Below are 57,671 nucleotides of genomic sequence, written 5' to 3' on the forward strand. Positions count from 1 at the left end.
TATTCCACTCCGGCGGAGTCGTTGACAGATCGCTTCAATAGCATGGACCGCAAGAAGTTCGGGCGTGTGGAGGGTGTCACGGACCATGACTTCTATACCAATTCGTTCCATTACCCGGTCTGGCTGTCGCCCACGCCGATGGAGAAGCTCGATTACGAGAAGGACTTCCCCTACTATGCGGCCGGCGGTTTTATCCACTACTGCGAGTTCCCCTGCCTGCAATCCAATCCCAAGGCTTTGGAAGCCGTATGGGATTATGCTTACAACATCGGCATAGGCTACCTCGGTACGAACACTCCGATCGACCACTGTTTCGTCTGTGGTTTCGAGGGGGACTTCGAACCCACTGAGGAGGGGTACAAGTGCCCGGAGTGCGGCAACAGCGATCCGGATAAGTGCAACGTCACCAAGCGTACGTGCGGTTATTTGGGTAACCCCGTGCAACGTCCGATGGTGCACGGTCGCCATGAGGAGCTGGCCCACCGAGTCAAGCACATGAGTGGCGAGACCGGACACGTCATGCTTTCGGATGGTTCCGACCGCGAATGGTATGCCGAAACCAAGTGATTTTAGGGGTGACCGACACAACGTATTGTATGCTTCCGGGCGTCGCTGCCTGTTACGCCGGCGACGTCGTCGGATGGCTTGTCCGTCCGGATCTCCGAATCTGGCCTTAGACGTATCTTTTTGCAGGTCTGGGCTTCGGTGGCCGCGGTGTGGCGCTCGTTTGTCTTCACCGTTTGTCTTTGGTAACGGCGTTCACAGACCATTGGTCCGGATCAGTGCTCTGAGGGTTGCATACCCGCTGTGCAGTGTAGGTTTTCGACGCCCGATGGTTCTGGATTGGCGCAGAGGCGGCCGCCCGCGTGTGGACGCCTGCTTCCGAGCGTCCAGAAGCCGATGTTCGATAAAGTCTTAAGGAAGATGTTCATGACACGTGTACATGATTTTGCCAAAACGGAGTCCGGACGTGGGCCGTTCATTCCTACGGCTTTGGCAAACAACCCAAGGGCCGGTCAGTGGACCAGCAAGGCGATGAGCCATGACATGGTTGCGGATTACAAGCGCTTTCTGATGACCGACGGCGAGGGGATTCGCTGTTCGGTGTACGTTTCGGGTTGCCCTTTCCATTGTGAGGAGTGCTTCAACAGTTCGATTTGGGATTTTCAGGCGGGCCATCCGTATACACAGGATTTCGAGGATGCCGTTATTGCGGATCTGTCGAACGGTTTCGTACAGGGTATAACCTTCCTTGGCGGCGAGCCGTTGTTGAATACAGGTGTGCTCTTGAGGCTTTCACGGCGCATCCGTTCTGAGTTCGGCCATTCCAAGGATATCTGGTGCTGGACGGGGTACACTTGGGAGGAACTCATGCGTCAGGGTGAGAGTCCTGACAAGATTGAGTTGCTCCATGAGGTGGACGTGCTCGTCGATGGCCGATATCTGAAGGACCAGCATGACGCTCTCCTGCAATTCCGGGGCTCCCGGAACCAGAGGATAATCGACGTTCCAGCCTCCTTTGTTGCAGGCAAGCCGGTGATCTGGGGCGGTTTGCATGATCAAAAGCGTTTCATTCCGGAGATGTACGGCAAAGATCGCTCGGCGGGTGAGGGAGCCGCAAGCTAAATTCCAAGGGTTTCCACAATGGTCCAGTTCGTGCCCCTCCCACAGGCGCGGCAGGTGCCATTAAGTTTTCAGGCGTATTCGAACTGGAATGCAAGTCGCCTATTCCATCGTCACGAAAATGTCAAGGGGTGTTTGGATTCCGCCGTGAGTCTGTGAGCTGAATCACGTCACTATCGGCTATATAAGACGTGGCTAGGGACTAATGTTGACATATGAGTTTTGGCACATCTGCTATGCGTAAATCCGCTGGACATATGCGCCGGGCATGTGGCAAAGGGGTGGATACATGGCGCAATCGCTGAACGGGAATCCGGATGATGTGTGGAAGTCGCACGATATGTCGAAGGATCCTTTGAGAATCGGTCTCGACATCGGTTCCACGACGGTCAAGGCGGTGGTGCTGGACGAAGATGACGACTTGGATGATGCGCTGTTCTGCGATTACCGGCGTCACAATGCGAATGTGCGTGCGACCGTTGCGGGGCTGCTGCAGGACATTTCGGGACTGTTGCAGTCCCACGGCGAAGGCGGGCGTCCCGTGCGGCTGGCAATCACCGGATCGGGCGGTTTGGGCCTTGCCGATGACCTCGACGTCCCCTTTATTCAGGAGGTCATCGCCGAGACGAAAGCCATTGACCAGGTATACCCCGAAGCTGATGTCATCATCGAGCTGGGTGGGGAAGACGCGAAGATCACATATCTCAAACCGACCCCCGAACAGCGTATGAACGGTTCCTGCGCCGGTGGGACCGGTGCGTTCATCGACCAGATGGCTACGTTGCTTGACACCGACGCAGCAGGTCTCAACGAGATGAGCAAGGATTATCGGATGCTGTATCCGATTGCATCCAGGTGCGGGGTCTTCGCCAAGTCGGATCTGCAGCCGCTGATCAATGACGGTGCCGAAAAGCCGGATCTGGCTGCTTCCATATTCACCGCCGTGGCCACGCAGACAATCGGCGGATTGGCTTCCGGACGGCCGATACATGGCAACGTCATCTTCCTTGGCGGGCCTTTGTTCTTCCTTTCAGGTTTGAGGGATGCCTTCGCCCGTGCACTGGAAGGCAGGGTCGACAGGTTCATCCTTCCCAAGGATGCCCATTTGTATGTGGCCTACGGTTCAGCACTGATAGCAGGCGACGGCAGCGATCCCGAGCAGGAAAAGGCCTTTGCGGCACGTACCTGTGCCGACATACTCGACGACCTTGAATCGCTGAAAAACCGCAAAGTCAATACATCCACCATGCCGCCTCTGTTCAAGGACGACGAGGAGCGCCGGGCTTTCGAGGAGCGCCACCACAGGGAGCGCATCAAAATCAGCACGCTTGAAGGTGCCAAAGGGCCGCATTTTCTGGGCATCGATGCCGGGAGCACGACCATCAAAGCCACGTTGATCAATGATGACCATGATATCGTATGGTCGTCATATGCCACGAACGACGGCAGCCCCTTGGAGGCCGCCGTGCAGATCGTGCATCGGATCGAACAGGAGCTTCCCGACGAGGCTTATATTGCTCGCAGTTGTTCGACCGGTTATGGCGAAGGATTGATCTCCACCGGACTTCATCTCGACGAAGGCGTCGTGGAGACGATGGCGCATTATCGTGGTGCCGAACTGGTCAGTCCCGGTGTCACCTCGGTCATCGACATCGGAGGGCAGGATATGAAATACCTCGCCATAGCCGATGGCGTCATCGACTCCATCAGTGTGAACGAGGCCTGTTCCTCGGGTTGTGGCTCCTTCCTCCAGACTTTCGCGCAATCCATGGGCCTGACGATTGAAGAATTCACCCAGGCTGCCCTCCGTTCGGATCATCCAGTGGATCTTGGTTCACGCTGCACGGTGTTCATGAACTCTTCCGTGAAGCAGGCGCAGAAGGAGGGTGCCAGCATAGAGAACATCGCAGCCGGCCTATGCTATTCGGTAGTTCGCAATGCACTCTATAAGGTCATCAAACTGCGCGATGCCGGGCAGCTTGGCGACACCATCGAGGTACAGGGCGGGACATTCCTCAACGATGCCGTGCTGCGCGCTTTTGAACTGCTTACAGGCAGAGAGGTAACACGTCCGAACATCGCGGGGCTGATGGGCGCATACGGAGCCGCGTTGACTGCGCGCATGCATTACGAGGACGCCAACGAGCTTGACCCGAATGAGCCTCATACGCGTTCAAACATCATCATGGGTCAGGCCTTGGACGGCTTGTCCATGACGAGTTCGCATGATGTATGCAAACGATGCCAGAACAAGTGCAAGCTCACCATCACCACATTCCAGGATGGTTCCCGATACGTCACCGGAAACCGATGCGAACGCGGCGCCGATGCCAAGGCGGAGCGCAGCGACAGGCCGAACCTTTACGACTACAAGTACAAACGTGCCTTCGCATACCGAAGGCTGACGGACAAAAAGGCGACTCGCGGTGAAATAGGTGTTCCTCGCGTGCTCAACATGTACGAGAACTATCCGTTCTGGTTCACGTTGCTTACGTCATTAGGCTTCAAGGTGAGGATTTCCGGGCGCAGCAGCCATGATTTGTTCCAAAGCGGCATCGAATCCATAGCATCGGAAAACATATGTTACCCGGCGAAGTTGGTGCATGGGCACATCAAATGGCTGCTCGACCGTGGCGTGAAGACCATTTTCTACCCTTGCGTGTCCTATGAGGAGAATCTCGTGGAGGGCGGCACCGACAATCATTACAACTGTCCGGTCGTGGCCAACTATCCTGTAGTCATTGAGGCGAACATGCCTGAGCTCCGGCAGGAAGGCGTACGTTACATGCGCCCTTATTTCAACCTGGCCGACCATGACCTCATGGTCGATCGCATCGTTGAGGTGTTCGATTGGGCTGGAGTGACGCGCGAAGAGGCCAGGACGGCGGTGAAAGAGGCCTACGCCGAAGACAAGATCTTCAAGAACGACGTTCAGCAGGAAGGACTGCGCGCGTTGGCCTACATGAAGGAACATGATTGCCGCGGCATTGTGTTGGCTGGCAGACCCTACCATGTCGATCCTGAGATCAATCACGGGATTCCTGAGACGATTTGTTCGCTCGGAATGGTGGTGTTGTCCGAGGATTCCATCTGTGAACTGCAGCCTGGCCAAGAGTTGCATCTCAGCGAATTTCTGTCGCAAGATGAAAGGGATTCGCGCGCCAAGGATCGGGCGGGGTTCCGCAAGGTCGTCGATCGGCCGGTCAAGGCGATGCCTCTGAGGGTCACCAATCAGTGGGCCTATCATTCCAGGTTGTACGCGGCGGCGAATTTCGTGGCCTCGTATCCGGGTCTTGAACTCGTGCAACTCAACTCATTCGGGTGCGGTATCGATGCCATTACCACCGATCAGGTCAGTGAGATTCTCGCGGACAAATCGGACGTGTACACCTTGCTTAAGATCGATGAAGTGAGCAACCTCGGCGCCGCAAAGATTCGCCTGCGCTCCCTTAAGGCGGCCGTCGAAGAGCGGGAGGCGGGCAGTACCAAAGCTGAAATCGCACGAACGACGCGCACCCCGCGGACGACAGGGAGCGAGACGCAGGACGGTACCTTGCACAAGAACGATGCGGAACGCAAGGGCGCACGGTCCGATCTTGAAACGGCTCGCGCCGAACTAGCACATGCACAGGCGGCTTTGGAAGAGGCCCGGAGGAAAGTCGATGCGGCGGAGGGCAACGTGGCAAGCGCATGGCCACCGGTTGCAGGTGAAGTGCTTGACCAAGGTGGCAACTCGAAGGATTCACCAAACGATGTTCATGGTCGATTCCGCAGAACGGGGTCAAAGGCGCCCACACCAGGACGTCAAGTGATGCTGGACAGCGTCATGAACGCCGGACGCGGACTTGCCAAGTCATCGTATGGGGCGGCTTCATCGCAGACAGGCCATGATCGTTCTCCGGCGGAGGCTCCGCGAAAAGGTGCCCTGTCGTCTACGTCGACTGACGGGTCAAGGTCTCCAAGGGCGAAAGGCACATTGAGCGCCTATGCTCATAAGATCAAATTCCAAAAGTCGATGCGAGGCTACACCATAGTCGCTCCGCAGATGAGTCCCGTGCACATGAGCCTTGTCGAGGCTGTCATTCGTTCAGGCGGCTATAAATTCGACGTGCTCAAGACCGCCGATCGCGATGATGTGGAGCTCGGTCTCAAATATGTGAACAACGACGCCTGTTATCCAGCGATCATGGTGGTGGGGCAGCTGGTGGATTCCATCGTCAAGGGAAAGTATGATCCGGACAAGGTATGTCTCGCCATCACGCAGACCGGTGGCATGTGTCGCGCCACTAATTATTTTGCGCTCATCCGCAAAGCACTGGTGGATGCTGGTTATCCTCAGGTTCCCGTAATCGCCATCTCGACGCAGGGTATCGAGGACAATCCGGGTTTCACAGCCACGCCCCAGCTGCTTTGGAGGGCTCTCAAGGCGCTCGTCATCGGTGACCTGCTGATGAAGTGCCTGTACCGTGTACGTCCGTACGAAGAGGAACCCGGCAGCGCCGACAAGCTGTACCGTCTGTGGGATGTCATCGTCAGAGAGACCATCGAACACCACGGTTATTCGAAGACCGCCGCGAGGCGGTTCGGTAAGGGCTATCTTCCTTATCAGAAGCTGCTCAAGCAGATCGTGAAGAGCTTCGACTCTCTGCCTTTGAGAAACATCCAACGCAAGCCAAGAGTCGGCGTGGTCGGAGAGATTCTGGTGAAATACCATCCCGATGCCAACAATCATCTGGTCGATGTTCTTGAGGCACAGGGGTGTGAAGCGGTGGTGCCCGGAATCATGGAATTCATGACGACAGGCCCCTACATCAGTGATTGGCGCGAAAAGCACCTGGGCACGGGTGGGAATAAGGCGGTCTATGCGGCGATGCGTTGGGGACTCGACCGAATCCTCAACCCGGTTCGGCGCGCCATCAACTTGTCGCGCGGCAAGTTCGGCCAGGACACCCCTATGCCCGAGTTGGTGGATATGGCTTCCGAAGTGACATCGATTGGCGTGCAGGCAGGTGAGGGGTGGCTGCTTACCGCCGAGATTTTGGAGCTGATTGGTTCCGGATGCCCCAACGTGGTGTGTGCGCAGCCCTTCGCATGCCTGCCGAACCACGTGACTGGGCGTGGTATGTTCGGCAAGATTCGCAGGCTCCATCCGGAAGCGAACATCGTCTCCATAGATTACGACCCAGGTGCTTCGCAGGCCAATCAGCTCAACCGGATCAAGCTTATGGTCGCGACGGCGAAGAAGAACCACCAGAAGATCACTTCCGCCGATTGAGCACGTGTTTTCGGGTTGGCTGGTTACAATGGCCTTTGCCGGTGGTATCGGACGAATCGTGGTTTTGGTGCACGGGAAGGAACATGATGGCTTTGACTGCCGATATGGTTGTGCGGACTGAAGGATCCGCTGACGATCCGGAGCACGGGTCTGAGGCTTCGGGCCGGTCGGATGCCGTCAGGGGTGTCCGTAACTACGGCAGGCGGCGCCCCGCTCACGCTTCGTCGTCGAACCGGCGTTCTGACAACGGCAGTGGCTGGCTTTTCCTCAGGGATTTGATTATCTACTGCGTGATACCTTTGTTGGTGGTGTTCACGTTGTTTGCCAGCTATAGGATTCCATCGGGGTCCATGATGGACACCATAGAGGTCGGTGACAGAGTCCTGGTCACCCGGCTCGAGCCTCGTCTGATGAAACCCAGACGCGGCGATGTGGTGGTGTTCAAAGATCCGGCGCATTGGCTTGATGACAAGAACGAAAACATGTTCACCGACACCCTGATCAAGAGGCTTATCGGTTTGCCCGGCGATACTGTGGAGTGCAGCGGCAAGGGGGCTCCCGTCAAGGTCAACGGTGTGCCCATCAACGAGACCTCCTACCTTAAGCCAGGCGTCAATCCGAGCGATTTCGCCTTCAAGGTCAAGGTCAGTGCGGGCAATGTTTTCGTGATGGGTGACAATCGTGCGAATTCGGCCGATTCTAGGTGGCACGCCGATGATGGAAACGACGGTTTGGTTCCCGTACACGATATCAAGGGCAAGGGGTTGCTGACGTTCTGGCCGTTGGGTCGTTTCGGTGCGTTGCAGTCGCACCACGAAGTGTTTGACGCCGTTCCCGCGCAGGCGGTGTCGTGAGTTCCGGCGATTCGACAAGATACGGAAGTCGGCGTGGAGGCGAACCCGTGCAGACCAGACCCGATATGCTCACCGAATTGTGTCTGGCACAGCGCGGTTTTGATTTCATCGCCGGTTTCGATGAGGTTGGGCGCGGTGCTCTCGCTGGACCCGTGATGGTGGGTGTTGCAGTGATGAAGGCGGACGACATTGCACATGCAAAGGTGCCGTCTGGCCTGACGGATTCAAAATTGCTCAGCGAACGCAGGCGTGAGGGATTGTATGACGAGCTCCTTGGCTGGTGCGCAGCCAGCGCCGTGGGGCAGGCCTCCAACGTCGAAATCGACCAGTGGGGCATCTCGCATGCTTTGGGTATCGCCGCTCTGCGTGCTCTTGCTCAGGTCGAGCGCCGCATAGGTATGGATCTGGTCGGTGCACGCGTGGGCGCGATACTCGACGGTCCCAACGATTACATCACCAAGGCCTTGGACAGTTTCGATGCCCCTGAGGTTCCCGTGTTAGCGCAGATCATGACGCGGATCAAGGCGGACCAGTGTTGTGCACTCGTTTCGGCGGCCTCCGTCATCGCCAAGGTGACCCGTGACCGTCTGATGGTCTCTCTGGCCAGTGGCAATGTGGAATACGCGCCATATCATTGGGAGCGAAACAAGGGATACGGTTCTCTGGAGCATCGTGAGGCCATTCGTCGGCTGGGACCGTGCGAACTGCATCGCGTCAGCTGGCATCTGATATGAACTCGCCGGATCCTGGTCGCCGTATCCGTGGCGTTTCATGTTATCCGGCATGAGGTTTCAATGTTGATTCGGCCTGTCAATGAACATAGGGGGCCATATGATTGAAGCCTGTATACATATCATTCGCGAGTGTGCAAAAGGTATTGAAATGTCTGGCAAGCAGTTGTTTTCTTTGGTTCCCCGCACTGGTCTGCTGATAGCGGCAAAGGTGGCCTCGTTATGGGTGACGCTGCTTGCCGGTGTATCATTCGTGTTCACTTTGATTTCTTATCTTGCCATCCCCATTTCAGCAATTACTGAAGGTGGCAGACCGCGAATCGGAGTCTCCGCCAGTATCGCCAAAGGCGGCGCACAGCCGCACATCCGTAATTTCCCGTATGTGCCGGGAGGTATCTCCGTCTTCATTGAGTTGTTCGTCCTGATCGTGATCGTAGGTTACCTCGCTTACCGATTGTCCTGCTATTTCGCCGGTAAGATTGATGAGCGCGTCCATCTTCATCTGTATGAAGGCCTGTATGCCCATATGCTGGATTTGGGGAAGTGCCGTGGCGTGGGTGAATATGAGGATGAATTTTCGTTCGCTATGGATGAGGGGATTCGCGACGTCCGTTGCCTTTACTCGGTGGTTGTGCCAGAGGTGGTGTTTTCGTACGTCGCCTTGCTGACGTTGTTCGTGGTCGTGCTTTGCATCGATGCACCCACGGCTCTGCCTTTGCTGGTCTGTCTTGTTTTGCTTGCAGGTTTGGGCTTGCTCTCGTTGAAGTCGCCTAAGTTGCAGCGCCGCAAGGGTCTGACGATGGTCCTGACCGTCCTGTGCCTGTGCTGTGCCTTCGTCGCTGTCGCGTTGATACTTATCCGCCGCTATATCGATGGGCATGTGGGATTGTCCGATGCCTTGACGGTGCAGCTGTTGTGCGCTGGTCTGCTGATGCCGGTGCGGCGGCTGGGAACTGTTTCATCGATGCTGCAGGAAGGTCTGCGTTGCCTCAGGAAGATCACGAATCTACTAGACGTGAACGTCTCGTCCATTGGAGTGGCCGATCGACGTTTGGGATTCGGATCATGCTCGGTCATCTTCGATGATGTGAGCCGCAGGCGGACTGATTCGGTTGAGGTAACAGGGCTGAGTTTCAAAGCCGAGCCAGGGAGATTGACTGTTCTTCTGGGGGATCGGGCTTCAGGTGCGGGAATCGTTCCGCAGTTGCTGGCCGGAACCTTGGAGGATTATCAGGGTTCTATACTGCTACGCACCGGAATAGCCTCTTCTGCGGATTTGGAACTTCGCTCGCTTACGCTGCCTTCCCTGGCTTCGGCAGTGACCGTCGTCGGTGAAGGCAGCAGGTTCTTTGCTGGGACACTGCGCGACAATCTCGCCGTTGCCGATCCCAACGCCAGTGCGAATGACATGTGGCTTGCGCTCAACCGTGCCCATATCGACGGTTTCGTCTACACGCAGACCAAGGGGCTTGACATGCCCATCGAATCAAATGCCGACAACATTACTGCGGGTCAGCGGCTCAGACTTTTCCTGGCAAGGGCGTTGTTGTGCGACACCCCTGTGTATGTATTCGACGATGTCATGGCTGGCGTGGACTCTCAAAGTGCAAAGGTCATGGACAGGGCCATCCACGAACTCGCCAGGACGAAGACTGTCATTGTATTCACGAAGGACGCCGATGACGCTTGGGAGGGCGATCAGGTCCTGACCTTGTCTGAAAACGGAGTCCAGACGGGTGACGAATCTCAGGACATCACCCGAAACACCGAGGATGTATCCCAGGCCGACCTCAAAGAGCGTCGCTCCGTGTCCCATGACCATACCGGCATCACGGCGGTGGGAGACGCTGGTGTCCCGGTTCAGGCAGGTGCGGATCGGGCGAGACATATGAAGTCTCTGCATCTGGTGAATTGTGTCTGTGAGGTTTTGGAGCGTTTGGCGGGTGTGTTCGCGCCGTTCTTCGCTGTGGCGACCTTCATTGTCCGGAACGGTCAATCGGTTTGTGGATTGGACGTCGCTGCGTCGTCTTGGGCGCTGTCGGCCTGCTCGTTGTTGTGGTGCGTTTGTGGGTGGTTCGAACTTTGGTCCGGTTCACGCATCCGCGACGGTTATGTTACGGATGTGTATGGGCGGCGAAACCCCTCACTGACGAAGGGCATCGGTGTGCGTAACATAGCGATATCAGTGTTCGCGTGTGCCATCTGTGCCTTGGCACTGGCCTTCCTGAACGTCTGGTTCGCCGCGATCTTCTGTGCCTTGCTGCTGCTGATCGGGGCGGTGTTCCCGCTGCTCTTCCTGCGGGACATCCGTCCGTTGATCCATCTCGTTGCCTTTGATGAACATAAGATCAAGGCGAGGATTAGCGAGGATGTGCACGGTATCAATGAGATGATACGTTTTTCCCAGGGTGAGGGTCGTATGCACAGCAGTATCTCGAGGGTCAGGAAGTTGTTCGTGGAACGGCAAAGGTTGTACCGCAAGCGTAGCGTCTATGTCGGCTTGAGCATGGTGATGGCGGTTTGTGCCGTATTGCTTGCTACGACGTTGTTCCTGAGTGAGGGCATGGCTCCCTCGTCCGGTGTAGCGGCCGCCGCCTTGTTTTTCCTCGCATTGACGACTGCATTGTATATGGCGCAGCTCACGGCTTTCGTCGCCTTCGCCAAGGCAAAGCTCTCCTATAATGAAAAGAAATTCTGACTGATGATGGGAGAGAAGCATGTATGTAGGCGACGGAGGTGGCAACAGATCTCCTAGGGGAGGTCGACGTTTCGATCGTTCGCGTTTTCCCATGGATGCGTACGGAGACAGTCAAGTACGTTACCGGATGTATGTCTTGGTTGCCGCCGCAATCGTCATAGGCATCGTCATCGGTCTGCTTTTGCCAAGGCTCGACACTCCGCTGGCCCGCATGACGGGACGTTACGTGGCTTCAGGGCCTGCGGCCGAGGCGCTCAATACCCTTGCAATCGACGATCACCCCAGGTCCTCCTCATATAGGCGCGACGCTTTTTCGTACAACAAGGTCGATTTCGACGGTGACGGGTGCACCGTGCGTGACGATGTGCTGCGTCGTGATATGAACGACGTCACTTACACAGGCGGGTCGTCATGTCATGTGGATTCAGGTGTGCTCCACGATCCTTACACTGGTAAGGAGATTGACTTCGTGCGAGGCAAACAGACTAGTGCACAAGTGCAGATAGACCATGTCGTCGCTTTGGAGAACGCCTGGCAGTCAGGTGCCAGTAAGTGGGGATTGGCCGAGCGTGAAGAATACGGCAACGACATGTACAATCTGCTTGCGGTGGACGGACCTGCCAATCAGGAGAAGGGTTCGGCGTCGGCGGCATACTGGTTGCCGGAGAATCGCGGTTACCGTTGCTCATACGTGGCGCGTCAGATAGGAGTCAAGACGAAATACCGATTGAGCGTGACCACCAAGGAGAGGGATGCCATCATTGAGGTCCTACGGTCATGCCCCTCCCAAAGCATACCGAAACATTAAGGAAGTTCCGGAAAGCCTGAGCTTATGGAATCGGCGCCTACAGTGTTATATTTGCGTGCCTGGCGAGGTTGTTCCTTGTGTGTGGTGCCGTGCTGCTGGTTGCACATACCCGGCACGCTGTCGCCCGCTTTCAGTGCGACGCGCTGAACAGACGACGGTGCATGGCGTTGATTGCCTTCTGCGTCATGTCTTTGGTCGATCCCGCGCCTTTTCCGCGCACGCCGAGGAAGACGGTGGCCACCATCATGAACGCGATGACCGAGCTGACGTACAATGATATCCGAACGCCGAAGATGCTTGAGGTGATGGCAGCGGCATGACTTGTGCCGAGCGTACGTTCCTTAAGCGTGGTGAACTGTTCCATCAGAATGACCAGGACAGGTGAGCCTATGGCCCCGGATACCTGTCGAATGGTGTTTGTGACGGCAGATCCCGCTGACACATCCTTCGGTTCAAGGCAGTTGAGTGACCATGTCGTGCAAGGCATCAGCACAAAGCCCATGCCTACCTGCCGAATGAATTGGCAGATGGAAACCCACCAAATCACGGTCCCACTGCCGATGAAGCTCATCATCACAGTTCCAATGAACAGAATAATGGAGCCGAACAAAGCGGTCGGACGGGCTCCGAATTTGTCCAGCAGACGTCCGCCGCCAAACTGGGAGATGCACTGTCCCAGTGCTCCGGGCAGCATCACCAGTCCTGAGATCGTAGCGGCGTAGCCACGATCGCTTTGGATATACAACGGCAGGATGACATTGATGGAGCTGAAAGCGAAGAAGCTTAGTGCCGCCACAAGCGTGCCGATCATGAAGTTGCGGTTGCGTAGCACGGTGAGATCGAGCAGAGGTGGCTGGACTTCCTTGAGTTCTTCGGCATAGGTGCCTTCGTGCATCTTGCGACGACCAAAATGACGATTGACTACGGGCTGGTCATCCCAGTCTTCTATCGGTCTGATACGTGCGTTGCCGGCTGCGTTGTGCCTTCGCAGTTCCAAGAGCTCGGAGCGGGCTGCATTGAATCGTCTGGCACCCTTCATCTGACGGACGATGAACCAGACAATGCCCCCGAGTCCGACGAGCATCATCAGCCATACCATCGGGTTGGTGAAAGGGTAGGACTCGATGTTCGTGAAGCCGTAGAGAAGTCCTCCAAAGCCGATGACGGAAAGGCATACTGAGAAGAAATCGGCCTTGGCCATTTTGTCTTTTTCATTGAAATTATGCAGACCGAAGATGGCCAGCAGCAGTGCGATTACACCTGAAATGCTCAGAGTCAGGAATATCGAGCGCCAGCCGGTGGCATCCGTCTGCCAGCCGCCGAACGTAGGTCCGATAGCCGGGGCCACGCTCATCGCCATACCCACGGTCCCCATGGCCAAACCTCGCTTGGCAAGTGGATAGATGGAGAAAACGGTGATTTGCAGAACAGGCCACATCACCCCGGACCCCACGGCCTCCAAGGTCCGTCCGAGCAGGACGAAAGCGAAGACATGGCTTTGCCAAGCCAGCAACGAGCCGATGGTGAAGATGCTCATGGAGGTAATGACGATCTGACGGGTAGAGAACCTTCGGGTAAGGTATGCGGTGAGTGGCACCATCACACCCTGCACCAGCTGGATGACCGAGGTAAGCCATTGACCTGTCGTCACGCTGATATGGAATTCATCCACGATGGTCGGGAGAGCGGCGCTTAGTTGCAGCTGCGTGAAGTTGCCGAGAAAGGTGATGAAAGTGAGTATGGCGATAGATACGAACGCGGCGTGGGTCAGATGACCGTCGGCATAGGTCTCGCCTTGTTGCAGAGGAACTGACAGATTGTGCTTCGTGTTTTTCAGGAGTCGCCTTTGCAAGACTTAATCACTTCTTTTCTGTTTTTATTCGGATGTGCCCTTGTTTTAGAACTCAGTAGTTGCCGTTTGCGAGCCAATGACGATATGCGCCTTGGATGCCGCCATACCGCTGGCAGTAGCTCCAGAACCACCTCAGCTGTGTCTGATAGTTGTCGTGCCAATCCGCTCCTGCACTCGCCATTTTGCTTCCTGGCAACGCTTGGGGCAGTCCGTAGGCGCCTGAAGGGTTCTGGGCGTGCACGTTCCAGCCTGATTCATGGGAGATGATGAATACGGTCGCAGTGAAGTCCTCTTCGCTGTAGCCGTTCGAAAGCAGGTAGTCATGTGCCCACTGCTGCATCTCCCCGACGGGGACCGTCGTGCCTATGGTATTGTCGCTGCCCTTAGAACCGGCGCTCGAACCTGATCCGGAACCGGTGCCTACCAAAATGACCTTGTCAACCGGCGCGGTCTTGACGTATGAGGTGAACACATTGCTGGAAATGACCTTGCCCCCGGCCTTGGTAACGAGACTTGTGGTCTCCATAACTCCATTGCTGCCTTCAGTCTGTACCTTTTCCTGGCCTTTAGGCAATGCCGCGGTTTCCTTGCGGACGGTATTGAACGCAATTGGTTCTTCCGAGGTCTTCAGCGCGGAACCCGCACGGGAAATCGTCACCACAGTGGATTCCTTCACCTTGGAATTCAACGCCGGCGTGATGACATCACCCGGCTCGAGCGTAATGTCGCCTTGCTCGAGGACCGATTTCACGGTGGTGAAATCTCTGCCTACTACAGCACGTGACGTGCCGTCAACTTTGACGGTCACATACGTGGCGTTGGGGTCCGCCCTGCGCAGACCGTCTCGTGCACTACTACGAGATACGCTCAAAGCGTTCCGGTCGGTTACGGAATATGCTGTCTGCGTCATCTGCGTTGCCATGCGGTGCCGATATGCATTGAGTTCCAGCAAGCCGCCGATCAACAAGGCGATTGCGGTGAAGAAACAGAGTATCTTAAGCCACTGGCGTTTGCTCAGTGAGCTGAGGGTTTTTACTTCCTTACGGTGGTTTGCCATCATGCTCCTTGAATTCGCCTGTCTGGGCGACAGACATATCTCAATTGTCATAAGTATAAGCCGCGGCATAGAGAACAGGTGCCTGAATGTAAAGAAAACGACCGTCCCCGGTCGCAAGCCTTATGACTTGCTTCAAGCGGCGGTCGCATGAAATCAATGGGAAATTATGAAATCAACGGGATATTGGACGGGGCATACGAAAAATGGGTTACCTTGCCCGCGTATGACCTGAAACGAAGCCGTTATGCTTGCGGCTGAGTTTCGTCTTTGCTCATGTCCAGATCGCGAGCCTGTTTGATTAGCTCATTGAGGTCCGAAGCCCGCAAGGCCCCGGCTTGCTTGAAGATGACTTGGCCATTCTTGGCGATCAGCAGGGTGGGTACCGCCTGGATGTCCGCTGCGCTGGCCAGATCCTGGTTCTGGTCGATGTCGACCTTTCCGAAGACTATGTCTGTGTTGTCCTCGCTCGCTTTTTCATATACCGGTCCGAAGGCCTTGCAGGGCCCGCACCATGTGGCCCAGAAGTCCACGAAGACCAGTTCGTTGTCTTTGATGGTATGTTCGAAGTTCGTTGAAGTAAGTGTCTGTGTTGCCATTACGGCTCCTTTCGAGAGTCCTTTCATGATAACGCGTGGGACGGTCTTCGTGCTAACATTTCGTTACCAGCTTCGCTTGCCGTCGAAACGTATCAGCAATGCGGTCCACTGGTGCGCTCGAACATCTTCGTTTTTCCCTTTAATAAGCCGTTAATGAGCCTCACCCGTATGGTGGTTGTTTGAGAAGCTCGGCCATGGGTGCGATAGGTGCGTCGCAGCGATGGGGATATTGGATTTTTGGTTCTTTTGGTGGATAATGGAGTCATGCCGGTTTTAAATGATGAGGTTCCAGATGATGACGATTTCGATGCGGCGCGTGTCAGAGGTGAGTTCGATGGGATTACTCCCGAGGATTTCGTGCGTGGCTCTGACAATGGCAATCCTCCGGGCTGGCTTCCGGCGGTGCGTATAGACCGGTTGCGGCGCGAGGTACCGCTCGTCTACGTAGAGGTGGTCCCTGTGCGTTGTGACGATCTTGGGCGTATCAGCGAAGTCGGCTCGCTGGTGCGCGTGCGTGACAACGGTTCCGTGGAACGCACGTTGGTCAAGGGCCGTCTGCTGTTCCATGAAACCATACGTGAGGCGTTGGCACGCAATATCGGCAAGGATCTCGGTGAAATAGCGCTGCCGGTCATACCTCCTAGCCTTCAGCCTTTTACGGTTGCAGAATTCTTTCCGACACCAGGCATATCAAGATTCTACGACCCCAGGCAGCATGCTGTCGCATTATGCTACGTAGTTGTGATTTCAGGGGATTGCAAACCCCAGGATTCCTCCCTCGATGTGCAATGGTGTGCTATAGCAAGTCCTGAATTCCGAACTTTCCTCAATCAGATGGACGACGGGCAGGATGAGATAGTGCGTCGGGCTCTGAGCTGGACGGGTGCCGGAGAATGACATCCGTGTCCGTGGAACTGTGCGTGGGGACTGGGATGCACCTAGGCATACGTGACATGCGTTTTCGAGCCGGTCGGAGGACCGATGCAGATTCAGACGGATGCGTTCCGCGCTGTGTGTAGCCGTGCGTCCTATCGTTGTCAGTGGAAAGGATAATAAGTGGTGATGGAGTCGAACGTAGGTCACGAACAGGTGGGACGGGTTTCCCGTGCCTATGCATTCGATGGGGAAATGCTTGCCGAGCAAGAGGAATGGTCCCGTAGACCGTTATGTGTGGTCAATCATGAGTACCGCGCGGGGTCAGGTACGCCGCTAGTACTTGTCCACGCCTTTCCTATCGATCACCGTATGTGGGATGAATGTGCCGCACTGATCATCTCGCGGTCGGCGCGAGCCGGAGTCGTTCCCTTTGCCGTCTGGGCGCCTGATATGCCCGGTGCCGGTATGAGCCCCGTCCCTGTTGTGGGGAGCTATGGTGAGCCACGTGAGGACGGGGCATATCCCCGGGCTCTGGACGCCATCGTCGAAACGTACGTGGACATGCTCCATGACGCAGGCTACGACAAAGCTGTTTGGGCTGGGATATCCATGGGTGGGTATGTGGCGTTGGACGTGCAAAGACTGCATCCTGAATGTGTTGCAGGCTTGGCACTGTGCGACACGACTGCCGACGCCGATGTCGACGGAGGCGCCAAGCGCTTGGGTGTTGCGCAGGACGTCGTACGCGGTCTCACGGTGATGCCGGTACTTCATTTCGCACAGCCGGCGCAAGGCGATTCCACGGTTAGAAGGTCGAGTTGGTTCATCGACGAGATGACGTCTTGGATCAGGGAGCAGTCGCCCGCCGGAATAGATTGGCGTCAGCGCATGGCTGCGGGAAGGCCGGATATGAATGCGCAGCTGCCACGTATCACCGTCCCGTCCCTGGTTCTTTGTGGCGACCGCGACCCGTCCAGCGGTCCCGATCGCATGCGGGTCATGGCCTCACACATGACAGGGACCGAGGTCGATATGCAGATCATCCATGACTGCGGGCATTTCAGTGCTGTGGAGCATCCCGAAGAGGTGGCCGAAGCTTTGTTGCATCTCATGGCGCGTGTCGGGCGCTGATATGAGGTTTGCTTCGCCTCGGTTCCTGCGTTAGACTCATTGCATGAGTGACTTTGAGATGGATGGCGGTGACCGTTCCGATGAAAGGTCCGTGGGTTTGGATGTGCCAGCCGAGCTTGGCTATAGCGATGAGCATGTTTGGGTAGGGCAGTCAGAGGGTCTGTTGTCCTTGGGCATTACCGAATACGCTGCGGATCATATGGGCGATTTGGTCTACGTCGATCTTCCTGAGGTGGGTACACGGTTCGACGTAGGCGACGAGTTGGTGCAGCTCGAATCGTCGAAGGCGGTGCAGCCCGTGATTGCGCCTGTGGCGGGGACGGTTCGTCATGTCAATGGTGAGGTTGCCGAAGACCCTGAAATCGTGAATAACGATCCGTATGGTGAAGGTTGGATGGTGAAGGTTGAGCCGGAGGACGATGAGCCTGAATTGCTCGATGACGGGCAGTACCGCAATCTGCTCAGAAAATCAAAGTAACGTTTGCCGTATGGCGCTTGGGTGAAGGCAACGAGACGTCATCGTGATGGCGTTCCTGCGTTTGCGCCGGGGTGGTTGGCCGATGCTGCCGTATAATTTCCCTCATGGGAATGGACACTGAAAAAGAGACATCGGGTTTGCGTTCCGCCAATCACGCGGATGTGGGGCGGCCGCCGGTGGCATTCGAACAACCCCATGTGCGCGAGGTGCATGGTGACGTCTTCGTCGATCCATACGAGTGGATGCGCGACAAAGACTCCGCGCGCCTGCGCGACTACGTCCGGGCACAGAACGAGTATTATGCCGACCGGATGCGACCCTTGTCGGGGTTGAAGGACACTTTGTTCGAAGAGTTCAAGGGGCATGTTCAGGAAACGGACATGTCGGTCCCCACCCGAATTGACGACTATTGGTATTTCGCCAGAACCAGAGAGGGAAGCCAATACGGTGTTCAGTGCAGAATTCATATCCGGGGTCGGGATGATTGGCACCCGCCGGTCATCGACATGCACGATGAGCCGGGTGCGGCACCGGATGAGGAAATCGTCTTTGACATGAACGCCGAGGCGCAGGGCCATGATTTTTTCCAGCTCGGTGGGCTCGACCTGAGCAGGGACGGCCGGTTCCTGCTTTACGGGGTCGATACGACAGGCGACGAACGCTATGACTATCGCATTCGTGACTTGAGTGACCATCATGACCTTCCCGATCTTATGCCCGGTGTAGGTGGGGCCTGCATGACCGCCGATGGCCGTTGGGTCTTCTATGTACGGCTCGATGAGGCCTGGCGTCCTTGCGCCGTCGTGAGGCACCGGGTCGGTACGGCCGCACGACAGGATGTGGAGGTGTTCCGCGAGCGCGATGAACGTTTTTGGGTAGGGGTCTCCTTGAGTTTCGATGAACGTCATGTGGTGATAGGCACCGGGTCCAAAACGACCAGTGAGGTCCTTCTTCTTCCCGTTGATGACCCTGAGGGCGAGTTCCGCGTTTTCCTTCCGCGCACCGAGGGCGTGGAATACGACGTCAGTTTCGCGAGCTTCGAAGGAGCCGGTCAGGGCGGGTCGGACATACCCTTGGCATTGGTGTATCATAATGCATTCAATCCCAATTTCGAAATCGACGTCGTGGACATGCGTATGCATGAACCCCCGTTCTCGTTGGGTGAAGGTACATGCATCGCCGTGGGTTCGCCTTACGGGTGCGAGCGAGGGGACGCCGTGGAGCGCGGCGCCTCCCGGCGGCATGTAGGAGAGCCGTATTTCAACTCCATCAACCCTGAGGTCCTTCAAGGCGCAAAAGGTCTGAGCATCGACGGCATCGCAATGTATCGGCACTTCGTCCAGCTGGGTTATCAGGCGGGCGGTCTTCCGCATGTCGCGGTCATCACCAAGGAACAGGCTGCAGCCGATTTTCTGGCTGGTCGGCCTTGGGCATTCTTGGGACTCGAACCGCACAAGGGCTTGGTTCGTTCCTCTTTCGGATGTGAACCTGATGAGGGAAGTGGTTACCCCGACGATATCGTTCTCGACTTTCCACGGACGGCCGGTCAAGGCGAAGAGAATGGCGGCGAAGCCGGGAGCGATATCGGGAACGGGCAGGTGCCGGGCGATCTGTGGGGTACCGATTCACAGGGTACGCGCAGGCGCCGGCTGTATTGCATCGGTACAGGCGGCAATCCCTCGTACGATGCACCTCGTTTGCGCTATTCGTTTTCCAGCTATTCCTCTCCCGGAGAGCTTCACGAAATAGATGTATGCACCGGCGAGGATGTCCTGCTCAAACGGATGAAGGTATTGGGTGACTTCGATCCAGAACGGTACCGCGAACGGCGTGTATGGGTCGAAGCTCGCGACGGTGAGCTGGTGCCGGTGTCATTGGTCTGGCGAGAAGGAATCCGCAAGGGGCCTTTCGCCATGTTCGTCACTGGGTATGGTGCGTATGAGGTCAATAGCGACCCTGGTTTCTCGGTATCCCGGCTCGGCATGCTGGACCGCGGCGTGTTGTATGCGGTGGTGCACGTCAGGGGTGGCGGTGAGATGGGGCGTGCTTGGTACGAGCAAGGGCGCAGGCTGAACAAACGCAACACGTTCGAGGACTTCGTCGATGCCACGAGGGCGTTGCAGAGATGCGGGCTTGCTGATTCGCGAAGGACCGTCGCGAACGGCGGGTCCGCCGGCGGGCTGCTAATGGGGGCGGTGGCCAACATGGCCCCGGAATGCTACGCCGGCATCGAGGCGGATGTGCCGTTCGTTGACGCGCTCACCTCCATTCTGGACCCATCATTGCCTTTGACGGTCACGGAGTGGGATGAGTGGGGCGATCCGCTTCATGACCGATTGGTGTACGAGTATATGAAGTCATACACCCCGTACGAGAATGCGCCGTATGGGCTTTGGTCCTATGGACGCGATGACTCGGGCTCTCGGCGGCCTGCGGGAGGTGTTCGGTTCCCCAGGATTCTCGCTACCACGTCGATGAACGATACCAGGGTGCTCTATGTGGAGCCGCTGAAGTGGGTGGCGCGTTTGCAGTCGCAAGGCGTCGATGCCATGATCCGCGTAGAAACCGAGGCCGGGCACGGCGGCGTTTCGGGAAGGTATGCGCAGTGGCGTGAGGTTTGCGAAGAGAACGCCTGGTGTCTTCATGTCATGGGCATCGACGTCTGAAGTCCGTGCACGTCGGCCTTTCGTCATTGATGAGTGCGACGCCGTCCTGACAGTTACGTGTCCACGATGCGAAAGGCCGGCTGTCCCCGTTCGGTTTGACAGGTAGTCTGCATGGTTATGACTACTGCAAAGACATATGACATCGCCGTCATACCTGGTGACGGCATCGGGAAGGAAATCGTGCCGGTCGCCCAACAGGTGATGGAGAAGGCGACTGAAGGGGTGGCGGATTTCAGATACGATGATTTCGATCTAGGTGCCGACCGTTATCTGCGAGACGGTGCCATCCTACCCGATGATGAGTTGGAACGGATCAAGGGAAACGATGCCATTCTTCTGGGCGCTATTGGTGACCCGAGAGTGAAGGCAGGTGTTTTGGAGCGTGGTTTGTTGCTCAGGATGCGTTTCGATCTCGATCAATACGTCAATCTACGCCCCTCCAAGCTGTATCGTGGAGTGACATCGCCGTTGGCGGACCCGGGGGACATCGACTTCGTCGTGGTGCGTGAAGGCACCGAAGGCCTTTATTGCGGGGCCGGCGGCGCCGTGCGGCGGGGCACGCCCCACGAGGTCGCGACCGAGGTGTCCATCAACACGGCGTTCGGTGTGGAGCGTGTGGTTCGCTATGCCTTTGAATTGGCCATGAAACGCCGCCGGCATGTCACTCTGGTCCATAAGAAGAACGTTCTGGTCAATGCCGGCGACATGTGGCAGCGCATCGTCGATCGAGTCGGTGAGGAATATCCACAGGTGACCCATGATTACCAACATGTGGATGCTGCCACCATCTTTCTGGTGACCGAACCAAGTCGCTTCGACGTCATTGTGACAGATAACCTGTTCGGGGACATCATCACCGATGAAGCCGGCAGCGTCGTCGGTGGTGTGGGTTATTCGGCTTCGGGCTGCATCAACGCCTCCAAGGAGTACCCATCGATGTTTGAGCCGATTCACGGTTCGGCACCTGATATCGCCGGTCAGGGCATTGCTAACCCCACCGCAGCGGTATTGTCGGCGGCCATGCTGCTGAGACATCTGGACCTTGATGAGGCAGCGGAGCGCATCGAGCGTGCCGTAGAGTCCGACATCGAAGCCAACGCTGGTATCGACCGTTCTACGCAGGAGGTCGGGCGGGACATCCTTTCCAGACTGTGAGCGTACATTCAGGGTATTCACATGGAATACCCTGCTGATTCGTGTTGGCGGTTCACACCATCATGGTGTACAGTCAGTTGGAACCAATTCAATGGATTCTGTTGTATAAAAGGGACAAACATGGATGATTCAGGTAACGCTCAAAGCCGTGACCCTCGTCAGGACGATTCATCATCAAATCGGGTCGGATATCCCCAAGCCGGTCGGTATGCACCGGCCGAAGGTCAGTCCGGCGCGTACGGCTTTTCCGAAGGTTCAGGTACGCAATATGGGCAGGCGAATATGCCTGGTGCAGCGCAAAACCAGCCGGGCTACGATACCCGGAACGGTGCATGGTCTGGTGGGCAATACGATTCCGGTATGAACGGATATGATACCCAATACCAGAACCAGGCGTATTCACAGAACTCCAATGGTTACCAATACAACCAGCAATACGGGTGGGCAGCACAGGCGTCCCCGGCATATGACGCCGCGGGAAACCCGTATTTTTACAGCAAGAAGTCAAAGCTGGCGGCGGGCCTGTTGGGCATATTTCTCGGTGGTTTTGGCATACACAACTTCTATCTCGGGTATACCAACAAAGCTGTGATCCAACTCCTCCTGACCGTACTTGGCGGGTTGTTAACATTCGGTATCGCGTCTCTGGCGTCGGGGATATGGGGTTTCGTAGAAGGAATCCTGATACTGTGCTCGCAATACGGGTCGCCGTGGCATCGCGACGGCAAGGGGATGGAGCTTCAGGATTAATTGCGCGCCGAATTCAAAAAGCCTGGAGAAAAGCTGGTAGGTGTGGCAGTCAATGTCGATGCTTCGGGTCGGGTGCTTGGCTGTTCCATCGACGGTGACTTATTCGTGTAAGGCGACGACCGGCACGCCATGCTCATGATGCATGATATGGAGCAGACCCTCGTTGAGGGGGCGTGAGTGAGGTGATGGCGCGTTACTCTGATGTCGGTCTTGTAGGCACGGACGCGAGGTCCATCGAAAAGGCTTTCGATCGTGCTTTGCATGATGAGCGACGAACGCTTCGCGGTGCTCCTTCGCGTTGTGGAGCGGAAGAGTCGAGGGCCTTGTTCGTTGGCGTTCGTCTTGATGACGAGTGGTCCGCCGTAGAACGACCTTTGGCGGGCACATGGAAACCGCCAGTTCACCCGCAGGTTGTCATTGACCAGCCCCGGGGACCGCAGGAACAGATGGATATCGACAACGAATGGGCGATTCAGGTCGTCAGAGGGGCAAGGCCCGCGACCCTGCGTTTTTGGCGATGGACGCAGCCGGCCGTTGTGATAGGCAGATACCAGTGCGTCCATGACGAGGTCGATTTGGAAGCTGCACGCGCCGCTGGTTTTCAGATCGTCAAAAGGCCTACGGGCGGCGGCGCCATGTTCGTGCGGCCCTCCGACGTCATCACCTATTCGCTGTATGTTCCGGCGCCTTTTCTGGAAGGCGTCGCCGTGCGGGCCTCGTACCGTTTATGCGACCGCTGGCTTGTCGAGGCATTGCGCGGCATGGACATCGGTTTCGGCGGCATGAACGATGTTGTTACGCCGAACGGCAAGGCTGGCGGTTCGGCCCAGAGACGATATGCTCCATTGGACTACGGTCCATGCGCGGTTCTTCATCACACGACGTTGTCCTACGCCATTGACTCGGAGACGATGTCGCGTCTGCTCCGGGTCTCCGATGAGAAGATGAGCGACAAAGCCGTGAGGTCGGTTTCGAAACGGGTTGATCCGTTGTGTATGCATACGGCGTTGAGCCGCGAAGAGATCATGCACAATCTCGCCGGTTATGCTCATAGAGGGATATAGGCGAGTAAGATGGACATGGGTCCGTTATCTTGATATAGATGTCATGTGTTGTGTTTTGGCGCAGCCGCTGGAGCAGAAATCGGTTTTGGAGGCGTGAAAATGGTGGAGACACCCAATCATATTGAAGAAGAGCATAATCAGCTGTTGCAGACGGCGCTGTTCAGGCACGTTCCGCCGCAGGAGGCGGAAGAACTTCTCCCGTTCATCAAGTACGGCTCGTTTTCAAAGGGTGACTACATCTTCCATGAGGGAAGTACGGACAAATGCATGTATCTGCTTGAGGAGGGGAAGGTCAAGCTCACGCGCGAGTCGAATGACGATCGAGTCCAGCTGTTGAGCATCCATTCCCGAGGGGAAGTGCTTGGAGAGATTCCCGTTTTCGACCCCGACGGAGGTCCGCGCACGGCTTCGGCCGTGGCGATGGTCAACGGGACACGGGTGGGCTGTTTAGATCGCGAGACGTTGTTCAGGTGGCTCAACAAGCATCCTTTCGTGGCGGTGAACATGTTGCAGGTCATGGCGGCGAGGATGCGCGCGAACAACGAACGTATGTCGGACCTTGTGTTCAAGGACGTTCCCGCACGATTGGCCAAGACTCTGTTGGACATGGCCATGCGCTTCGGCAAGCCTGTCGAGGCAGGGGTGAAGGTTCCGCACGACCTGACACAGGAGGAACTCGCCCAGCTCGTGGGTTCATCTCGCGAAACCGTCAACAAGGCGCTGATGGATTTCTCGGATCGCGGTTGGATAGCCCGCGACGGGCGCGCCATCATCATCTACCAGCCTGGAATGTTGATTCGCCGGTCACGACGCTGAACTTTACACTGATTACAAGCCTTGCTTTGCACAATGTTTCTGCTAGTCTCGGTTCGTTCGAGACTATTAGCTATCGGCTTATCGACAATTGAAAGTGTCGTCGATGGGTGTGCAGGTAGATACGATGTCCTAGAATAGAGCGCATGTCTTCGAAGCGAAATCTCACTGTACAGCGTGTTTTGGCCTTATTGCTCGCATATGTGATGCTCTGTATCGCAGGGGGCGTCGTGGGCGGAATTTTTCTTTCCCCGGTCGTTTTTGGCGTCAATGGCATGGCCAAGGCGGTCATGCCGTCGTTGAAGGTCGAAGGCATCGACTTCGACGTTTCTAGTCTTCCGCAGCGCTCCCGGATGTTCGCGTCGGATGGGAAGACGGTGATTGCATCGTTCTATGCGCAGAACCGTACGGTCGTTCCGCTTAAGGATATTTCGCAGCCCATGCAGCAGGCCGCCGTGGCACGCGAGGACAAGAGGTTCTTCAAGCATGCTGGCGTGGACGTGCAGGGCGTCATGAGGGCCTTCATTCAGACGTTCATCAAAAAGGGCGACACGCAGGGGGGCTCCTCGCTTACCCAACAGTATGTCAAGAACGTACTCATGACCAAGGCACATGAGAACAACGATCCGATAGCCGAGTACCATGCCTCTGAGGAGACCATAGCGCGCAAGATTCGCGAGATGCTGATCGCCGTGCAGATGGAAAAGCAATATTCCAAAGCCGAGATATTGCAGGGGTATCTGAACATCGCGCAGTTCGGCAGCAACAACCTGTATGGTGTTGAGGCCGCGGCAAGACGGTATTTCGGAATTTCCGCCAAGGATCTGAACGTTGGCCAGGCCGCGACCATCGCCGCGATCACGAAGAATCCGTCCAAATACGATCCATCCATTCCTGAGAATCTTCAGGAATCGCAGAAGCAGCGCGACATCGTGCTTTCGCTGATGCTGTCGCAAGGCTTCATCACCAAGCAGCAGTATGAGGAGGCCAAGGCAAAACCCCTGCAGGAGACGCTCAACCTTCAGGACAACACTTTGCAGGTAGGCTGCCAGTCAGCAGGCGATGCCGCTTTCTTCTGTGATTACGTGACCAAGCAGATCCTCAACTCCAAGGAATTCGGAAAAACCGAGATGCAGCGTCAGAAGCTCTTGAATGAGGGCGGGCTTGATATTTACACGACAATGGACATCAATGCAAACAACATCGCCATGCAGACGGCCCGCGAGACCATTCCGGTCAACGACCCCACTGGTTTCGAGGTGGCCATGGCATCGATACGTCCGGGGACCGGTGAGGTACTGGGCTTCGGTGTCAATAGGATATATGACGCCACCGATGCGGCGAAGAACGACCCGACGAGGACCTCGCTCAACTACGCCGTCGATCAGAAAGACGGGGGCGGCATGGGATGGGCTATCGGTTCATCATGGAAACCGATCAACATGGTGGCATGGATGCAGAAGGGCAGGTCGATCAACGAGCCGTTGCGCACTTCGACCTTCTATCGCAACAGCGCGTTCAACTGCGATAGATTCACCGATAACGTCGGCAGTTGGACGGTGCATAACGCCGACGGAGGCAACGTGAATCCCGAGACGCCGTTCCTCGGTTTGGTGCATTCGCACAACACCGTGCAGGCGGCGATGGCCTCACAGATTGGACTGTGCTCCATTGCGGACACGGCCAAGACGCTTGGTTACCACAATTCGCCTTTGGGACAGGAGGACATCTACTCCAAAGGCTCGCCGTTGTATCCTCCAATGACGATTGGCGCCGTGCAGGCGTCGCCACTTACCATGGCGAACGTGTATGCCACCATCGCCGCTAATGGTGTGGAATGCACGCCGATCGCCATCAAGAAGGTGATTAACAAGGAAGGCGAGGATCTGAAGGTGCCGAGCGCCAATTGCCATCAGGCCATTTCTTCCGAAATAGCTCAGACCACGGCGTATGCCATGAACCAGGGTGTGGTTCGTCCTGATGGAGTGGCTGCGGTCACACGGCTGGATAACGGCAGAAAGACCTTCGCCAAGACCGGTACGAACGAGAATACGTATATGGCGACCGGCGGTTTCGTACCTCAGGTCTCGACGTTCGTTTCGGTGGGCAATGCCGAATATACCGTTCCCTTCGATCGCAAGACCATCAATGGCAAGTATCGTGCGGTGTGGTATGGCGAAGACATAGCGGCCCCAGCTTGGAGGAACTTCATGAATCGCTATCTGGCCGCGGGGAATGTGCCGCAAGACAATAACTACGGCAATCCTGCTCCGCAATACATGGGTTCGTCCAGCGCTCCTACACAGAACAGACAGTAGCGGCGGCGGAAACGGGAAACGGGACGTCCGGTGACGAAGGGGTCGCCGTGCGTCCCGTTTCCCGTATCATGAGATGCTTTGATGGGCATTCCGTTGCGATTGTTTTCAGCGGGTTATGAACCTGGCGATGTGAGCGGGAAGACTGATATGCGTGATTGCTAGGGCAAACTTTCAGTCTGTTTGCGTTTCTGAAATAATTTGTGCGATAATGTTCATATGATTTCCTCACAGAGACAGCATGTGATTCTCAGCAGGCTTCGCACTCGTGGAGCAGTTCGCATCACAGCGCTTTCAAAAGAGCTTGGAGTCTCGGCCATGACCGTGCGTCGCGACATTGCCGATCTTGCGGACAAAGGTCTGCTCAAGAGAGTCCACGGCGGGGCCGTGACCACCAGCTCGTTGCTCAGCGAGCCGTTGTTTTCGGTGAAATCACAGATGGACATAGGGCTCAAGGACTCCATAGCCCAGGAGGCCGTCAAATACGTTTCACCCGGTGATGTTATAGCTGTTGGCGGCGGAACCACGGCTTACATTTTCGCCCAGCACCTTTTGGAATCGCAGCAGGCCAGTGGAATTACCATACTGACCAATTCCATTCCCGTTGCGGAACTGGTTCAGGCGATGGAATCCAAGGACATCGAGGTCATCGTCACGGGTGGCGTCATCACACGGTCGAATTCATTGGTCGGCCCCATAGCCGACAAGGTCATCGAATCCTTGCGGGTCAACACGGTCTTCCTTGGCACGCATTCCGTTTCCGTGCCTAGGGGTTTCCTTATGCCGAACTCTTTGGAGGCTGCGACGGATATGGCCATGATGGGCATCGCAGATAAGACGATCATCCTCACTGATCACACGAAGTGGAGCTGTACCTCCCTGTCTCTGTTCGCCAGATTTGACCAAGTTGACACATTGATCACGGACGACGGTCTCGACAAGGATTCCGCTGAGGAGACCCGTAGCCTGGTGAGCAATTTGGTGCTGACTCATAAAAGCAGCTGAATTTTATACAAACAACGAGAACCATAACCCTGACGGGGTTGAGGGGAGTGTCATACCATGACGAAATTTCGCCATTACGAACCGGATACATACGCACAGCAGCATATCCGCATCACACCGACGACGTTGGCTGACGGGCGCGAATTCTTCTATCTTGATGATGAACCGGAGTACGTCAGTGGGAAGAAAACCCGTGAGCTCCATGATCCGCGTCCTCTGGCGGACCGTTTCGCGCCCCACGCTGACGCTGACGGCAATGTCGTGCCGTATGCGGCACCGCAGATGCGGCGTGATCCACTTACAGGTGACTGGATTCCCATGGCGACGGCTCGCATGAACCGCCCCATCACCGCAGGGCTGAAGAAGACAGCCAGTGGCAATCCGCTCGCTGCCCGTATTCCGGGCAGTGCCTATCAAGACGGGGAAGTGCCTGACACTGATTATGATGTGGTCGTCTTCGAAAACCGTTTCCCATCCATGGTGCAGGTGCCGGGGGTGGACAACACGACAAGCTTCGTGGATGGCAACCATCTTTGGCAGACCCGGCCGGCCGCCGGTCGATGCGAGGTGATTTGCTTCGACCCGAATGAGTCGGGTCTTCCTGCGGACCTTCCCGTTGAGCGCCTGCGTACCGTGGTTGAGGCATGGGCCTTCCGTACCGTGGAATTAAGCCATCTGGAAGGTATCGAACAGATCTTCCCCTTTGAGAACCACGGGCAGGAGATCGGTGTGTCTTTGGCTCATCCGCACGGCCAGGTGTACTGCTATCCCTACATGCCTGCGAAGATGGAAGCTGAATTGACGCATACCGAGGAGTATTTCGAACAAACCGGAGGTAATCTGCTCCGCGATTTGATGGCAGCCGAAATCGATGCCGGAAAGCGTGTCGTCATGCGTAACCACAGTTGGGTGGCGTATGTACCGGCCGCTGCGCGCTGGCCCTTGGAGGTACATGTAGCGCCGTTGCGTGATGTGCTGACGCTCGATGAACTGAACGATCAGGAACGCTGGGACCTTGCTCAGATGTATTCAACGTTGCTCAAGCGCGGCAATGCCTTCTTCGACACCGGCGACGGCAAGGGCATGGATCTGCCTTATATTTCAGCCTGGCATCAGGCTCCCGTGCGTGATCCACGCCGTGCTCATTACCGCCTCAACCTTCAATTTTTCTCGTTCCGACGTGCCGCGAACAAGATCAAATATCTTGCCGGGTCCGAGTCCGGCATGGCGGCTTGGGTCTCGGACACCACTCCGGAGCTCATAGCCCAACGGTTCCTGGAATTGGGTCCGGTGGACATCGATTGAACCCATGCCAGAGAATGAACAATTGGCAAGTTGCTGCAGGCGACGGTACGTGCCGCGGACGTGTCCGGGGCCTCGCCGAGGTTCTGTTGTATGTCAAAAGCGGTGGGTTCTTCCTGGAGGATTCGACTGTGTTCTCAGGACAGTCATTGATGGTATAAAACGAATAGGAGAATGTACTGATGTCAGATATCGAGTTTCTTGAGGCCTACGACGATTCCACTGGCGCAGCGCTAGCTTCGGGTCTTTTCGCCAAAGTCTTCGGCAGTGATCCCGACGGGGTTTGGGCCGCCCCTGGCCGTGTCAACCTCATTGGTGAGCATACTGATTACAACGCCGGCCTATGCCTTCCCATCGCCCTGCCGCATCGGACGTATGTTGCCGTGCATCTTCGCGATGATATGCGAATGCGGGTGGTGTCGAGCGTCAAACCGGAGGATGTCGTGGACATTGATCTCGAGGGGCTGGGCGCCGGAGGCGTCAAGGGCTGGGCCGCGTACCCGATTGGTGTGGCCTGGGCGCTGCGTGAGGCTGGTTTTGACACCGTTTGCGGTAGCGATATGGCGTTCGTGACCTGTGTTCCATTTGCATCGGGATTGAGCTCCTCCGCAGCGATGACATGCTCGACCGCATTGGCGCTTGACGGTGTGTTCGGACTCGGATTCGGAGGCACTGACAAAGGTAGGATTACCCTCATCGATGCAGCGGTGCGCGCTGAAAACGACATGGCGGGTGCCTCTACCGGTGGACTTGACCAGAGCGCCGCCATGAGGTGCACACCCGGGCACTCATTGCGTTTGGACTTCAGGCCGGGGCTCGATGCCATCGATTCCGCGACTCAGGAGCCTTTCGACTTGGAGGAGTTGGGACTTGAGCTGTTGGTGATCGACACTCAGGCACACCACCAGCTGAACGATGGTCAGTATGGGCAACGTCGTTCCAGTTGTGAACGGGCCGCGCGGGAATTGGGCGTGGCGAACCTTAGGGAAGTCGCAGATGAGGTCGAAGCCTCTGATGATCCGCAGATTGCCCTTGCTCGGGTATTGAACCGGCTTGACGATGAGACGACCCGTAAACGTGTACGGCATGTCGTCAACGAGATCGGGCGTGTGGATCGTTTCATCAAGGCGTTTGCATCCGGGGATGCGCGCGAGGCCGGAAAACTCATGGATGCTTCGCATGCTTCGCTGTGTGATGATTATGAGGTCACCGTTCCTGAACTTGACGTCGCTGTCGCGGCATCCCGGGAGGCGGGTGCGCTGGGCGCTCGTATGACGGGCGGTGGTTTCGGCGGATCGGTCATCGCGCTCGTGGCCCGCGGGGAGAGTCGCGCAGTGGCCTGCCATGTGGCTGGTTCATTTGCTGACAATGGCTTCCGCACGCCTCGTGCCTTGGTCGCCGTAGCATCTGATTCGGCGCACAGAGTCAGATAATCATCGCTTATGCATCACGTGTCTGTTAAGAATGGCGTGTCAATATACAACAAGGTGCAGCGTGCGTGTGATGGCAAGCTGCACCTTGCGGTTCGCTCACCTATCGGCAATCCCAGCTATCCCATAGATTCAAGTCGAAATCCAAGCGTCTTGGCTTGTCTGAAGCCCAATTGCCGTCTGACTTGGTGATGACTTCGCCTCCCACTGTGTAATCATGTATCGATAATCCGTTGTGCTCCTTCATTTGATTACCAATCTTCACCGCTGCTCCCTCAGGATCGTTATAAACAGAAAGCCTGCTCGTCTGTTTAAGTGAGTCAAGCTTGTTCCATGATTCGATGTGGAACGAATCGATGCGCAGTCTTGTAATATTTTCCAGCGCATATATTCGAACTGCGCAGTTGACCATGCCTTCGACCTCTGTTTCCTTGATTTCGATGTCATCGATGGTCTTACTGTGATCTGCGCGGTTTTTCTCTGGGCCAAGCCAATGGGGTGAAAAAATTATCACCCCAGTGTTTCCATTGTCCCAATGCATAAGATTATGTATCACATCAGTGTCCTTGACGTGGATGTCGTGGATGTCTCTTGGGGCTCAGCCCATTTGAATGACCGGTCCATTCTCGTTCTTCTAAATCACCGTGTCGCCGACATCGACGCTGGAATGGTAGAGTTTTATTACATCGTCGTTTGAGTGGAAGAACGTATGCTTCATGCTACTTCCGCGATAGAGTTCAATACCGTCGGTCTGCCAGTACCATCCGCCAATCTGTTGGTAATTACGGACATGCATGGCAAAAGTTTCTTCATCTCCATATACAACAAATGAATGATATGGTGGGTTTGCAACGGTTATTCCTTGCGAAGCAAGCGTTTGTTGTCTGCATGAGCCTGAATGGAATTGGAGCTTTTTTACGCATGAGCGGTGGCAATTATCGGTTTTCGGGGAACGATGCAGATAGCTATCTGCGGTATCGGTTTCGTATATATATATATTGTTCGCCTGACAGTACGCCATAACCGGTTACACGGTAACACGATTGCGGTCCCTCTGGAAATTTGAAAGCCCCTTTGACATAAGCTCCGGGGGCGAAATAGATCCATTTGACGTTGGACGAAAGCTCCGCCATGTGTCTTGGTCCCATGAAATATGTTCCGGGACCGAACGATATCACGTCAGCTTGTACATCGTCAATGTAGCTGATATCACCTTGCGTCGGTCGGAAGATGGTGCCAGCCTGTGATTTCGGTATAAGCTCGCCGTCTTCGTCAGAGACTTTCGGCTGAGCGAAAATCATCATCGTGTTGCGTGGTTGTATGTGCACATCACGAGAATGGGCGTCAACCGTTTCGCTCAGGACACCCGAACGATCATAGGCTGTGAACAACTCAGAATCGAATTCCACCGAAAACCTGTAACCGCCAGGATTATATGAAACTCCAATCCGGATTGTCGAATCGGATAGCAGTTGTTTGCTGAATTTCAGCTTGGACGGGCGAATCTTCACCTGGTTGGCAGAGGAAATGTTCTTATTGGTGGTGAGGGTTACATCGACATAGACATCCGTAAAGTATTCGAAGCATGACCAAGACATCGTCATGTTCGATTCCGTAGCGAACTCAGCGCCATCGAGACTGGAGTATCCTAATTTCTCACTGCCGTTTCTCGGTATACTGATGTAAGTGAAGGAATCATAGTAATTGTATGGAGCCTTGCACGTCGATACCTTGGTGGAACAGAACGGCGACTGACGCACTTGATTGTTACTCAATACGCAGCTGGCACTTTTCTTCGCATCCGCGTGCCACCAAGTGTGCAGATAAATGTCATTGGCGGTTCGTGCTGAGAACAAATGAGTCTTTTCCGCGGACGATTGCGGATTTACTCACTTGGATTGACCGGCGATTGCGTTTGAGTCAATTGCGGTGGTTCACGCCCACATGGAGTCGGTTGGCTTGTGATATCCGCCGATTTGTTGTTACGGGATTACCTCATGCTGTACGAACTTCTTCGTTTCAGTGTAATATATGTATCTCTTCTCTTCTGGGATATGTAATAAAAGATTGTGATATAGTGCAAAATTTACGTAATATTTGCTTCATGATTTTCTACATATCGCAGTTGAATCTCGAGCAAGGAGTTCGGGTTCGAACATGAAAAGCTCCCGTTTGGCCATTTGAGTGTAATCCTCCATCATTCGCTGTAGTCCACTGACGATTGTTTCGCTGATGTTGCCTATGGGTTGCCGTATAGTCGTCAGGGCAGGTGAGATGTAACTCATGGTCATGGAGTCATCGTAACCAACCACTGAGATGTCGTGTGGCACGTCTAAATCCAAGTTATGAGCCGCTTTTATAGCTCCAAGAGCGAGTTGATCGCTGGCACAGAAGATTGCGGTTACACCCTTTTCAAGGAGTTTCGTCGCTGCCATTTGTCCGGATTCCAATCCGTAGGTTGTCCACTGGGTTAGCTCTTCTGAGTGTTCGAGTCCGTGTGACTTGAAGAATTTCAATGCGGCCTTGTGCTTTATGATGCTGGGGTAGTGCCTCAGATCGCCAAGCAACAGCCCGATGCGTTCATGGCCTAGATTTGCCAGGTGGTTGAGCGCCATTTCCGTGGATCGCTGGTCATTCGTGCCTACATACAAACCATCCATGTTACGTACGGTGCCGTTGAGGAAAGCTGCGGGGATCTTATGTTCGCTGAGGATCTTATACATCTCCAGATCCGAATCTTTGGTATCGTACTGGCCTGCAAGAAAAATGACCCCGGCTGGTTCCTGAGTTCCCAGGCTGGTCAGATAGTCGGCTTCCGTTACACCGCCCAATTTGTACGTGCATAGCTGGGTTTGGTAACCGGCATGTTGTAGCAGCGTATTGAGTCTTGTGACGAACTCCGGAAAAATCGGATTGCTCAGGTCAGGCGTGACGATGGCCACGAAACGCGAATTTGGTCGCACGAACTTGTTCCGAGGTATACCAGCCGCATCCATCGCATCAAGTACCGTGTTGCGCGTGCTTTCCGACACGCCGGGTTTGCCGTTGATTACACGCGATATAGTGGCTTGGCTCACGCCGGTGTTCTGAGCTATCGTTGCAAGTGTTTTTGCCATTGAGACCATTCCAATCAAGATAGAAGTCATTTTCTCTGCTGATATTGTACTGCATTGAGTATGACATGAAATATACAGCAAATGTTGCGCAAAAAATACTCTTTTGTTATACTAAAATCGCTCGAAAGAGCAGATTAATTCAGCAAAGACGCAAAGAGGTTGGAGGGTTCTTATGAGTAGAGCTACTGTCGTAACGAAGGCGGGAGCGGCGCTGTGTGCCACCTGCATGCTGCTCCTGGCTGGCTGCGGAGGTTCGGACAAAGCGGCTACGACGAAAGATGGAAAGCCCATTGTCACCGTTCAGGTGATCAAGGATTCCCGCATGAAGAAGATGACCGATCAAGCGTGGACAAAAAGTCTCGAGAAAGCGTGCGGCTGTTCCATCAATTGGCAGGAAGTCGGTGACCCCGCGTGGGATCAGCAAAAAAAGGCTTCCCTGGCTGCAGGCGATGTTCCCGATATCAATATACGCGGGTTTGGCTCCGGCGACATGAGCGAATATGGGAGTCTCTTCCTTGACTTGACCCCAGAGCTTAAGAACATGCCGAATGTGTCGAAGATGTTTAAGGAAGACCCATATTCAAAGGCCATCTCAACGACTACAGATGGGAAAATACTGGGCGTGCCGGGGGTGGCCGGGGCCGTATATCCACGAAGCAGTACGCATATGTTCATCAACAAGACCTGGCTCGACAAACTGGGTTTGAAAGTGCCGACGACTTGGGATGAACTTCATGATGTGCTCAAAGCGTTCAAAACTCAGGATCCGAACGGCAACGGCGAGGCTGACGAGATTCCTATGGACTTCAATTCTCCTGGAACCGGTGGTTTTGGTCTGTTTCAACCGAATGTGCTTCTTGCAAGTGAAGGAATCACGGTGCCTAATGGCGCCTTGGGAATGTATGCGGAGAACGGCAAGGTAAAGAATTACCTGACCGATGCAAGATATAAGAAGTTAATACAATATCTGCACACCCTTTGGTCCGAGAATCTGATAAATCCTGAGGCTTTCACCCATGATTGGTCGAAATTCATCAATACGACGAGAGGCGATGGCAAGACTGCAAAAGTAGGCGTCACTTGGATGTATACTCCCGAAGGAACGTTCGGTACCGAAAATCAAGATCAGTACATCACAATCCCGACTCTTAAGGCCTCAGAGAATCAGAGTGAGAAGACGGTGTCACCATTCAATGGTGATGAATTGGCCTATATGCCCGACCGTGTGGTGGTTTCCGCCAAGGTCAAGAACAAGGATGCCGCTCTCAAAATCGTCGATGCCCTGTACAGCGCTGATCTGTCGGTCGAATCAAGGTATGGTTCGTTCGGCGAGGCTGTCAAAAAGAACGGGACCGATGATTATACGATTATTCCAAAGCCTGAGAACGGCGATTGGCAATTCCAGGTTTCTATGGGTGACCGAGCCCCTGGCTGGATTAACGATAAGATGAAGCTTAATCTTCCAAGCATCCATACGGCCTATCATGATGTCGATGGCGTATATGACGAAGATTATAAGAACATCGATTTCAATAAGGACGTCCTGTATGCCAACATGCCGATGACTTCCGACCAATCCAAGACTCTTAACGCCAATTACACCGGTATTACTCAGGGCGCGATGAGTAAGTTCGCCAATTGGGTCACTAAAGGTGGAGTTGACGATGAATGGGATACCTATGTGGAGAGTCTGAAGAAGAACAAGTTGGACGAAAACATCCGCATCGAACAGCAGGTTTATGACTCTTTCAAGAAGAATATGAGAAAAATGGATGTCGATATGAACAACGTAGCCAAGTAATGTGGATTCTGGACGGCGAGGACCGCAGATCAAGGTCGAGGACCTGCATCTCGCAGATCTTGCGCCGTCCATTCTGCGGCGATGCTTGCATTTTTAATACAGTAGTTTTCTTTTCATGTCCAAATTGCAGGGATATGAAGACAGAAGAAGGAACAACTTCATGACACTTGACCACTTGCGGCATATACCCGACGATGTACACACCAATGGAGCGACTCCCAACCCTTGGTGGGCCAATGCTGTGGTGTATCAGATTTATCCAAGAAGCTTCAAGGATGCCAACGGTGACGGATTCGGTGATCTCAAAGGCATCACTTCCAAGCTTGACTATTTGGTGGATCTTGGGGTGGATATCATCTGGCTCAGCCCGATTTATGTTTCTCCACAAGACGATAACGGATACGATATCTCGGATTATCGCGATATCGATCCCATGTTCGGTACATTGGGCGACATGGATGAGCTGATTGAGCAGGCTCACATCCGCGGTATCAAAGTGGTCATGGATCTGGTGGTGAACCACACGTCCGATGAACATCGTTGGTTCCAGGAATCACGAGACAAAGATTCCAAGTATGCGGATTGGTATTGGTGGAGGCCCGCAAGAGAGGGATTCGTTGCAGGGACTCCGGGTGCCGAACCCAATCGTTGGGGAGGGACATTTGGTGGTTCCGCTTGGCAGTATGATGCCGGGCGCGGTGAGTACTATCTTCACACCTTCTCCAAAAAACAGCCTGACCTCAACTGGGAGAACCCGGACGTACGTCGAGCGGTGTATGACTTGATGAACTGGTGGCTGGACAGGGGGGTCGATGGTTTCCGTATGGATGTCATCACCCTCATTTCTAAACGTGTCGATAAGAACGGAAGACTGCCCGGTGAAGCTCAAGGGCTCATCGAAGATACCCCGGTAGGTGAGGAAGGTTACTCAAACCCGTGGCCGTTGTGTCAAGACGGCCCAAGGCTTGACGAGTACCTCAGGGAGATGAGGCGAGAGGTTTTTGAAGGCAGGAAAGGTACGTTCACGGTCGGGGAAGGACAAGGCATATCACCTATTCGCAACCGCGAAATCACCGATCCCGACAACCGCGAACTCGATATGATTTTCCTGTTCGACCATATGGGGGCTGATCAAGCTGGTACCAAGTGGAACATTCAACCGCTTCGGTTGACCAAGCTCAAGCGAGCTATGGCCAGCCAGCAGTCCGCCGTAAAGGACCGGGGCTGGGCCAGTCTATACTTCAACAACCATGACCAGCCTAGGTCGGTGTCGCGTTGGGGCGACACCTCGTCGCCTCGTCTTCGCATCAAGTCTGCTAAAGCCCTTGCTCTGCTTATGCATATGCATCGAGGTACGCCTTATATCTACCAGGGTGAGGAACTAGGAATGACGAACGCCGGTTTTACCAGATTGGATCAATACCGCGATTTGGAGTCAATTAATTCATACCATCAGAGGGTCGATGAGGCTAGAGTGCAAAGCGCACAATCCATGATGGATTCCTTGTCAAAGGTGAGTCGAGACAATTCACGCACGCCTATGCAGTGGGATGCCAGTGAATATGCGGGTTTTACTTCACCTGAATCACAGCGGTCTCCTTGGCTTGAGGTAAATGCCAACAAAGGCGAAATAAACGTCGAGCTGGAGATGTGTGATCCAGAATCGGTCTATTCATTCTATAAACGTCTTATCTCGCTTCGTCATGAAGATGAGGTGGTATCGGCTGGTGGGTTCGAGATGATGGACCCTCTTGATGAGAGGGTCTACGCTTTCGTGCGCGAGCTTGACGGTCGACGACTGTTGACTGCGGTCAACATGTCATCCACCAACGCCGTTTTGCCGGAACAGACATGCGGTCTGCTTGGCGAACGTGGCTTGGTTGGACGGAACGTTCTGATAGCTAACGTTGCGACAGAAAGCATTTCGAATCAGGTGGAGCAAGGCATTCTGGAACCTTGGACCGCATTCGTATGTGAATTGTAATGGCGGCCAGTTATGAGTACAATCAAAGGAGGAAGCATGGTAGCGACCGATAAAAAAGTCGCCATGAATGCGGGTCCGGTGGATGTCCGGGGCAATATTGAGGCTCGCAAACATGAATCGATTTTCAGGCGGCTTGCCATTCATTTTAAGCTGTATTGGCAATTATGGGTGTTTGTGATTCCATCCATAGCCTTCGTATTAGTGTTCGCCTATGTTCCTATGTATGGCGTACAGCTTGCGTTCCGTGATTACGACATCACGACCGGCCTTACCGGGGGGAAAGCCGTAGGGTTCAGATATTTCCAGCAGTTTTTCAACGATCCGATGTTCAAGGAGATTTTGACGAATACAGTTAGGATATCGTTGTGGACTCTTGTAATGGGTTTCATTGCGCCCATCGTGCTGGCTTTGCTGATTAATCAGATAGGCAGCTCAAATGTCAAAAGTTTTGTACAGACCATAACATACATGCCGCATTTTATCTCGACGGTGGTCATCGTGTCCATGCTGAACATATTTTTCACTCCCGGCTCTGGTTTGTTGGGACGATTCTTTGGCAAGACAAGCCTTCTTGGCGATCCAAACGCATTCACACCGATTTACTGGATCAGTGAGGTATGGCAACATGTGGGGTGGAACTGCATCATTTATCTTGCTGCCCTTTCAAGTGTTGATGTGGCATTGTATGAAGCCGCGAAAATCGATGGGGCGGGAAGGTTGTCGTTGATTCGTTACGTCGACATTCCCACGATTCTGCCCACTGTGGGAATTTTACTCATCCTGCAGATGGGTTCAGTGCTGGGTGTCGGATTTGAAAAGGTGTGGCTTATGCAGAACACACTTAATATCACCGCTTCCGAAGTTATCTCGACGTATACCTACCGTATCGGTATTCTTGACAACCAATTCTCCTACTCCACGGCCATCGGCCTATTCAATTCCGTAGTGAACTTCTTCTTCCTGATGCTAGCTAACTTCATCTCGAAGAAGGTTTCCGATTCCAGTATTTTTTAAGGAGAGTCGGTATGACTTCAAGTAATCCAAAAAAAAGAAGGGCAAACCGTGTCCCCGGCGCGGCCTGCAGCCGCAGCCATTGGAGATGCGCCATGGAACAAGCACGTCCAGCAAACGAAAACTTTGGGGGATTGGGCTGTGGATGTCATCATTTTCCTAGTGCTGGCGCTTATAGTGGTCTTGGTTCTGTACCCATTGTGGTTTGTCGTAATAGCCTCGTTCTCGAGTCCGACAGCTGTTTCAACCGGGCAGGTTACCCTGCTGCCTAAAGGCGTGAGCCTGGAAGGGTATCGAAAAGTACTGGAAGATCAACGAATCTGGCTTGGTTATCGCAACACCATTGTGTATACGATTCTTGGCACTGCAGTGAATCTGATTGTTACGATACCTTCCGCTTTCGCTCTGTCGCGCAAGGAGTTCAAGCCGCGTCGTGTCATCATGTTCCTATTCACGTTCACCATGTTCTTCTCAGGTGGCATGATTCCTTCTTATCTGCTGATGAAAAGCTTGAATTTGCTCAACAGCATGTGGGTGTTCATCTTGCCTGGGGCATTCAGTGTGTACAACATGATTATTGCCCGCTCTTTCTTTGAGTCTTCGATTCCCGAAGAACTACATGATGCGGCACGTGTCGACGGTGAATCGTATTTCGGTTTCTTTTTCAGAATCGTAATTCCACTTTCAGGGGCAATAATCGCGGTTATCGGATTGTATTACTTTGTTGGTCATTGGAATGATTACTTCACCGGATTAATTTACATCCGAAACCAGAATCAACAGCCGTTGCAGAATGTGCTTCAGATGATTCTCTTGGCCAATCAAGCGAATCAGAGCGGCGGTGCTGCAACATCGATGGCGACCATGACATCACAAAACTTCGCCGATCAGATCAAGTTCGGAATCATTATAGTTTCGACGCTTCCGTTACTTGTGATTTACCCATTCATCCAGAAGTACTTCAATAAAGGCGTCATGATTGGAGCAATCAAAGGATAGCTTGTTTTCGTCGGTTGGCGTAGTTGTCACCGAGTCTTTATCACGTCGAGCGCCGTAAGCGGTCCCAAGGGCAATGGGATGGTATGACGGCGTTCGTTGTGTTTGTGAACCGATATCCGGACCGTTGGGTATCCTCTAGACAAATGGTTGAATTTGCGCCCTGTATGAGGCTGTTCCTCCGTTTGCAAGTATGGGAACGGTTCTTGTGCTGTCTGATCGGCGTATCGTCTTAAACAGAAAGTATGCTCATGGACAAGGCAATCATCACAGTCGTAGGTAAGGACACGGTCGGCATTATAGCCCGGGTCTGCACATACTTGGCCCAGCGACAGGTCAATGTGCTTGATATCTCGCAGACCATAACCGATGGATTCTTCTCCATGATGATGATCGTGGATTGCTCCAGGGATGCGGCGGATTTTGGCTCGTTGGTCGAAGGCCTTGAAACCTTGGGGAACCGGATCGGAGTGAGTGTGCGGTGCCAGCGTGAGGAGATCTTCACGAAGATGCACCGTGTTTGAATTCAGAGTAAGAGATGAACCTTCGGGAAACCGTCATCCGGCTCACCGCCGCAGGTGATGGTGGGCCGGAGGCCCAACCGTGTGTCCTAGCTGTCGTGCATGGGCCGTGACTTGCACGCGCGCGGCCCCGAACCGCGGGAGGACCGGAATCATAAAGGAAGGCACATGATCAACATAACCGAGGTTGGCGAGACCAATCAGATGATTGAGCGGGAGAAGCTTGACGTTCGAACCATCACTATGGGTATTTCCTTGTTGGACTGCGTGGGTGCCAATGTGGATGACACCTGTGAGAAGGTTTATGGGAAGATCGTCGACAAGGCTCATGATTTGGTGTCCACTGGGGACGCCATCAGTCGTGATTACGGTGTGCCTATCGTGAACAAGCGCATCACGGTCACCCCGATTGCGCTGGTGGGGGCGAGCGTATGCCATTCATCCGATGATTTCGTGCGGATAGCCCATGCTTTGGACACGGCGGCCAAAAAGGTGGGTGTTGACCTCATCGGGGGCTACACCGCCTTGGTCAGCAAATCGATGACCGCGGCCGATGAAATGCTGATTCGTTCATTGCCCCGGGCTCTGAGTGAAACCGACATTGTATGTTCGTCGGTGAATGTCGGTTCCACGAAGACGGGCATCGATATGGATGCCGTGGCATTGCTCGGTACCGTCATCAAGGACATCGCCTACGAGACGCGCGGGCACGATAGCGACGGCTGCACCAAATTCGTGGCTTTTTGCAACGCTCCAGATGACAATCCGTTCATGGCCGGTGGCTTTCACGGCGTCACTGAGGGCGATGTGGTCGTCAATGTCGGTGTTTCTGGGCCTGGTGTCGTGTCCCGCGCACTTGATGATACCGAAGGACGGAATTTCGAATATCTTTGCGAGACAATCAAGAGGACGGCGTTTAAAATCACCCGTGTCGGTCAGCTCGTCGCCCAAGAGGCTTCGCGCAGGCTCGGCATACCGTTCGGCATCATCGACCTTTCCCTTGCGCCTACGGCAGCGGCGGGCGATTCCGTGGGCGAGGTGCTGGAGAAAATGGGATTGGATCGGGTCGGTGCACCGGGTACCACGGCCGCTCTTGCCATGCTCAATGACCAGGTCAAGAAAGGCGGAATCATGGCCTCCTCCTATGTGGGCGGTCTTTCGGGGGCGTTCATCCCCGTTTCGGAAGACAAGGCGATGATCGAGGCGGCAGGTCGTGGCTACCTGACGATTGAGAAGCTTGAAGCCATGACCTGCGTCTGCTCCGTTGGCCTTGACATGATCGCGATACCCGGCGACACGTCTTCGGGCACCATCAGCGGGATGATAGCGGATGAAGCCGCCATCGGCATGGTCAATCAAAAGACCACGGCGGTACGCGTCATACCGGTTTACGGCAAGAAGGTGGGGGAGCAGGCCAATTTCGGTGGTCTTATGGGGTATGCACCTATCATTGCGGTCAACCGGACTTCCTGTGATGCGTTTGTCACACGTGGTGGCCGCATACCCGCTCCCATCCACAGCTTCAAAAACTAAATCCCTCACTCGAACGGGTATTTCAGACCCCATTCACCGCGGATACTGTCCATGAGCTCCATGATCCGCAAGGTGTCCGCATGGGGCATTTGTGTGCATTCGGTTTCGCCGTCCAGAACGGCGTTTGCCGCGGCGGCCACTTCATACTCATAACCGGTGAGTTGCCTAGGGACAGCGTAGTGCTTCGCCATATGATGTTCTTTGTCAAAAACGTCAATAGACTCGGGATTGTTGACATTTTGGACGATGAGATAGCCGTCCGTGCCCCATACCGTACCGGTACGGTCCGATACGGCAAGCATGGAGGCGGCGTTCGTTGCCATGACGCCGTCATCGTAATACAACGTGATGGAGTCATGCGCGTCGACGCCCGTTTCGTAGGGGAGCATCGACGTTTCGATGCGGTCTATGTGCCGCTGGGAACGGTCGGACAGCGCCATGTCGACGAAGTTCAATGTATACACACCGACGTCGAGCAGCGCGCCACCCGCTAGGTTCGGATCCGTTATGCGCTTTTTGTAGTGGGTGGGGTAGCCTAGGTTCGCACTGGCCGCCTTCACTTCGCCGATCGCTCCGGATTCGAGGATGTCGTCGATGATGGCGCGTGAGGGCATGTAACGCGGCCAGATGGCCTCAGTGCACAGCAGACCCGAACGCTCGGCTGCCGTGAGCAGCTCCTGCGCCTGACTTGCATTGGCTGTGAACGCCTTCTCCACCAGAATGTTTTTACCGGCCTCGATGCAAGCCAGCCCCTGTTCGGCGTGCAGGCTGTGAGGGGTGGCTATGTAGATCAGATCGACGTCCGGGTCCGCCAGAAGCTCCGCATAGGAACCGTATGAGACCGGCAAACCGTATCGACTTGCGAACTGCGCAGCTCGCCCGGCATCCCTTGCCGCCACGGCATAGAGATTGACTAGTCCACCATACTCGCGTGTGTGGGTCATGGCGTTCAGTGTCTCAGCCATGGCGTTGGCTATGCTCCCTGCCCCGAGAATCGCCACGTTTACTTTCAGACCCTCACTGCGCGCCTGCTCGCGTTTTCCATTCAGTTTGCTCATGGTGCTCCTTCGCTGGAATTCTGGCAATCCACACAAGGATTGCGATGATTATACTCTCCGGTCGATGTCTCATACCGGTTCACGTGCCTGTGGCTCCGATTGTATCGGTTTTCGGCTTCGAAACCATGGTAGCCACAGTGGCATAATTTCGCCGTCCTTGGTGTTGCGCGGTCCTCGCACCGTGTAGAATACAGTATGTTGCCCGGGTAGCTCAGGGGATAGAGCACCGCTCTCCTAAAGCGGGTGTCGTCAGTTCGAATCTGATTCCGGGCACATACCACTGGAACGGAGCCAATGAGGGTGCCTTCCATTGCTACCCTCATTGGCTCCGTTCGTCGTGCCGACTTGTCTGCGGGTCACTCGGCCTTGGGTTTGCCTTTGGCTCCGATGGAAGGCATCTTATGGGCCGTGCCGATGTCTTCGCTTTTCAGACCTATGGCATGCAGGAAGGCGTCATTGACCGAATGACCTGTGCTCATGGCTTCGGACTGATCCCAGTATTCTCCGTTGATGGTGATGGTGGGCGTGGTCATCTCGCCCTTGTTCGCGCCATCGGGATGCTGTACTGCCGGACGCATGGGGGTGTAGATGGCGAGCGCCTGAATCCACTGCTTATAGTCGCCCCTGACGGCTTGGGATGCCACATCCTCGCTCACACCGGCCTTGATTGCCTGGTTCTTTATGGCCTCATCGGAGATGGGCGTATATTCGGGGCCTTCCTTCGGCTGGAAACCTGTGTCGAAGAGGTTCTGTATGAACGCCATCGCGTGTTGCGGATCCTTGTCCGCCACATACGCCACGGCGGACGCGGCGCGTGTCGAGTAATTGTCCGATGACATCGCATCGAGGAAGGCGTTGGGGTGAATCTCCATGTTTATTTGTCCGGATGCGATCATTGTGTTCCATGTCGGTGCCATCTGCCGGTCCAAGGCGCCGCAGCCTGGGCACATGAAGTCCATGTAGACGGCGACGGTCGGAGCGTTCTTGACGGGTTTGTCCAAACCGTTCCTGGAAAGCAGGAAGCCGCCGTTCGAGTCGGAGTGTTCAGGTGCCACCTTAACAGCTCCCACGTTGGTTCTGGCCTGTCTCAGGTTGACCTTGTCCGATGAGGCATTGTCCTTGCCGACGTCACTCTGTGAGTTCTGGGCCGTCTGATTCGCGTTTTGCGACGAGTTGCTCGCAGCGGGGCGGTTAAGCGCCCACACCACGGTCGCGATGCATGCGATGACCGCTATGACAGCCACGCATGCCGATATTCCGATGATGGTGGTCTGCCGCCGTTCCTGCTGCTGTGCCTGCGCGGCTAACTGTTCGGATGTCTCCTTGGCTCTGGCCCTTCCTGAGTCGGAACCTGGGCGCGATGCATCGGCGTTCTTCGCTCCGTTCTTGGCTACGCCGCTCGTTTCCCGTGTGTCATTGTGTTTCGTGTTTTTCATGGCGTTCTTGTTTCTGCGGCGCTGTGATGACATGTATACCATCCTCATATTGGTTGACGAGGGAACCCGAAATGATCTTTCTCATATCTGATTCCGGTCGTGTGGACAAGCGGTTCACACAATCCGGATCCATGAAAAGTCTATGACGCGGGTGCGAAATATGCGCCCGAAGCGATATGACGCCCGATGTCCGTCTGTTTTCTTGTCGTTCTCACAGGACACGCTGACGCTGGCAAGAAAGGCGATGCAGGCTAGTGTCATGAATGTCGCTGAAGATGACTGGAATGAAGTTCGAAAGGAATGTGCGATGACGCAGGTCAGTCAGTTTGAAACCATATGTGCGGACGGAGAAAGATTGAAGCTCGTGTATGGCTGCAGCGAGGCTTCCTATGCCGCGTTCGCTTTGTTGTTCGTAGGTGACGCGTTGCCGAGGTTCGTCCACTGGGGCAGGCCCCTGGCTTATCCGAAGAGTCTGCTCAACGCATACCAGGCTTTGCGCCCACAGCGCGTCTCGGGTGCGTTGGACGAGACCGCTTGGGTCAGCGTGCTTCCCTTGCAGTCCGAGGCATGGACCGGCTCCACAAAATTCAGGGTGGCCAGGGCCGGTCGTGAGCTGTACTGTCGTTTCCATGTCTCGCAGGTGCGGGTCGGCACCCATCTGCGCTTCGGTGGAATCGAGGTTCCGGCGGTCGACGTGTTCGCGAAGGACGACGACCAGGGTGTGGCGTTGACTTGGACATGCGAAATCGACGATGGTGGTTTGGTGCGCCAACGCATGCACGTGCACAACATCGGTGAAGGCGTCCTGACGGTGGGCCGGGTTGAACTGGGTTACCCCGTACCGGCGGATGCCTGTGAGATGATGACCACGACTGGGCATCACCTGCGCGAACGTTCCCCACAGCGCCAGCCGTTGACCATCGGCAGATTCCAGAAGGAGTCCCTCGTCGGTAGGCCCGATTTTGATGCGTCGCTCCTGTTGACATTGGGAACGCCGGGATTCGGCTTCGAGCGGGGAGAAGTGTATTGCACTCATGTAGGTTGGAGTGGGAACAGCGTGCTGTATGGTGAACGCACACCCTACACCCAGGCGATGATTGGCGGCGGCGAATGCCTGTTTGACGGTGAAGTGGTTCTTGACCCGGTCGTAGAGAGCGTGGTGGATTCGACGCCCAGCGATGACCGCATGACCTTGACGGCTGAAACGACATGCTATACCACTCCTTGGGTTTATGGGTCGTACGGCAGCGGATTGGATGAGGCCTCCGCGCGCTTCCATCAGTATGTGCGTTCATGTCACCCGAATTTCGCGAGGAAACCGCGGCCGGTGAACCTCAATACCTGGGAAGCCGTGTACTTCAACCAGAATTTCGAGACATTGGCTGAGCTTGCAGATAAGGCCGCTCAAGTCGGCGTTGAGAGGTTCGTGGTGGATGACGGGTGGTTCGGAGCAAGACGCGACGATACCAAGGCGCTTGGAGACTGGGTTGTTTCCCGACAGGTCTGGCCTGAAGGCAAACGCGGTCTTGCAGCGCTCGCGGATCATGTGCATGCCAGGGGAATGCAGTTTGGACTATGGTTCGAACCGGAGATGATAAGTCCCGATTCCGATGCCGCACGCAAACATCCGGAGTGGGTTCTGCATGCCGATCAGCACCGTCTTCCCATGCAGGGACGCAGCCAGCAGGTCATGGATCTGACCAATCCCGAAGCCTACCGTCATGTTTTCGGGGCCATGGACTCGTTGGTCGAACGTCTCGGCATCGACTACATCAAGTGGGACCACAATAAGTGGGTCACGGAGGCGGTTTCGCTCAATTCAGGCCTCCCGGCGGTGCATCGGCAGACGTTGGCGGTGTACCGGATGTTCAGTGATTTGAAGGCGAGACATCCTGAACTGGAAATCGAAAGCTGCGCCTCGGGTGGTGCCCGCGTTGATTTGGGCATCCTTGAGTTCGCGGACCGCATCTGGGTCTCCGATTGCGTCGATCCGGTGGAACGCACCGACATACAACGCTATACATCATTGCTCGTGCCACCTGAGATGCTGGGTGAGCATGTCGGAGACAGCCCAGCCCACTCCACCGCACGGGCGACAAGTGAGCATATGCGCATGGCGACGGCTTTGTTCGGCTCAATGGGAGTGGAATGGAACCTATTGAAGCAGAACGATGAATCACTTGAGGAGTTGGGGAGCTGGATAGCTGTTTTCAAGGATCGACGGGAGGATTTCCGCACTGGTCGCGTCGTCCACGGTGACGACTGCGATCCGGCAGTCAGACTGGATGGCGTGGTGTCTGTGGGTCAGCGCCGAGCGACATATCGCTTCACCCAGTTGACGACCTCGCAGACCTATCCGGCTGCGCCTGTGCGTCTTCCAGGCTTGGATCGGAAGGCGTTGTACCGTGTTCGCCCTTTGTGCGTCAGTGAAGACCTGCAGGCCGAGGATATCGGAAATGCGCAGTCACCGTGCCTGTGGTGGAATCAGGAAGGCGTGGAGCTTGACGGTGAGGCTTTGGGAAGCTACGGCCTGCGCCTGCCAAGCATCAACCCGGCTCAGGCCGTCGTGTTTGAGGCGGTCAAAGTGGAATAGCAACACCTCTGCCGTGGTGTTTTACTCGTGGTGTCTTGCCTAGTGAACGACGGCGCAGGATGTATCGGGTGGCAACGTATGATGGGGCGGATGGATGTCCGCAATGACATGCGGCGGTCGCCCGGTGTGAGCGTTGGACCGGTTGGCGTTAGGCGTGCATCCATTCATTGCGATTGGTGCAGGTCTACCGAAAGGAACGCCATGGACGGCAAGCAAGAGCGATATCGAATCTCCGACGGTGCGTCGTGCCGTACCATATCCGTCGGGGTTGGGCCTGAGACGGGGGGCGTCAGAATCATAGGCGGTTCCATCTCCTCGCAACTCACGCGTCCGCGAAAGGAATATGCCGTAGTTGAGTTATTCGTCCTTCGGATTGATTCCGGCATCGACGGGGCGTGTGAGGACATCCTGTCAAGTCGGTTGAATGTGGCTCGTGTTCAGAGTGATGGAAGGACGGTATCGATCGATTTCGTGCCATATGAGTTGGCTGATGGTTCGCAGCTTGCCGTCCATTATGAAAGCATCGCTTCGGACGGTGGGACGGGGCACGACGGGACAGGTCTGGAAAGCACCGTCACCTTGTCACTTGATGGCCGACCTACCGATAGGCGTCTAAGGCATTTGTTCATGGATGTGCTTACGGCAGGAAGTGAGGATCTGGTGTTCACGGCACCGCCTACCTTCGATGTGTCCCGCTATGCCGACGGCTACACCGCGGAGCAGATGCAATTGGGTGAACCGGTTTATTTCAAGGGCCTGATCATGGGTAGTCGTTTCCCGGCCAACAAGAACGATGCCGTTGCGTTCGAACAACTGGGTTTGGCTTATGTGCCCGACGGGTTCACGGCAGATGGTGTGGCGGCGAGGTTGGACTATCGGACGGCGATGCCGTTGGAGGATTGCCGCGATAATCCGTGGACATCGTGGAAGAGTGTGGCCGTTGCGTCCTCCGCCACAGACATGGAGGGTCTTCGAGGTGATTTTTGGCGCTACCTGGAAGGGATCGTGGTGCCGCCCGTCCTGAAGCTGCAGTACAACAGCTGGTTCGAGGCTTTCCTTGCCATCGATCGAGGGCGTTTCCTTGGCGCATGCGAGCAGATGGCGCGAATCGGGGAGAAATATGGCATGCCGAAACTCGACACCTATGTGCTGGACGACGGCTGGAACACATACAACGACCAGGAGTTCACAGGCATCCATGAAGCCGACAGTGGCACCGAAGCCAACCGGAGCGGCTTTTGGGAGTTCAACACGAAGTTCCCCGGAGGCATGCCTGCCCTTGGGGAGCGCATGAGTTCCGACGGTCGCAACCTGGGCTTGTGGTTCGGCCCTCAGGGTGGGTATGTCTATGAAGGGACGTTCTCGAAGTTCCTGCGTTCGCGCGGGAATGGTGAAGTCAACGAAGACACGCCGCTCGGTGATGTAATCGACGCCAATGAAGGCCGCTATCTTCGAAAGCTTAAGCCTTGGCTTCTGGGTATGCAGCGGGAGGGACGGCTGGCCTATTGGAAACTCGACGGATTCGCCACGGCGCCTTGCCTCGCCCCGGATCATCAGCACTACTGCGAACCCGACGCATACGTGACTCAGCAATGGGAGCGCTGGATCGACATCTTTGAAGCGATGCGCGAACAGAACCCCGACATCTTCATCAACGCCACCAGTTACGTGCCCTGCTCGCCGTGGATGCTGCAATGGGTGAACTCGATATGGCTTCAGAATTGCGATGACCGTGAACAGCCCGGTGATGCCGCCGGTGAAGCAGTTGATCAGGCGATCACCGGGCGTGACCGCATATATGCTCGCAATACCTTTGAGGGTGGCATCCAGCTGCCGTTGACGCATTACTATAACCATGAACCCATTTACGGGCATGCCGAGGAGACGCCATACAGCGATGCCGGTTTCGCCCGATACTTGCTTGTCAATGCGATGCGGGGCACGACGATATGGGAGTTGCACCTCAGTGCGGACCGTCTGACGGATCCGCAGTGGCGAAGTCTGGCATCCGTGCTGCGTTTCGTTCGTGATCATTTCGCCACGCTTAAGACCAGCAGAATGTTCGTCTGCGCAGATGGAGTGGGTAAGTTTGGCGACGCCCTGCTTCCTAATACGATCAGTGCAAAGGCCATGAACGCCGGCTACGGGTTTTGGTGCGATAACGCTAGGACGGGGGAGTCTCATGAGCGCTTGGTGCTGGTGCGTAACCCAAGCGCCATAACGCTTGAGGTCGCGCTTCCTTCGGGCGTTGCGGGAGCCGAACAACTGGTAGTCGTGTATAACTCAGCCGATCAGGCGGTTGTTGGTTCATTCTTCGAAGCCGGATCGAAGCTCGTGCTTCCGCCGAGTGACTGTGTTCTCTTGGCTAATCATCATATGGAACTGGATTTGTGAACCGTCTGAACTGCTTTTGCCCTGTATGGCTTGTGTTCGCCTGGCAGCGGTGATGGCAGCAAGTTGTACGGCTGGCAGACGCCCTGTTCATTATCCGATGTATTTGGCTATGGCGGTTGCTGCTGCGCTGATGGCCCAGGAGTCCCAAGAGAAATCGGGTATGGCGAAGTCGATGTTCGCCGCCTGCGTGGGCCTGTAGGCGTTCATGCCTTTGCGGATTGATTCGAGGTTGTGGCGGTAGAGCGAAGAGGTCTCGCCTCCGATCAACACCTTGTCGGGCATTGCAAAATTGCACATGATGGCGATAAATATGCCCAACCTGTAGCATGAACGGTCAATTAGTCTGCGGGCCTGTGGTCTGTCGGCGTTTACGTCGTTCATGAACTCCTCGATACTGCATGGTTTGCCTATGATCGTGGCATACTCGGAAACGATGGAATCAGTGGTAAGGCATTGCGAGCACCCGGCGTGGCCCGCATAGCATACCGGACCTTCGGCATCCAGGGGGATATGCCCCACTAATCCGTAGCTTCTGTCAGGCCGGTCCACGGCTTCACCGTTTTCACTAAGAGCATATCCAATGCCTGAACCGATGGTGACTAGGGCGAAACGCGGCACGTTCACGGCGTTGCTAAACCAGTTCTCATGAAGCAGCAGCGCATCAAGGTCATTGCTAAGCAATGTCGGCGTGGAACACGAGTCCTCAATCATCTCAGCGAGCCTCACATCGCCGTCCCATTTAAGGAAGGGCGCGTATGTCACGGTTCTCCCGTCCACGCTGTGACCACCCAGACTGATGCCAATCATGGCAGGGCGAACAGGGCTGCTGGCGGAGCAACGTAAGGCAATGTCGCCGAGTTGTCGTACCACCGATGTGACGTCGGTTCCTTTTAGGGGCTCATTTAGGCATTTGCCCTGCGGGACGCACAATGCATCCGTCACGGTGGCCGTAATGCCAGTGCTGTGAATGTTGATTCCGATGAATGAACGCTGTTGCGCGCACAGTTCCAAAGACGTCTTAGGTCGTCCGCGTCCGATTCGATGCTTCTTTAATGGGGCATTGTCCGAAGGATGGTTCATGTCCACGGTGGGATTCTTCGTGTTCTGGACTTCCCTGATGACGCCCCAATACATCAGGTCGCTGGTGATGCGCGAAAGCGCACCTTGCGTCAACCCCAGCTTCTGTGCCAGTTCGATGCGTGCGATGGGCCCATACTGCGCGATTGCCTTGACCGTCTGGTGTGTCGATGCCGATGCTTCGAACCAATGCCATTGGGAAACATTCGTTTTCATGGGTCCTCCTGATCATACATGAACCATTTCGTTGCGAATTACTTTACTTCAAATATAAAAATACGCTTTTGAGTTGCAATATACAACAGACACACATCAATTGGGAAACTAAAAAACAACTGCGTATGATGAAAACACAATGCTGCGGTGCAGATGCCGTGGCTTGACAGTCAAAGGAGCCTTGGAATGGGTACACGACTTCATTGGAAAGTACCAAGGATGCGGCATGTGTTCAAACCGTTGTTTGCAACTGCATGCGCGTTGTCACTTGGGGTGTCTCTGGCGGGTTGTGGCGGTGCGCATACCAGTCAGGTCACCCTTGATTTCTTCCAGTTCAAATCAGAAGCGGCGGATCAGTTCAAAGCGATGGCCCGTGAATTCGAGGAGCAGAATCCCGACATTCATATCAACATCAACAATTCCGCCAACGCACAGACCGATCTGCGCACCCGTTTCGTGAAGAACCGGGTGCCTGACGTCATCACGTTCAACGGCGACATCAGTTTCGGCATGTTCGCCGCATCCGGAGTGTTCCACGATTTCACAAACGATCCGATAGTGAAGGAGCTGAACCCAGGCATGGTCAAGATCGCAAGGAACCTGGTGCAGACCACGGATCCGGCGAAAAAGCACCTGTATGGTCTTCCTTACGCCGGAAACGCCTCCGGGTACATCTACAACAAGGCATTGTGGCGCAAGGTCGGAGTCGATCCCGAGAATCCGCCGCAGACATGGACGGCCTTCAACGCCATGCTCGACAAGTTCAAGCAGGCGGGAATCAATCCGGTTCAGGCCTCTCTTGCTGATTCATGGACCGCCCAGGCGCCCCTCGCTTCGTTGGCCGGTACGCTTGTGCCGGAGAACAGGTACGAAAAGCTGAAAAAAGGCGAGACAAACTTCAGGGAGCTGTGGACCCGCCCGGCGAAGCAGGAGGTCGAGATGTACTCCCATTCCACCTCCGACAAGGGAGTCACCTATCAGCAAGGCACCCAGGATTTCGCCAACGGGAAGGCGGCGATCATACCGTTGGGTACCTATGCGATTCCTCAGATCACCACGATCAACAAGAACATGGATCTGGGGTTCGCGCAGATGCCAGCCACCGACAACCCCAATGAGCAGATCCTCACCGCTGGCGATGACGTCATGCTCACCATGGGTGCCAAGACCAAGCATCCACAGGAGGCGAGGCGTTTCATCGATTTCCTCATGCAGAAAAAGCAGCTCAACGAATACGCCGACGCGCAGTCGGCCATCACGCCGCTCAAAGAGACCTACTTCGGCAACCCCGCGCTCAAGGGTGTGAACAAGTTCTTCAAGCGCAACAAACTGGCCGACTTCTGCGACCACTACATCCCGGCATCCATCAACATCGGCGGTTACCTGCAGTCGATGGTGACCAGCGGTGACGTGGATGGGTTTACCAACTCCATGCAGACCGAGTGGGATAAGGTCCAAGCACGAACCTTTGAATGAACGAGCGTCAATCGAAACAGTCAGTTAAGGAGATTTTCATGTCTGAATCAAAGTCTGGGCCCGTTGCCGCCGGGTCGAACGCGGCTGTCGACCGGTCCGATGCGTCTGCACCGACGAAAAAGAAGCGTTTCTCGGCTTTTTCGAAGCGCAAGGTCGATGCCACGTATTACTGGATGGCCGTGCCGGCCGTCATCATCTTCGCCGTGTTCCTCTACCTCCCGTTCGTTCGGGGCGTAGGGTATTCGTTTACGAATTCCCAAGGGTACGGCGATTACAAGTGGATCGGTTTCAAGAACTATGAGGCTCTGTTCCACGACAGCAGGGTCGGGCACGCCTACCTGTTCACGATTCTCATCGCGATTCTCATCACAGTGCTCATCAATGTCTTCGCGTTGTTCCTGGCTGTGGCGCTCAACACCCATATAGCGTTCAAGAACGGCTTCCGTGCCATATTCTTCATCCCCTATACTCTGGGTGTGTTGGTCATCGGTTACGTCTTCAAGTACATCTTCATGTCGCCGTTGCCGGCGCTGGGCAAGGCGCTTCACATCGCCTGGCTTTCGGAGTCGTTGCTTACCAGCGAACACTATTCATGGATTCCGATCGTCGTCCTTGCCGTCTGGCAGGGCACGGCCTATTCCATGCTCCTGTACTTGGCGGGTTTGCAGACCATCGACGACGAGCTGTATGAAGCCGCCGCCTTGGATGGGGTCAACGCCTGGCAGAAGTTCTGGAAGATCACCTTCCCGCTGATTGGGCCCTTCTTCACCATCAATCTCGTTCTTTCGCTCAAAAATGCGCTCAACACCTTCGATCAGGTGGTGGCTTTGACCGACGGCGGCCCTGATTCCAAGACGGAGACCGTGACCTACCTTATTTGGAAGGGCGGTCTGACCGGTGGCGAGTACGCCTATCAAACCGCGAACGCCGTGCTGTTCTTTGTGGTGCTGGCGATCATCGCGTTCGTTCAGCTCAAGGTTTCGAGCAGTCGGGAAAAGGTCTGAGAGGAAAAGAAAATGTCTGAAACTACAATGCAAACAACGGATATGGCTATGACACCCTCCACGCAGGCTCCCGCCGTGGCAAGCGCCGAGAGCTCTGGCAGCGGGAAGAAAAAGGTCTACAAGCGTGACCACAACATCAACTGGTGGCTGACGGCCATCATAGCGCTGCTTTCGCTGATTGTGCTGGTTCCGCTGTACTTCACGCTCGTGACGGCTCTCAAGACGCCGGCTACTGCCGGCACCTTCAGCCTGCCGGATTCCTGGAACTGGCACAATTTCGCTGACGCCTCGGTCAAGGTGAACTTCCCCAAGGCGGCGTTGAACTCCGCGATCGTCACGATAGCCGCCGTCATCCTGACGCTGCTGACGAACACCTTCGTCGCCTACGCAGTGGCCCGCAACATGGACAAGCTCTTCTTCCGTTGCGTCTACTACTTCTTCATCGCGGCCATGTTCGTCCCCTTCCCGGTCATCATGCTGCCTTTGGCGAAGCAGATGGGGTCGCTGCACTTGGACAACACCGTCGGCCTGATCATCCTGTACATGGTGCTTGGCTTGGGTACGAACCTGTTCATCGCCACAGGATTCATCCGTTCGATTCCGGTTTCGTTGGAAGAGGCCGCCCGCATAGACGGCGCCAGCACGTGGACCATCTTCTGGAGGATCATTTTCCCCTTGATGGGGCCTATCAACGCTACCATCGCCATCCTGACGGCTCTGTGGGCCTGGAACGATTTCCTGATGCCGCTCATCGTACTGACGGATCAGAGCAACCAGACCATTCCGTTGGCTCAGTACGTGTTCAGCTCGCAGTTCGCCACGAACTACCCGATGGCGTTCGCCAGCTACCTCATGGCCATGGCCCCGATTCTCATCGTCTATGTATTCGCTCAGAAGTGGGTCGTAGGCGGAGTGATGCGTGGCGCGGTGAAGTAGTAAGAATGGCATTGCCTTGCGGCACTGATGGTGTGCGACGGTTTGTTGAACCGTAGGATGACCATGCGTTCCTCTTGCCTTGGTGTTTTGTTCCAAAGAACTACCGCCAAGGCAACGGGGACATGTTGTGTTCGGTGGGGGGAGCAGGATGTTGCTCCATGGGATGGATGAAGGCGGGTGCCGATCCAGTTGCAGTCCGTTCCAGCGTTTCAGCTGTGCCGTCATTGTAAAGTGTGTTTGTCGGCCTGCATCGACGACTGGGAGGTGTGCAATGGTGAATGGCGTGAACGGCGATGACAAGGAAGTGTTGAAGCTGTTGCAGGAGGCGTGTGACCGGGAAGTGGACCGTGAGGAACTGGCCGGTGTGGCACTGCTCGTACAGCAGCACGGTCAGGAACGATGGTATGTGGAGTCCGGAAAACGCTCCATCGAACGGGATGAACCGATGACGCGGGACACCATCTTCAGGCTATACTCGCAGACCAAACCCATAACCGGGGTCGCAACGATGATGCTCCTTGAACGTGGACTCGTGGATTTGGCACAGCCCGTAAGCGATTTTCTTCCCGGATTCAAGAACCAACGGGTCTCCACCGAGTACAAGGGCTTCGACGAAGCTCAGGGTGCCATCGAGAAATCTGGCTTTCCTACGGTGGACGCGAACAATGAGATGACCATCAAGAACCTTTTGACGATGACATCGGGCTTGCCCTATCCGGATCCTACCTGCGATGCCGGCAGATACGCGGCGCAGGTGTTCGCCGAGGTGGACCGCAGACTACACACCGACAATCCCATGGGTACCGTCGAACTTGCGAACAGGCTTGGAGAGGGTCCGTTGCGATTCCAGCCGGGAACACAATGGATGTACGGCACATCCGCCGATGTGCTCGGTGCCGTGGTGGAGGTGGCAAGCGGCATGCGTTTCGGTGATTTCCTTCGTACGCAGATCTTCGAACCCTTGGGTATGAATGATACGGCCTTTTATGTACCTGAGCGCAAGCTGCCGCGTCTGGCTGCGGTCTACGACAATCCCCACGATCCGATGGAGCGTGTCAACGCGGATGCGCCGCTTCACGAGATACGTACTGATCATCTGGGTGTGGAATATGTCCCATTAAACGATCCGGCGTATCAGGCTGGGGGAGCGGGGCTCAAGTCCACGCTCGACGACTATGCGCGCTTCGGGCGGATGCTGCTCAACGACGGCGAGTTCAATGGGGAGAGAATAATGCAACCTGCCACCGCGCGATTCATGCACGAGCCTACTGCCACACCGGAAGGCTATTGGGACAAGGCTCACGGACAGTGCTACAACAATCTGGTACGGGTGGTCGAGCATCCCGGAATGTCGGATATGCTGTGTCACGTAGCGAGTACGGTTGGGACGGCTGGCTGGGCACCTTCTTCAGCAACGACCCGGCGACGGATTCGACGATATTGCTTATGTACCAGATCACCAATGCAGGAACCACGTCGTTCACACGCAAGGTGAGGAACATCGTGGTCTCGCATCTGCTTGTCGATTGATGAGAGGTTTGGCTCGATGACAGGTGGCGTGGCCGCCCGGGTGTAGTGCATGCCCATTCCCTCATGTAATTGTAATAAGGGTATGCAGGAGGCGATTCTGTGATGGATGACAAGTGGTGTGCGAAACGCATCACCGTGGGTGTGCTGGCCCATGTGGATGCCGGCAAGACCACGCTGTGCGAGGCCATGTTGTACCGTAGCGGCGAAATCCGCCGGCTTGGGCGGGTGGATGACGGCGACGCTTTTCTTGACACCGATGCGATGGAACGCAACCGCGGAATCACCATTTTCTCCAAGAATGCCGTGGTCCATTACGGTGGGATGGAGATGACCCTGCTCGACACCCCGGGGCATGTGGACTTCGCCGCCGAAACCGAGCGCACGCTTGCCGTGTTGGATTACGCGATTGTCGTCGTCAGCGCCGCCGACGGCGTGCAGGGCCACACCCGTACGCTGTGGAATCTGTTGGAACGTCATCACATCCCGGTGTTCGTTTTCGTCAACAAAATGGATGCCGCCGGAGCCGACCGGAGGTATGTGATGCGCGAATTGGGGAGCCAGCTCTCCGCCGCGTGCGTGGATTTCAGCGATCCCTGCGCGCCACAGCCGGCCGAGCGCGAGGATGTGGCATTGCTGGATGGAGACGACGGCATTTCGGCGGTGGACGAATTCCTGGAATGTGGCAGACTCTCGAACGCCACATTGCGCTCGATGGTGGCCGGTCGCAAGGTGTTCCCGTGCTACTTCGGATCGGCGCTCAGGCTTCGGGGAGTGGATGAGTTCCTCGACGGGATAGCCGCCTATATGTGTCCGCCCTCCTATGGTGAAGAGTTTGGAGCCCGGGTGTTCAAGGTCTCCCATGATCGCGACGGTTCCAGGCTCACCTGGGTCAAAATCACGGGTGGGTCGCTGCCGGTGAAATCCGTGCTCGACTTGCATGCACCGCAGCAGGCCGTGTCGTCGGACTTGGTTTCGTCGTCCTCCATGGCCGGGCGTGGGAGCTATCGGGAGAAGATCGATCAGATTCGACTGTATGACGGAGTGAAGTTCGAACTTGCCCCTGAGGCACCGTCGGGCACCATATGCGCCCTGACAGGACTTGAACATACCTACCCTGGCCAAGGGATGGGATTTGAGCGTGACGGTGCGGCGAGCGAACTGAGACCGGTGTTGACGTACCGGGTCGTGACGCAGCCGGGCCAGGACCTACATAAGGTCATCGCGGCGCTGCACGAGTTGGAGGACGAGGACCCGTCGTTGCGGGTACGGTGGGTCGCCCGTCTCAACGAGATTCAGGTGCAGCTCATGGGGCCGGTGCAGATCGATGTGCTCTGTGAAACGCTCAGAGAGCGATACGGCATCGAGGTGACGTTCAACAAGGGTGGGGTTCTGTATCTTGAGACCGTCACCGCGTGCGGCGAAGGAATCGGCCATTTCGAACCCCTGCGTCATTATGCCGAGGTGCACCTCGAATTGAGACCCGGGCAGCGGGGGAGCGGACTCGTGTTCGATTCCCAATGCGGTTCGGACGCACTCGCGGGCAACTGGCAGCATCTGGTGCTCACTCACCTGCGTGAGAAGGAGCATGCCGGCGTGCTCATCGGGGCTCCGATAACGGACATGCGCATCTCGTTGATCGCCGGTCGGGGCCACGAGAAACACACCGAGGGAGGCGATTTCCGTGAAGCCACTTACCGGGCGGTGCGCCAGGGCTTGATGCAGCTTCGCAGCCGTGGCAAGTGCATGTTGCTCGAGCCGTGGTACAGGTTTTCCCTGCGCGTCGGGCAGACTCACCTAGGACGGGCCATGTCGGACGTGGAACGCATGGGCGGCCGGTACGAGGCGCCCGAGGCCGACGGTGACGAAGCGATACTGGAAGGGTACGCCCCCGTTGAGTCGATGAGCGATTACGCCATGGAAGTGAACGTCTACACGCACGGGAAAGGCAGCCTCGAATGCGTCTTTTCAGGCTACGAGCCATGCCATAATGCCGATGAGGTCATCGCCTCGGCTGGTTACGACCCTGAGCAGGATATGGACAACATACCTGATTCCGTGTTCTGCGCCCATGGCTCAGGGTACGCCGTGAAATGGAATCGCGTACCGGATTTCGCCCATGTGGACGCCTTAGGGGGAGCGGACTCGGAGCGTACCTGATGTGCCCGGCATGCCCACGCTCACGTTCTGGGGCTTTGGTTGATTGGCCCTACCCGCAGGTGTATAACTGAGTGAAGGCTTTTCAGCGTGGTCATGCCGCAAGGTCGGCGTATACGGCAATGCGGCTCGAGGAGTCTGGGTCTGGGTGGCCGGTAAAAGGTGTCGAGCCGTTTCGCCCAGCTTCATCAAGGCGAACAGGGCAGGTGGGGACGTTCCGGTGCAAGCACCGGAACGTCCTGCAAAAGTGAGGGCGTTATGCTTCGGGTTGAGAACATCAGCAAACAGTACAAAACAGGCGACTTCGTGCAGAAGGCTCTCGACTCGGTGAGTCTGAACCTGCGCGACAGCGAGTT

At 55.5% G+C, this 57,671-nt stretch carries 43 protein-coding genes and 1 tRNA gene (2 of these 44 cut by a window edge); 34 read left to right on the forward strand and 10 right to left on the reverse strand.

The genetic code is table 11. The annotated features are described in order from the left end of the window. The 7 genes from nrdD to BBOMB_RS01340 all read left to right on the forward strand — a co-directional run. Nucleotides 1-567: the 3' portion of an anaerobic ribonucleoside-triphosphate reductase gene (gene nrdD / locus BBOMB_RS01310; protein ID WP_044086850.1), read on the forward strand. Its footprint begins 1,836 nt before the window's first position; only the last 567 of its 2,403 coding nucleotides appear in the window; the start codon falls outside the window, past its left edge; it ends in the stop codon at nucleotides 565-567. A 357-nt stretch (nucleotides 568-924) separates the two neighbouring features. After that, nucleotides 925-1,626 carry an anaerobic ribonucleoside-triphosphate reductase activating protein gene (gene nrdG / locus BBOMB_RS01315; RefSeq protein WP_081867210.1) on the forward strand — a complete coding sequence of 234 codons (702 nt, stop codon included), beginning with the start codon at nucleotides 925-927 and terminating at the stop codon, nucleotides 1,624-1,626. A 337-nt stretch (nucleotides 1,627-1,963) separates the two neighbouring features. Continuing rightward, nucleotides 1,964-6,898 (forward strand): 2-hydroxyacyl-CoA dehydratase, encoded by a 4,935-nt coding sequence (locus BBOMB_RS01320; RefSeq protein ID WP_044086852.1) that lies wholly within the window; start codon nucleotides 1,964-1,966, stop codon nucleotides 6,896-6,898. Between the two features lie 83 nt (nucleotides 6,899-6,981). Next, a complete protein-coding gene (gene lepB, locus BBOMB_RS01325) occupies nucleotides 6,982-7,752 on the forward strand; it encodes a signal peptidase I (protein ID WP_238549848.1) in 771 nt (256 codons plus the stop codon). A gap of 65 nt (nucleotides 7,753-7,817) precedes the next feature. Then, nucleotides 7,818-8,486: a ribonuclease HII gene (locus tag BBOMB_RS01330; protein WP_044086855.1), complete on the forward strand. Its 669-nt coding sequence runs from the start codon at nucleotides 7,818-7,820 to the stop codon at nucleotides 8,484-8,486. Between the two features lie 148 nt (nucleotides 8,487-8,634). Further along, on the forward strand, nucleotides 8,635-11,181 hold the full coding sequence (locus BBOMB_RS01335) for an ATP-binding cassette domain-containing protein (protein ID WP_044086465.1): 2,547 nt from the start codon (nucleotides 8,635-8,637) through the stop codon (nucleotides 11,179-11,181). A gap of 91 nt (nucleotides 11,182-11,272) precedes the next feature. Next, nucleotides 11,273-11,989 (forward strand): HNH endonuclease family protein, encoded by a 717-nt coding sequence (locus BBOMB_RS01340; protein WP_044086856.1) that lies wholly within the window; start codon nucleotides 11,273-11,275, stop codon nucleotides 11,987-11,989. Between the two features lie 130 nt (nucleotides 11,990-12,119). Here the strand turns inward: BBOMB_RS01340 and BBOMB_RS01345 are convergent, their stop codons facing one another. The 3 genes from BBOMB_RS01345 to trxA form a co-directional block, all read right to left on the reverse strand. Next, on the reverse strand, nucleotides 12,120-13,841 hold the full coding sequence (locus tag BBOMB_RS01345) for an MDR family MFS transporter (RefSeq protein ID WP_081867213.1): 1,722 nt from the start codon (nucleotides 13,839-13,841) through the stop codon (nucleotides 12,120-12,122). 52 nt (nucleotides 13,842-13,893) lie between these two features. Next, the gene (locus BBOMB_RS01350; RefSeq protein ID WP_044086467.1) at nucleotides 13,894-14,898 is read right to left on the reverse strand and encodes an aggregation-promoting factor C-terminal-like domain-containing protein; all 1,005 of its coding nucleotides are present in this window, start codon (nucleotides 14,896-14,898) and stop codon (nucleotides 13,894-13,896) included. Nucleotides 14,899-15,140: 242 nt separating this feature from the next. Next, nucleotides 15,141-15,494 carry a thioredoxin gene (trxA, locus tag BBOMB_RS01355; protein WP_044086469.1) on the reverse strand — a complete coding sequence of 118 codons (354 nt, stop codon included), beginning with the start codon at nucleotides 15,492-15,494 and terminating at the stop codon, nucleotides 15,141-15,143. Nucleotides 15,495-15,758: 264 nt separating this feature from the next. Here trxA and BBOMB_RS01360 point away from each other — a divergent pair, with 264 nt between their 5' ends. From BBOMB_RS01360 to galK, 12 genes are all read left to right on the forward strand, one after another. After that, the gene (locus BBOMB_RS01360; RefSeq protein WP_044086471.1) at nucleotides 15,759-16,391 is read left to right on the forward strand and encodes a DUF4916 domain-containing protein; all 633 of its coding nucleotides are present in this window, start codon (nucleotides 15,759-15,761) and stop codon (nucleotides 16,389-16,391) included. A gap of 165 nt (nucleotides 16,392-16,556) precedes the next feature. Beyond that, a complete protein-coding gene (locus BBOMB_RS01365; RefSeq protein ID WP_238549849.1) occupies nucleotides 16,557-17,501 on the forward strand; it encodes an alpha/beta fold hydrolase in 945 nt (314 codons plus the stop codon). 43 nt (nucleotides 17,502-17,544) lie between these two features. Continuing rightward, complete coding sequence (gcvH, locus tag BBOMB_RS01370) at nucleotides 17,545-17,979, forward strand: glycine cleavage system protein GcvH (RefSeq protein WP_044086473.1); 435 nt, start codon at nucleotides 17,545-17,547, stop codon at nucleotides 17,977-17,979. Between the two features lie 110 nt (nucleotides 17,980-18,089). Continuing rightward, nucleotides 18,090-20,645, forward strand: coding sequence for a S9 family peptidase (locus BBOMB_RS01375; RefSeq protein ID WP_044086475.1), 2,556 nt, complete (start codon nucleotides 18,090-18,092; stop codon nucleotides 20,643-20,645). Between the two features lie 117 nt (nucleotides 20,646-20,762). Beyond that, entirely contained in the window at nucleotides 20,763-21,800 is a 1,038-nt protein-coding gene (locus BBOMB_RS01380) for a 3-isopropylmalate dehydrogenase (RefSeq protein WP_044086861.1), read from the forward strand. A 120-nt stretch (nucleotides 21,801-21,920) separates the two neighbouring features. Beyond that, nucleotides 21,921-22,550 carry a TM2 domain-containing protein gene (locus BBOMB_RS01385; protein WP_044086476.1) on the forward strand — a complete coding sequence of 210 codons (630 nt, stop codon included), beginning with the start codon at nucleotides 21,921-21,923 and terminating at the stop codon, nucleotides 22,548-22,550. Nucleotides 22,551-22,723: 173 nt separating this feature from the next. Then, entirely contained in the window at nucleotides 22,724-23,614 is an 891-nt protein-coding gene (locus BBOMB_RS01390; protein ID WP_238549850.1) for a lipoate--protein ligase family protein, read from the forward strand. Nucleotides 23,615-23,713: 99 nt separating this feature from the next. Next, entirely contained in the window at nucleotides 23,714-24,430 is a 717-nt protein-coding gene (locus BBOMB_RS01395; protein WP_044086479.1) for a Crp/Fnr family transcriptional regulator, read from the forward strand. A gap of 143 nt (nucleotides 24,431-24,573) precedes the next feature. After that, entirely contained in the window at nucleotides 24,574-26,745 is a 2,172-nt protein-coding gene (locus BBOMB_RS01400; protein ID WP_044086481.1) for a transglycosylase domain-containing protein, read from the forward strand. A gap of 216 nt (nucleotides 26,746-26,961) precedes the next feature. Beyond that, entirely contained in the window at nucleotides 26,962-27,747 is a 786-nt protein-coding gene (locus BBOMB_RS01405) for a DeoR/GlpR family DNA-binding transcription regulator (protein ID WP_044086483.1), read from the forward strand. 57 nt (nucleotides 27,748-27,804) lie between these two features. After that, the gene (galT, locus tag BBOMB_RS01410; protein ID WP_044086484.1) at nucleotides 27,805-29,052 is read left to right on the forward strand and encodes a galactose-1-phosphate uridylyltransferase; all 1,248 of its coding nucleotides are present in this window, start codon (nucleotides 27,805-27,807) and stop codon (nucleotides 29,050-29,052) included. A 179-nt stretch (nucleotides 29,053-29,231) separates the two neighbouring features. Then, the gene (gene galK / locus BBOMB_RS01415) at nucleotides 29,232-30,482 is read left to right on the forward strand and encodes a galactokinase (protein ID WP_044086486.1); all 1,251 of its coding nucleotides are present in this window, start codon (nucleotides 29,232-29,234) and stop codon (nucleotides 30,480-30,482) included. 100 nt (nucleotides 30,483-30,582) lie between these two features. Here galK and BBOMB_RS07460 read toward each other — a convergent pair whose 3' ends face one another. The 4 genes from BBOMB_RS07460 to BBOMB_RS01425 form a co-directional block, all read right to left on the reverse strand. Continuing rightward, nucleotides 30,583-30,993: a family 49 glycosyl hydrolase gene (locus BBOMB_RS07460; RefSeq protein ID WP_052377329.1), complete on the reverse strand. Its 411-nt coding sequence runs from the start codon at nucleotides 30,991-30,993 to the stop codon at nucleotides 30,583-30,585. 120 nt (nucleotides 30,994-31,113) lie between these two features. Next, nucleotides 31,114-31,500 carry a hypothetical protein gene (locus tag BBOMB_RS08470; RefSeq protein WP_081867217.1) on the reverse strand — a complete coding sequence of 129 codons (387 nt, stop codon included), beginning with the start codon at nucleotides 31,498-31,500 and terminating at the stop codon, nucleotides 31,114-31,116. Next, nucleotides 31,445-32,335 carry a hypothetical protein gene (locus BBOMB_RS07465; protein ID WP_081867218.1) on the reverse strand — a complete coding sequence of 297 codons (891 nt, stop codon included), beginning with the start codon at nucleotides 32,333-32,335 and terminating at the stop codon, nucleotides 31,445-31,447. The genes BBOMB_RS08470 and BBOMB_RS07465 overlap by 56 nt, the downstream gene beginning before the upstream one ends. A gap of 246 nt (nucleotides 32,336-32,581) precedes the next feature. Further along, the gene (locus BBOMB_RS01425) at nucleotides 32,582-33,595 is read right to left on the reverse strand and encodes a LacI family DNA-binding transcriptional regulator (RefSeq protein ID WP_044086488.1); all 1,014 of its coding nucleotides are present in this window, start codon (nucleotides 33,593-33,595) and stop codon (nucleotides 32,582-32,584) included. Nucleotides 33,596-33,767: 172 nt separating this feature from the next. Between BBOMB_RS01425 and BBOMB_RS01430 the strand changes: the two genes are divergently transcribed. The 6 genes from BBOMB_RS01430 to BBOMB_RS01455 all read left to right on the forward strand — a co-directional run bounded on the left by BBOMB_RS01430 (nucleotide 33,768) and on the right by BBOMB_RS01455 (nucleotide 41,441). Then, on the forward strand, nucleotides 33,768-35,396 hold the full coding sequence (locus BBOMB_RS01430) for an extracellular solute-binding protein (protein WP_044086489.1): 1,629 nt from the start codon (nucleotides 33,768-33,770) through the stop codon (nucleotides 35,394-35,396). A 160-nt stretch (nucleotides 35,397-35,556) separates the two neighbouring features. Next, entirely contained in the window at nucleotides 35,557-37,380 is a 1,824-nt protein-coding gene (locus tag BBOMB_RS01435) for an alpha-glucosidase (RefSeq protein WP_044086490.1), read from the forward strand. Nucleotides 37,381-37,443: 63 nt separating this feature from the next. After that, nucleotides 37,444-38,394 (forward strand): ABC transporter permease, encoded by a 951-nt coding sequence (locus BBOMB_RS01440; protein ID WP_193786679.1) that lies wholly within the window; start codon nucleotides 37,444-37,446, stop codon nucleotides 38,392-38,394. Between the two features lie 24 nt (nucleotides 38,395-38,418). Beyond that, nucleotides 38,419-39,390 carry a carbohydrate ABC transporter permease gene (locus BBOMB_RS01445; RefSeq protein WP_414133061.1) on the forward strand — a complete coding sequence of 324 codons (972 nt, stop codon included), beginning with the start codon at nucleotides 38,419-38,421 and terminating at the stop codon, nucleotides 39,388-39,390. A 248-nt stretch (nucleotides 39,391-39,638) separates the two neighbouring features. Beyond that, nucleotides 39,639-39,911, forward strand: a complete 273-nt coding sequence (locus BBOMB_RS01450) for an ACT domain-containing protein (protein ID WP_044086497.1) — start codon at nucleotides 39,639-39,641, stop codon at nucleotides 39,909-39,911. A gap of 165 nt (nucleotides 39,912-40,076) precedes the next feature. Beyond that, nucleotides 40,077-41,441, forward strand: a complete 1,365-nt coding sequence (locus BBOMB_RS01455) for a PFL family protein (protein ID WP_044086498.1) — start codon at nucleotides 40,077-40,079, stop codon at nucleotides 41,439-41,441. 5 nt (nucleotides 41,442-41,446) lie between these two features. Here the strand turns inward: BBOMB_RS01455 and BBOMB_RS01460 are convergent, their stop codons facing one another. Next, complete coding sequence (locus BBOMB_RS01460) at nucleotides 41,447-42,499, reverse strand: Gfo/Idh/MocA family protein (RefSeq protein ID WP_044086500.1); 1,053 nt, start codon at nucleotides 42,497-42,499, stop codon at nucleotides 41,447-41,449. Between the two features lie 200 nt (nucleotides 42,500-42,699). Between BBOMB_RS01460 and BBOMB_RS01465 the strand changes: the two genes are divergently transcribed. Beyond that, nucleotides 42,700-42,772, forward strand: a tRNA-Arg gene (locus BBOMB_RS01465). Between the two features lie 83 nt (nucleotides 42,773-42,855). On the opposite strand, the gene BBOMB_RS01470 is transcribed toward BBOMB_RS01465, so the two are convergent. Beyond that, nucleotides 42,856-43,968, reverse strand: coding sequence for a DsbA family protein (locus BBOMB_RS01470; protein WP_161787681.1), 1,113 nt, complete (start codon nucleotides 43,966-43,968; stop codon nucleotides 42,856-42,858). A 274-nt stretch (nucleotides 43,969-44,242) separates the two neighbouring features. On the opposite strand from BBOMB_RS01470, the gene BBOMB_RS01475 reads away from it, so the two are divergent. Together BBOMB_RS01475 and BBOMB_RS01480 are read left to right on the forward strand one after the other, a co-directional pair. After that, on the forward strand, nucleotides 44,243-46,528 hold the full coding sequence (locus BBOMB_RS01475) for an alpha-galactosidase (RefSeq protein ID WP_044086863.1): 2,286 nt from the start codon (nucleotides 44,243-44,245) through the stop codon (nucleotides 46,526-46,528). A 201-nt stretch (nucleotides 46,529-46,729) separates the two neighbouring features. Next, on the forward strand, nucleotides 46,730-48,922 hold the full coding sequence (locus BBOMB_RS01480) for an alpha-galactosidase (protein ID WP_044086502.1): 2,193 nt from the start codon (nucleotides 46,730-46,732) through the stop codon (nucleotides 48,920-48,922). 90 nt (nucleotides 48,923-49,012) lie between these two features. Here BBOMB_RS01480 and BBOMB_RS01485 read toward each other — a convergent pair whose 3' ends face one another. Further along, nucleotides 49,013-50,215 (reverse strand): ROK family protein, encoded by a 1,203-nt coding sequence (locus BBOMB_RS01485; protein WP_044086503.1) that lies wholly within the window; start codon nucleotides 50,213-50,215, stop codon nucleotides 49,013-49,015. 186 nt (nucleotides 50,216-50,401) lie between these two features. Here BBOMB_RS01485 and BBOMB_RS01490 point away from each other — a divergent pair, with 186 nt between their 5' ends. From BBOMB_RS01490 to BBOMB_RS01515, 6 genes are all read left to right on the forward strand, one after another. Continuing rightward, nucleotides 50,402-51,691 carry an ABC transporter substrate-binding protein gene (locus BBOMB_RS01490; protein ID WP_044086505.1) on the forward strand — a complete coding sequence of 430 codons (1,290 nt, stop codon included), beginning with the start codon at nucleotides 50,402-50,404 and terminating at the stop codon, nucleotides 51,689-51,691. A 38-nt stretch (nucleotides 51,692-51,729) separates the two neighbouring features. Further along, the gene (locus BBOMB_RS01495) at nucleotides 51,730-52,695 is read left to right on the forward strand and encodes a carbohydrate ABC transporter permease (protein ID WP_044086507.1); all 966 of its coding nucleotides are present in this window, start codon (nucleotides 51,730-51,732) and stop codon (nucleotides 52,693-52,695) included. A gap of 48 nt (nucleotides 52,696-52,743) precedes the next feature. Further along, a complete protein-coding gene (locus BBOMB_RS01500) occupies nucleotides 52,744-53,631 on the forward strand; it encodes a carbohydrate ABC transporter permease (protein WP_044086864.1) in 888 nt (295 codons plus the stop codon). A 271-nt stretch (nucleotides 53,632-53,902) separates the two neighbouring features. Further along, nucleotides 53,903-55,126, forward strand: coding sequence for a serine hydrolase domain-containing protein (locus BBOMB_RS01505; RefSeq protein WP_052377331.1), 1,224 nt, complete (start codon nucleotides 53,903-53,905; stop codon nucleotides 55,124-55,126). A gap of 137 nt (nucleotides 55,127-55,263) precedes the next feature. Continuing rightward, entirely contained in the window at nucleotides 55,264-57,318 is a 2,055-nt protein-coding gene (locus BBOMB_RS01510) for an elongation factor G (RefSeq protein ID WP_044086510.1), read from the forward strand. 255 nt (nucleotides 57,319-57,573) lie between these two features. Continuing rightward, nucleotides 57,574-57,671 carry the beginning of an ABC transporter ATP-binding protein/permease gene (locus BBOMB_RS01515; protein WP_044086865.1) on the forward strand. 2,785 nt of this gene lie beyond the right edge of the window, so the window shows 98 of its 2,883 coding nt (coding positions 1-98); the start codon lies at nucleotides 57,574-57,576; its stop codon lies beyond the right edge, outside the window.

Origin of the sequence: Bifidobacterium bombi DSM 19703, from assembly GCF_000737845.1 — a bacterium.
Classification (GTDB): Bacteria; Actinomycetota; Actinomycetes; order Actinomycetales; family Bifidobacteriaceae; genus Bifidobacterium; species Bifidobacterium bombi.

Excerpts from the sequence above, each read along its gene's own strand:
- BBOMB_RS01480 (WP_044086502.1), top strand. The coding sequence starts at position 46,730 with ATGGACGGCAAGCAAGAGCGATATCGAATCTCCGACGGTGCGTCGTGC.
- BBOMB_RS01380 (WP_044086861.1), top strand. The coding sequence starts at position 20,763 with ATGACTACTGCAAAGACATATGACATCGCCGTCATACCTGGTGACGGC.
- BBOMB_RS01425 (WP_044086488.1), bottom strand. The coding sequence starts at position 33,595 with ATGGCAAAAACACTTGCAACGATAGCTCAGAACACCGGCGTGAGCCAA.
- BBOMB_RS01455 (WP_044086498.1), top strand. The coding sequence starts at position 40,077 with ATGATCAACATAACCGAGGTTGGCGAGACCAATCAGATGATTGAGCGG.
- BBOMB_RS01350 (WP_044086467.1), bottom strand. The coding sequence starts at position 14,898 with ATGGCAAACCACCGTAAGGAAGTAAAAACCCTCAGCTCACTGAGCAAA.
- BBOMB_RS01365 (WP_238549849.1), top strand. The coding sequence starts at position 16,557 with ATGGAGTCGAACGTAGGTCACGAACAGGTGGGACGGGTTTCCCGTGCC.
- BBOMB_RS01450 (WP_044086497.1), top strand. The coding sequence starts at position 39,639 with ATGGACAAGGCAATCATCACAGTCGTAGGTAAGGACACGGTCGGCATT.
- BBOMB_RS01460 (WP_044086500.1), bottom strand. The coding sequence starts at position 42,499 with ATGAGCAAACTGAATGGAAAACGCGAGCAGGCGCGCAGTGAGGGTCTG.
- BBOMB_RS01470 (WP_161787681.1), bottom strand. The coding sequence starts at position 43,968 with ATGTCATCACAGCGCCGCAGAAACAAGAACGCCATGAAAAACACGAAA.
- BBOMB_RS01500 (WP_044086864.1), top strand. The coding sequence starts at position 52,744 with ATGACACCCTCCACGCAGGCTCCCGCCGTGGCAAGCGCCGAGAGCTCT.
- BBOMB_RS01340 (WP_044086856.1), top strand. The coding sequence starts at position 11,273 with ATGGATGCGTACGGAGACAGTCAAGTACGTTACCGGATGTATGTCTTG.
- gcvH (WP_044086473.1), top strand. The coding sequence starts at position 17,545 with ATGAGTGACTTTGAGATGGATGGCGGTGACCGTTCCGATGAAAGGTCC.
- galK (WP_044086486.1), top strand. The coding sequence starts at position 29,232 with ATGTCAGATATCGAGTTTCTTGAGGCCTACGACGATTCCACTGGCGCA.
- nrdG (WP_081867210.1), top strand. The coding sequence starts at position 925 with ATGTTCATGACACGTGTACATGATTTTGCCAAAACGGAGTCCGGACGT.
- BBOMB_RS01495 (WP_044086507.1), top strand. The coding sequence starts at position 51,730 with ATGTCTGAATCAAAGTCTGGGCCCGTTGCCGCCGGGTCGAACGCGGCT.
- BBOMB_RS01430 (WP_044086489.1), top strand. The coding sequence starts at position 33,768 with ATGAGTAGAGCTACTGTCGTAACGAAGGCGGGAGCGGCGCTGTGTGCC.
- BBOMB_RS01490 (WP_044086505.1), top strand. The coding sequence starts at position 50,402 with ATGGGTACACGACTTCATTGGAAAGTACCAAGGATGCGGCATGTGTTC.
- BBOMB_RS01435 (WP_044086490.1), top strand. The coding sequence starts at position 35,557 with ATGACACTTGACCACTTGCGGCATATACCCGACGATGTACACACCAAT.
- BBOMB_RS01400 (WP_044086481.1), top strand. The coding sequence starts at position 24,574 with ATGTCTTCGAAGCGAAATCTCACTGTACAGCGTGTTTTGGCCTTATTG.
- BBOMB_RS01510 (WP_044086510.1), top strand. The coding sequence starts at position 55,264 with ATGGATGACAAGTGGTGTGCGAAACGCATCACCGTGGGTGTGCTGGCC.
- BBOMB_RS01335 (WP_044086465.1), top strand. The coding sequence starts at position 8,635 with ATGTCTGGCAAGCAGTTGTTTTCTTTGGTTCCCCGCACTGGTCTGCTG.
- BBOMB_RS01375 (WP_044086475.1), top strand. The coding sequence starts at position 18,090 with ATGGACACTGAAAAAGAGACATCGGGTTTGCGTTCCGCCAATCACGCG.
- BBOMB_RS01395 (WP_044086479.1), top strand. The coding sequence starts at position 23,714 with ATGGTGGAGACACCCAATCATATTGAAGAAGAGCATAATCAGCTGTTG.
- BBOMB_RS01385 (WP_044086476.1), top strand. The coding sequence starts at position 21,921 with ATGGATGATTCAGGTAACGCTCAAAGCCGTGACCCTCGTCAGGACGAT.
- BBOMB_RS01505 (WP_052377331.1), top strand. The coding sequence starts at position 53,903 with ATGGTGAATGGCGTGAACGGCGATGACAAGGAAGTGTTGAAGCTGTTG.
- BBOMB_RS01320 (WP_044086852.1), top strand. The coding sequence starts at position 1,964 with ATGTCGAAGGATCCTTTGAGAATCGGTCTCGACATCGGTTCCACGACG.
- trxA (WP_044086469.1), bottom strand. The coding sequence starts at position 15,494 with ATGGCAACACAGACACTTACTTCAACGAACTTCGAACATACCATCAAA.
- BBOMB_RS01440 (WP_193786679.1), top strand. The coding sequence starts at position 37,444 with ATGAATGCGGGTCCGGTGGATGTCCGGGGCAATATTGAGGCTCGCAAA.
- BBOMB_RS01405 (WP_044086483.1), top strand. The coding sequence starts at position 26,962 with ATGATTTCCTCACAGAGACAGCATGTGATTCTCAGCAGGCTTCGCACT.
- BBOMB_RS01485 (WP_044086503.1), bottom strand. The coding sequence starts at position 50,215 with ATGAAAACGAATGTTTCCCAATGGCATTGGTTCGAAGCATCGGCATCG.
- galT (WP_044086484.1), top strand. The coding sequence starts at position 27,805 with ATGACGAAATTTCGCCATTACGAACCGGATACATACGCACAGCAGCAT.
- BBOMB_RS01360 (WP_044086471.1), top strand. The coding sequence starts at position 15,759 with ATGCCGGTTTTAAATGATGAGGTTCCAGATGATGACGATTTCGATGCG.
- lepB (WP_238549848.1), top strand. The coding sequence starts at position 6,982 with ATGATGGCTTTGACTGCCGATATGGTTGTGCGGACTGAAGGATCCGCT.
- BBOMB_RS01475 (WP_044086863.1), top strand. The coding sequence starts at position 44,243 with ATGACGCAGGTCAGTCAGTTTGAAACCATATGTGCGGACGGAGAAAGA.
- BBOMB_RS01330 (WP_044086855.1), top strand. The coding sequence starts at position 7,818 with ATGCTCACCGAATTGTGTCTGGCACAGCGCGGTTTTGATTTCATCGCC.
- BBOMB_RS08470 (WP_081867217.1), bottom strand. The coding sequence starts at position 31,500 with ATGGCGTACTGTCAGGCGAACAATATATATATATACGAAACCGATACC.